This window comes from Marinobacter goseongensis (assembly GCF_023156235.1).
GTDB classification, from domain to species: domain Bacteria; phylum Pseudomonadota; class Gammaproteobacteria; order Pseudomonadales; family Oleiphilaceae; genus Marinobacter; species Marinobacter goseongensis.
Genome location: NZ_JAKZAI010000013.1, coordinates 57672 through 115342 on the forward strand (window position 1 = coordinate 57672; position 57671 = coordinate 115342).

Sequence of the window (57671 nt, forward strand, 5' to 3'; positions counted from 1 at the left end):
GTGGCGGTGGATACCCAATGCCCTGACGTTTCTGCGCATGCTGCTCATCATCCCATTTGCAAGTGCGCTGCTGGCGGCCCAGTATCGTCTGGCGTTGGGCATCTTTTTCTTTGCCGCGGCAACGGATGCATTTGACGGGTTTCTGGCCCGGCAGTACAACTGGAAAACGCGACTGGGCGCCATTGCAGACCCGCTGGCGGACAAAGCGCTGCTGATCACCGCCTATCTCATGCTGACCCTGACCGGCGTTCTGCCGGTCTGGTTGTTTGCACTGGTTCTTGGTCGGGACCTGTTGATCGTCATCGGCGGACTGGCCTTCCACTACGGTGTTGGCCGTTTCGACATGGAGCCGAGCCTTCCCGGAAAACTGAATACACTGATCCAGATTCTTGTGGCTCTCGCCATCATCATCCTGCTTGGCGGGCTTCCAATGCAGCCTTGGGTGATTGATGTGGGCATTGCGCTGGTAACCGCCTCGGCCTTGTTCAGCGGTGGGCACTATCTGGTGGTCTGGAGCGCCAGGGCCTGGAGGGCAAAGCGACCGTGACCACCTCGCAGATGGTTTTGGGTGTGAAACTGCGAGACGATGCGCGGTTTGACAATTTTCACGGTGAGCGCAATGCGGACGCAGCGGGCCGGCTGGGCGCCATCTGCGCTCACACCGCGGGCGTGCCGGTTGTTGTGGTGTGCGGTGACGCGGATACCGGCAAGAGTCATCTGCTGCAGGCGGCCTGTCACTTCGCCGAGAGTCGTGGCGATGCGGCCGTCTGCGTCAGCATTGCAGAGCTGGTGCCGTTCGGGCCAGATGCACTGGCAGGCCTTGAGCATCAGGCGGTTATCTGTCTTGATGATCTGGACCTTGTGGCTGGCAGGGAAGAATGGGAAGAAGCGGTTTTTCACCTGTACAATCGAGTGCTCGACAACGGTCATTTACTGATTGTCAGCATGTCGGGAGTGCCAGGCTCGTCGGCCTTTGTGTTGGCGGACCTGGTGTCACGACTGGCTCACGGACTGCTGATTCAGTTGGGGATCTACCGGGATGATGACCGCCTGCGGATCCTGATGGCTCGCGCGGAACAGCGCGGTCTTGTCATGGGTGACGAGGTGGCGGGGTTTATCCTGCGGAGGGCCCCCAGGAGGCTCGGCGAACTGCTGGGCATTCTCGATTGTCTGGATGAGAATTCTCTCCAGGCCCAGCGCCGGCTGACCATTCCGTTCGTGAAGTCGGTCATGGGCTGGTAACAGCCTTATTTAGGTAATAACAACATCGGAACGACCGGAGGCTGGCTGTGCCAGCAACGTCCGGCAGCGCGTCAGGGGGAGTCATGATACGAGTGGTATTCAATCAGAAAGGTGGTGTTGGCAAGTCCAGTATCACCTGTAACCTGGCGGCGATCAGCGCGGCCAGGGGCAAACGCACATTGGTGGTGGATCTTGATCCCCAGGGCAATTCCACGCATTACCTGCTGGGCAAACCCGCCAGTGAGTTGCGTGACACGGTCGCCGACATGCTGGAGCAGACCGTGGCCTTCACGGTCTTCAATCGCCGGCCAGACGAGTTCGTTCACGCGTCGCCGTTCGACAACCTGTTTGTGATGCCCTCGAGTCCGGAGCTGGATTTTCTTGAGCGCAAGCTCGAAGCCAAACACAAAATCTACAAGCTCCGCGAGGCGCTCAAAAAGCTGGGTGAAACCTTCGACGCGATCTACATTGATACTGCCCCGGCCCTGAATTTCTATACCCGTTCTGCGCTGATCGCGGCACAGCGCTGCCTGATTCCGTTTGATTGCGACGACTTTTCCCGTCAGGCGCTCTACAGCATTCTCAACGAAATCCGTGATCTTCAGGAAGATCACAACGAGGACCTGATGGTGGAAGGCATCGTCGCCAACCAGTTCCAGCCACGGGCAAGTCTGCCCAAGCAGCTGGTTCGTGAGTTGACGGAAGAGGGGCTGCCTGTGCTTCCGGTGCGGTTGTCCAGTTCGGTGAAAATGAAAGAATCCCATCAGAGTCGCCAGCCGCTGATTCACATGGCACCGAAGCACCCGCTGACCAGGCAGTACGAAGATCTGTTCCGCGTACTTCATGGCGAGACTGTGGCGTTGGAACCACTTGCAGACTGAATCCGGACCGGTTATGACACGTTCGTTTAACCAGGTCGGCGATGTTGCCGACCAACTGTTGCAAATTGAACTTGAGCTCCGGCAACTGGGGCTTTGGGAAAGCGAGCCGCCCCCGCCGGAGGCATTGCAAAGCACGCAGCCGTTCTGCATTGATACCCTGGTTTTTACCCAGTGGTTGCAGTTCGTGTTTGTCGCGCGCATGAAGGTATTGATCGAGGCCGATCACCCCTTGCCGGCGGTATCCGGTGTAGCGCCAATGGCGGAAGAGCATTTCCGGGGTCGCCCGGAGTCCAGCACCGGCCTGATCCGTGCTCTCGAGGAAATGGACAGGCTGCTGTCAGACCGGTCCTGAGGGGTCCGGGGTCAGTCCAGGCGCATGGACAGGTCGATGGCTTTCACATCCTTGGTGAGTGCACCGATTGAGATGTAGTCCACTCCGGTTTCCGCAACCGGGATCAATGTGTCGGCATTGATGCCGCCAGAGGCTTCCAGTTTTGCCCGCCCGGCTGTCCTGACAACCGCACGCTCCATCTCCTCCAGGCTGAATTCATCAAGCATGATGATGTCGGCGCCGGCCTGCAGTGCCTGCTCAAGCTCATCAGGATTCTCCGTTTCCACTTCCACCGGCCGGCCCGGCGCAATTTGCCGGGCCGCTTCCACGGCCGCTGCAATCGAGCCGCAGGCGACGATGTGGTTTTCCTTGATCAGAAACGCGTCCCAGAGTCCGATTCGGTGGTTGAAGCAGCCACCGCAACTGACGGCGTATTTCTGGGCCAGACGCAGACCCGGAACGGTTTTACGGGTATCCAGCAATTTCACACCCGTGTGGGCTACCTGTCTGGCGTATTCGGCGCATACCGTTGCCGTGCCCGAGAGGGTTTGCAGCCAGTTCAGTGCGGCGCGCTCAGCGGTCAGAAGGCTGCGCGCCGGGCCCTCGAAACGGAAAACAACGCTGTCCGCGTCGATTGGGTCACCGTCATTGGCAAGCCAGGTCAATGTCACGCCCGGGTCCACCTGTCGAAACACCTCGTCGACCCATGATCGCCCGGCCAGCACGGCACTTTCCCGGGTAATTACCTGCCCGCTACCTATGCGTTCCGCTGGAATTAGCCGGGCAGTGATGTCACCATCGCCTACGTCTTCTCTGAGGCTGTGTGCGACGGTCTCAACGCGGGATTGACGAAGCAGTTCGGCTGAAATCATGTTGGCGGTCCGGTTCTCTCGGTGTTTGTCAGTGCAGGGTGTGTGTCCCGAGGCGTGATTCTATAGGCAGCCACGGAAATCGCCAAACCGGATACCCGGGCTGGCGGAATGTGAACTGCGTCCCTCAGTCACAAAAGGTGACAAAATCTGACACAAGGTGACGTGTTAACGGCATAAGATATCATTACAAATAAAGACCGATTTTTTGGCCAGTCACCTTCCGGAGTAGCCTCATGGCGCAGGATAACAAGGTAGTCCGCTTGGACGCTCAGAAGTCTGGGGGCCGGTTTGCCTTACCCCATGCTCTGATCCGGCTGCGTGACGTATCTGGTCAGTCACTGAAAACCGTTCTGGCGGGTTTCTTCGATCGTGCAGACGACGCCTTGTTCGAGCTTGCTGACAAAGCAGGCTCGAACCAGGACCAGACTGCTTACTTCGACGCCATGCGGGAAATGCGCCTTCGCCGCAAATCCATGACGGTGTCCATTCTTCAGTACGTCAGCCGTGCCTTCAATGATCTGGGCAAATTCCACCCCGGTGGTTCCAGCGGCAATCTGGACGAAGTCGACCAGGACTCTCTCACGCTTCTGGATCACTCGGAGCTGGAGCAGAGGGTCGCCATCGAGAATCTTGTAAACAAGCTGCGGAATCAATACAGCGATGCCATGCTCATGTTGAACGCCCGTGTTGGTCATCTTGCGCCGGCGCTTACCCTGTCGGACAGCCAGATGCCGCTGAGCCCCGAGGTAATCTGTGGCGGGGTTGCCGAAGCCTGCTCGGATCTTGATATCGATATTCGCGCCAAGCTGGTGGTTCTCAAGCTGTTCGACCGTTTGCTGGCCGACAAGCTGGGTCACTTCTATCACGAGGCAAACCGAACGTTGATTGCAGAAGGCGTGCTGCCGGACATGAAGCGCCCACCGGTCGCCGGGCGCAGCGCGCCTGCCACGCCGCGCGCCGGATTCCCGGCCCGGCCGGCGGCAGGCCAATCAGCCGATCACCAGGGACAGGGTGCCGGTGCAATGCCGCGGGAGCCGTCCGGCGAAACCTTCTCCGAACTGAGCGCGCTATTGCATCAGGGGCGTTCTGGCGACGGATCCTCGTCCATTGCCGGTGGTCAGATATTTCTAGACACCGGCACCCTGATGACGCGCCTCAGCGATGTCCAGGGACTGCCCGCGCAATGGGGCCAGGGGCGCGTAGTGTCTCTGACTGAGCAATTGGAACCGGTTCTGAAAGCCGATGACGGCAAAGTGTGTGCGGTCGGTCAGGTAGACAGCGACGTTATCAATCTCGTTTCAATGCTGTTCGATTTCATTCTTGAAGATCGTCAGCTCCACCCGGTAATGAAGGCGCTGATCGGGCGTTTGCAGATTCCGGTTCTCAAGGTCGCGCTGAGTGACAAGAACTTCTTCAACCGGGGCGGACATCCGGTTCGCAAACTGTTGAATGAGCTCGCCATGTCAGCGATCGGCTGGACCGAGAAGAAAACCGGCCAGCGGGACCCGCTGCGCGACCAAATTGAAAACGTCGTCGACCGCGTACTCAACGAGTTCACCGACAATGTCGACCTGTTCAGCGAGTTGCTGAGTGATTTTAGCCATTTCATGGATCTGGACCGTCGTCGCCGGGAACTGGTCGAGCAACGGTTGCGGGATGCCGAGGAGGGCCGCGCCAAGCAGGAGCGTGCGGCCGAATTCTCCAGGCAACTGATTGACGAAGTGGTCGCGGGGCGGGAGCTGCCGGAACCCGTTCAGGCCCTGCTTTCCGAAGCGTGGACCAAATACCTGCAATGGACGGTGCTCCGCGAGGGCGACGACAGTCAGGCCTGGGCCCGCGCCGGTGAGTTGACGCGCAAGTTGGTGTGGAGTGTCGACCCCCGCCCGGTTACTGACAGCACCCGCACGGAACTGTTGCGGGCGATTCCGTCGATTGTTGACGAACTGCGCCGCGCCCTGCAGGAAATTTCCTGGGATCCGTTTGCCACGGATGCGGTCATCCGTGATCTGGAGCTGGTTCACGTAGATGTGTTCCAGCAACTGGTCACGTCCAGGGCTGAGCCTGTTGCACAACCGGAACCGAAGCCAGCACCGGAACCTCCAAGAGCGGAAGCGGTCGCGCAGACCGAGCCGGTGGCTGAGCCGCCACAAGGCGGTGCGGTGCCCGAGAGGGTGGACGTTCAGGTCGGGCAGCTGGATGCACCGCCCGGAGAGAGCGGGCTCGATCCCGCCTGGCTCGACAAGGCCGATAAACTGCGCGTCGGTTCCTGGATCGAGCTCAACCGAGAAGGCGTTAGAACCCGCTGTAAGCTGGCGGCGTTCATCAAGGCGACCGGTAAGTACATTTTTGTGAACCGCAGTGGCGCCAAGGTCGTGGAATATCAGCGCGAGGCACTGGCAGCGGCCATGGCCAACGACGAACTCACCATGCTGGATGACGGCCTGATTTTTGATCGTGCCCTGGAATCCATCATCGATAACCTCCGAAGCAGCCGCAAGGACTGAGCTGGCGTAGCAACCCGGGTCACTTTGTGCTTCAATCAGGTCAGAAACCGACAGCAACAAACCTGCTGGAATGACCTTGTCTGACTCGATTCGAAGCCACAGCGAAACGCCCCCTGAAGAGCACTCCATCAAATATCTGCGCCGCACCGGCCGGATCGCACGGGCGCGCTGGTGCCCGTCGCCGAACTTCGGGCCGCGGCCCGACGGTGCCGGCATTTCTCTTCTGGTTGTCCATAACATCAGTTTGCCACCGGGGCAGTTTGGCGGAGACGCCATTGAACGTTTTTTCTGTAACTGCCTGGACGCCTCCGAACATCCCTATTTCGAAACCATCGCCGGTATGCAGGTGTCAGCTCATGCGCTGATCCGCCGCGATGGCAGCGTGATTCAGTTTGTCAGTTTCCTCGATCGTGCCTGGCATGCGGGTCGTTCCAGCTTCCGGGGTGAGCAGGAATGCAACGACTTTTCCATCGGCATCGAACTGGAGGGTGCCGATGATATTCCCTACACCGATGAGCAATATCAGAGCCTGGCGGACGTGTCCGCGTACGTGATGGCGGCCTGGCCAGAGATTCGTCGCGACCGCATCACCGGTCATTGCGATATCGCCCCCGGACGAAAAACCGATCCCGGGCCGGCCTTTGACTGGAAACACTATCACCAGCGATTACTGGCCCTGCGCGGCGAGTCCGGGGAGGCAGGCTGATGGTTCTGGTGACCTTTCTGCTGGCCTGGCTGGTGCGACGGCGGCTGGATATGTCCGGCCACCTTGTTGGAGATAACGTGTGGCGCGCCTGGTTTCAGGCCGGCCGCAAGACCGATGCCGGCCGGGAGTCCGAAATCTGGCGGGGCCTCTTGCGGGTGGCGCTGCCAGCGGCAGCGCTGGTGGTGCTTGTAGCGGTGGCCGAGCAAGGTGGCTGGCGGCTGGCGGTGTATCCGCTGGAATTTCTGCTGCTACTGTTGCTGATGGGGTCGCCTGGGTGGAAACCGTTGCTGCGTGCCTACAGTGACTCCTGGAGTCGTGGCGACATGCAGGCAGCCTGGCATCACATCAAGGATGTTTTACCCGCTGCGGAACGCGGTCAGGCGCATTCCCCGGACGACATGCATCTGTCGCTGTGCAAGAAACTGATGGTGACATTGTTCGAGCGATTTTTCCTTGTGGCGTTCTGGTACGTGGTGGGAGGCATCGGGTTGGCTTTGTTTGCCCGGGGTCTGGTTGCGCTCCAGGAACATTGGCCCCAGGCTGCTGCGCGCCCCCGGTTCGCACGAATTGCCGCGGTCGTCGCCTGGGTACCGTCCCGCTTGCTGGCGCTGACGTTTGGTCTGGCCGGTGATCTCGCCGGATGGGTGAAAGAAGCGCGGGTTCTGTTGGTGTCTCCTTCCCTCAAGACCTCCCAGGTGTTGATGGCTGCGGCGAATGGGGCATTGACGGGGTATGCGCTGGATCCCGCCCGCTTCTCGAGAATCCACCCTGACGAGTGGACCCGTTTTGGCAGCAAAAGCCTCGGTGCAATCCGGGACCTGCTGAACCGAAGCATGCTGGTCTGGATCTGTGCTTTCGCTTTGCTGGTAATCGCCGGCGTGGTGTGAGCTGCTGACAAAAAGTAAAATTTTGAGAAACGTTACAGATAAACAACAATAAGTCCTCAAGTTTCTAGTACTTTAGGCGACAACATTAAAAAGCAATAAAGTTTCATCTTTTTGAAACGCCGCGGGGTCGCTGTGAAACACTTTATAAAGCCTGCAGTCGCATTGATGAACCGGCTGCCGATGTTCTACAAATTCAGTCTGATCAGCGTACTGTTTCTGATTCCGATTGTCGGCCTGGCCGGGCTGGTTATCAGCGAGCTGAACCGATCAGTGGATACTATGACCCGCGGTGTCGAGGGTCTCGCTCAGTTGGAGCAGGTGGATACGCTGCTGGATGCGGCTTTTGATTATCGGGATTACCGGGCACCGGGCAAGACCAAGGACGAAATGGAACTGCTGAATCGATCAGAGGATTCTGCCGAAACAATCACCCGCATACTGGATGAGCTTTCAACCCGCGAGTTGGCGTTTGATACGTCGGGAAACTGGAACAAGCAGATTGTCCAGCTCAAGCAGGACTGGGAGTCACTCCGGATTTCAGACAGTTATCAAAGCAACATCGATCCGCAGTTCAAGTACTATCAGGAGTTCGTTCAGAAAGTGCGGGCCATGGTCTCTGCCACCGTCGAGATTTCCGGCCTGGGCCAGGATCCGGCCCCCGAGAACCAGTTGCTGCTCGGGCTGGTAAGCGAATCATTACCGGATGCCCGACACTCTCTCGGACGGGCACGGTCTTTTGGTATTTTTGCACTGGTTGAGGGACAGGTCGGTTACAACCTCAGCGACGGGCTGAATGAAATCTATGACGAACTGACCAACCGGAGCACGCTCCTGGCGCCAGCCCTCTCTGTCGCTCTGGATGCTTCTCCCCGCCTGGGCGAGGAGGGCAGACCTACGGTGGCCAATATTAAAGACAGTCTTGGTCGCGTCCGTGACCTGCTGGATGCCAACATCATCACGCCGATGCGTCTGGAAATGCCATGGCAGGCGTTTGATGCCGCAGTGTCCGAGGAACTGTCACACTACGACACACTGAAAGCGGTGGTGTTCGACGTGGTGCGGGAGAATCTGGACTCCAGCCTGCAAGGGGAAGTCCGGCAGCGCCAGCTGATCATTGTCGCGCTGATTCTGGTTCTTTTGGTGGTGGTGTACCTTTACATCGGTTTCTTCATGTCGGTCCGCAATGCCATTAATCAGTTCAGCAAAGCGGCGCGAACTGTTGCAGACGGTGACATGACCGCCCACATCCAGCTCGACAATCGCGACGAACTGGGTGAGCTGACCACCGAATTCAACAATATGACGGATCGCATCTCAGAGCTGGTGCGGTCGGTGAGCCGGACCACGTCCGAGGTGGATCAGCAGGCCACTCGGGTGAAAGACACCGCCTCCGCCAACAGCGAAGCCGTCGCCCGGCAGATGGAGGAGTCCGGTCAGATCAATGAGGCTATGAACCAGATGGTGGAAGCGGTTCATGAGGTAACCGAAAGTGCCCATCGGGTCTCGGACAGCGCCCACACTGCCGAGCGTGATACCGAAAAGGGCCGTGCGGTTGTGGCGGATACGGTCGACACCATCAATCGCCTGGCGACGGAAATCTCCGGCGCGGTTGACGTTATCAACCGGGTCAGTGCCGACAGTGCCAACATCAGTCAGGTGCTGGTGGAGATCAAGGCCATCGCCGAGCAGACCAACTTGCTGGCACTGAATGCGGCCATCGAGGCCGCCAGGGCGGGAGAGCAGGGCCGTGGCTTTGCGGTAGTGGCGGACGAAGTGCGGTCGCTGTCCCAGCGCACCCACAAATCCACCGAGGAAATCGAGGGTATGATTTCCCGTCTGCAGAGTGGCGTGAAAGATGCTGTGGCGGCAATGACCAACAGCCATGACGTCACGGAAACCACCGTCCGCAAGTCTTCGGAAGTGACGGAAGCGCTGGACCGTATCGCGCAGGGCATCGCGACCATCGTGGACATGAGCCACCAGATTGCCCAGGCCGCTGAAGAGCAATCGGCGGTGGCTCGCAACGTCAATGACAATGTCGAGCAGATCAGTGAGCTTGGTCAGACCACCGCGAGCAACGCCGAGGAAACCCTGGCGTCGTCACGGCAGATGTCAGACCTGACGGCGTCCCTGCAGCGACTGGTCGAGGCGTTCAAGGTCTGAGGGACTGTCCGGCCTCACAGGCCGGACTTCTTCTGTTCCCAGAGTATCTCTTCTCCGCCGTCCCGGCGGGCCAGCACTCGCGCAATCACGAACAGCAGATCCGACAGCCGGTTCAGGTAATGCCGTGAGGCGGTGTTGATGGAATCCTCATGGCCCAACGCCACCACTACGCGTTCGGCCCGGCGGCATACCGCACGGGCCAGGTGGCACTGAGCTGCGCCTGGCGTTCCCCCCGGCAGGATAAAGTTCTTCAGCGGCGGCAGGCCCTCATTGTGCCGGTCCAGGGTGTTTTCCAGCCACTCGATGTGGTCATCACCGATCACCCGGCTGCCCGGAATCGCGAACTCACCGCCCAAGTCAAACAGGTGGTGCTGGATGCGACGCAGGCTCTCTACCAGTTCGTCGTCGTTGTCGAGGGTCTCGATCAACAGGCCGATGTGGCAGTTCAGTTCGTCGGCTGTACCCATGGCCTCGACCCGCTGTGCGTTCTTGGCAATGCGGTTGCCATCGGCGAGCCCCGTGGAGCCGTCATCTCCGGTGCGGGTGTATATCTTGGAAAGGCGATTGCCCATCAGTGTGCTCCTGTTGGTGTGGCGACAGTTGTTGTACCCGTTCGGTCAGCATTTGGTTCACCGGCGTGGCGATGCCGAGGTCTTTTCCCAGTTGCGTCAGATAACCGTTGATGAAGTCGATTTCGGTACGGCGGTCCTGGTGCACATCGGCGCGCATGGACGAGGTGTTGAGTGCGGTGTTCCGGGCGACGAACTCTATCTGCTGGCGCAGGGTTTGCGGAGGGGCGTTGCCTTGACCGCTGGCCCGCATCAGTTCCGATAACTCACCGCACAGATCCTCAATCGTATCCTGATACAGCGGTGCAGACAGTATGTTTCCGTTAGGGCAGTCCAGCAGAGCCGTGTAGGGATTGATGCCTGCGTTGATGACCAGCTTATGCCACAGGCGGCGCAGGATGTCCGTCTCGGGATGGACACGCAGCGGACTGGCGCCCAGTCGCGCGACAATGCTGTCGAGATGGTTGCCTGCGGGTTCCGTCAGCGGCCCCACCCAGGTATCCCCGGAACCGGCATGAACCAGCAGATCCGGTTCGGGTCGGTTGGCGCCCTCGGTGGTACTGGCAGCAAGAATGGGGCGGTCCGGCCAGCGGGCGGTCACCGCCTGCTGACTGCCCAGGCCATTCTGAAAGAGCACAAAAGGGGTGTTTGCCGGAAACCGCTCGATAACGCCGGCAACTGCCTCCAGCGTATCTCCGGCTTTGGTGGTCACCAGGATCAGTTCCGGGGCATCTCTGGCGCGGAGCCAGGGCACTTGAACGGTGGTCTCGGAATCTGTCAGCGGACGAAAACGGTAGCGGATTCCGGCCACAGTCTGAGATGCGCCGGGCCGGGCAATGAAGGCTGCCTGGCCGGCAGGCAATGAGGCGGCCCAAAGCCGCCCCAGAGAGCCTGCGCCCAGAATCGCGATCATGCCGGTTACATGGCCTCGATGTCGGCCCGCTGCTGGCTCAGGCGGGCCTGGCTGCTCTGGGCGTCACGGAGTTTTTCCTGCTCCTTCTCGACCACGTCCGCCGGAGCCTTGGCGGTGAACTTATCATTGTTCAGCTTGCCTTCGAGGCGGCCGATTTCCTTCTGCAGGCGTTCCAGCTCCTTGTCGAGTCGCCTGAGCTCGGCATCCTTGTCGATCAGCCCCGCCATCGGCACCAGCACTTCCATTTCGCCGACCAGCTGGGTGGCCGACATCGGGGCATTGTCGCCCTCGAGCCAGTCGAGGCTCTCCAGTTTGGCCAGCGAGCTGAGGAACTGGCGGTTATCGTTCATGCGGCGCTTGTCATCGCTTTCTTTACTGCGCAGCAGTACCGGAATTTTCTTCGCCGGGGAGATGTTCATTTCGCCACGGACGTTGCGCACCGCCACGATCACACCTTTCAGCCACTCGATATCGGCGGTCACGGCGGCGTCCTGTTTGTTGGCGTCCGGTTGCGGGTATGGCTGCAGCATGATGCTGTCACCGGCCTTCCCGGCCAGCGGGGCGATACGCTGCCAGATTTCTTCGGTAATGAACGGCATCATTGGATGTGCCAACCGCAGCACCGCCTCCAGCACCCGCACCAGGGTGCGACGGGTGCCGCGCTTGGCTTCCGCGCTGGCCGCCTCATCATTCAGCACCGGTTTGGACAGCTCCAGATACCAGTCGCAATACTCGTTCCAGATGAACTCGTAAAGGGCGTAGGCGGCCAGGTCGAAGCGATACTGATCGAGGTGGCGGATCACCTCCTGCTCACAGTGTTGCAACTCGCTAATGATCCAGCGGTCGGCCAGTGACAGCGCCACAGGCTCGTCGTTGATGCCGCAGTCTTCGCCTTCGGTGTTCATCAGGACATAACGGGCGGCGTTCCACAGCTTGTTGCAGAAGTTGCGATAGCCCTCCAGGCGTTTCATGTCCCAGTTGATGTCACGACCGGTGGTGGCCATGGCCGCCAGGGTGAAACGCAGGGCATCGGTGCCGTGGGCGGCGATGCCGTCGGGAAATTCCTTCTGGGTGCGCTTGCCGATCTTCTCCGCCAGTTTGGGCTGCATCAGGTTGCCGGTGCGTTTGTCCAGGAGTTCGTCCAGGCCGATGCCGTCGATCATGTCCAGCGGATCAATGACATTGCCCTTGGACTTGGACATCTTGTCACCATGCTCATCGCGGATCAGACCGGTGACGTACACGGTCTTGAAGGGCACCTGCGGGGTGCCGTCTTCGTTTTTCATGAAGTGCATGGTCATCATGATCATCCGCGCAACCCAGAAGAAAATGATGTCAAAGCCGGTGACCAGCACGTCGGTGGGGTGGAAGGTTTTCAGGCGTTCAGTGATCTCCGGCCAGCCCAGGGTGCCGAAAGTCCAGAGCGCGGAGCTGAACCAGGTGTCGAGAACGTCGTCGTCCTGTTTCAGCTCGAGATCGGCCGCGAGATTGTGCTTCTGGCGCACTTCGTCCTCGTTGCGACCGACGTAGATATTGCCGTCGGCGTCGTACCAGGCCGGAATGCGGTGACCCCACCACAGCTGGCGGGAGATACACCAGTCCTGGATGTCGCGCATCCATGAGAAGTACATGTTCTCGTATTGTTTTGGCACAAACTGGATGCGACCGTCTTCCACGGCCTCGATGGCCGGCTTGGCCAGCGTCTTGGCATCGGCGAACCATTGATCGGTCAGCATGGGCTCGATGATCAGCCCGGAACGGTCACCGCGGGGAACGCTCAATACATGGTCTTCCACCTGTTGTACCAGGCCGGCGGCATCCATATCGGCCACGATCTGCTTGCGGGCGGCCTCACGGGTCAGGCCGGCGTAGGCCCCTGGCAAGGCGCCGTCGAGGTCCGTGTTCTCGGTGCCGTCGGCGTTGAAGACTTCGGCCACGTCGCGGATGTTGGCGTCCTGGGTCATGACGTTGATCATCGGCAGGTGGTTGCGCTTGCCCACGGCGTAATCGTTGAAGTCATGGGCCGGGGTGATCTTCACGCAGCCGGAGCCTTTTTCCGGGTCGGCGTGGTGATCGGCCACGATGGGAATCCGCCGGTTTACCAGCGGCAGCATGACATGCTTGCCAATCAGATGCTGGTAACGCTCGTCTTCAGGATGCACGGCCACGGCGGTATCGCCCAGCATGGTCTCCGGACGAGTGGTGGCGACCACGACATAGTCTTTGCCGTCTTGTGTTTTGGCGCCGTCTGCCAATGGGTAGCGCAGGTGCCAGAAGAAACCTTTCTCTTCCTTGTTCTCCACCTCCAGATCGGAGATGGCGGTGTGCAGTTTCGGGTCCCAGTTCACCAGCCGCTTGCCACGGTATACCAGGCCTTCGTCGTACAGGCGGATGAACACTTCCTGCACGGCCTTGTAGAAGCCGTCGTCCATGGTGAAACGTTCGTTGTCCCAGTCCACGGAGTTGCCGAGGCGGCGGATCTGGCGGGTGATGGTGCCGCCGGAGTGTTCTTTCCAGTCCCAGATGCGCTTGATGAAGTCATCCCGGCCGAGATCGTGGCGGGTTTTGCCTTCTTCGGCGGCCAGTTTACGCTCGACCACCATCTGGGTGGCGATGCCGGCGTGGTCGGTGCCGACGGTCCACAGCGCGTTGCGGCCCTGCATGCGCTTGAAGCGGGTGAGGGTGTCCATGATGGTGTGCTGGAATGCGTGGCCCATGTGCAGGCTGCCGGTGACATTGGGGGGCGGGATGGCGATGCTGTAGGAGTCGCCCTCGCCGCTGGGCCGGAAATAGCCTTTGGATTCCCAGTTTTCGTACCACTGGCGCTCAATATTTTCTGGCTGGTAGGTTTTTTCCATGGGGTTCTGCAGTGACCGTTGGTTGATTCACAAGGGAAAATTGAGACGCATGATTATACATGGTCGCCCTGTTTGCGGCGAACCTAACGCTTCCTCTGATCATGCACCCGAGGTTCAATCCCCAGCGCCCGCAACTGCTTGAAATGCGATCGGGCCTGATCCAGCACGGCGGTATCGTTATGCGCAACCAGCGCCAGCCGTTTGAAGCGGTCCGCATCTGCCGGCAAGGTCGCCGACAGAATGATCACGGTATCCCACGCCTCGGCCACCGGCGGACACAAAAGTATGCCTACGGGATCGGTGCAGGTGCTGGCTGAGTCGGGGACAATGCTGTGGGGAATGAAGGCGTCGGGGCTGAAGTTCCACAGCAGGTCGTCCAGCTCTTCCGCGTGCTCTGCGCTGTCACAGACGATGCACACGCGATCGCCCTGTTGCCAGGCTTTGTCCACGAGTTTGACGGCGTGGAGGTTGCGGGCAGAGGGGGTGTTCTGGGCGAGGATGTGGAACCAGTAACGCTGGTTCTGGTCGTCCGGTCCGGAGGGGCCGGCAGCGGGGCTGCCGGTCTCCTGAGGAGAGTGCGGGTTACTTTCCGGCATGGGACATCAGGTAGTCGACCAACATGGGTACCGGGCGGCCTGAGGAACCTTTGGCTTTGCCGGAATGCCAGGCGGTGCCGGCGATGTCCAGGTGGGCCCAGCGGTACTCTTTGGCAAACCGGGACAGGAAACACGCAGCGGTGATGGTGCCCGCGGGGCGGCCGCCAATGTTGGCCATGTCGGCAAAGTTGCTGTCGAGCTGACTCTGATAGTCGTCCCACAGGGGCAGGCGCCAGGCGCGATCACCGGCGCGTTCGCCGGCAGCCAGAAGTTCGTTGGCCAGTTCATCGTTGTTGGCAAGCAGGCCGGTGGCGTGGTTGCCCAGGGCGATGATGCAGGCGCCGGTGAGGGTTGCCAGATCAATGACGGCTGCGGGGTCGAATTTCTTCACGTAGGTGAGGGCATCGCACAACACCAGGCGGCCCTCGGCGTCTGTGTTGAGGATTTCAACGGTCAGGCCGGAGAGGGTGGTGACGATATCTCCGGGGCGCGAGGCGCCGCCGTCCGGCATGTTCTCCGCAGCGGCAATCACGGCGACCACGTTGATTTTGGGTTGGGTCTCGGCCAGCACCTGCATGGCGCCAAACACGCTGGCGGAGCCGCCCATGTCGTATTTCATTTCATCCATACCCTCGCCGGGCTTGAGGCTGATGCCACCGGTGTCAAAGGTTATGCCTTTACCCACCAGAACATGGGGTTTGTCTTTGGCTTTACCGCCCCGGTACTCCATCACGATCAGCCGCGGCGGCTGGGTGCTGCCTTTGCCAACGGCCAGGATGGTGTTCATGCCCAGCTTTTCCATCTGCTTTTCGTCAAGCACTTCGGTCTTGATGCAGTCGTAATCCTTCGCCAGTTTTTTGGCTTGCTGGGCGAGCCACTCAGGGTGGCAGATGTTGGGCGGAGTGTTGCCCAGATCGCGGGTAAGGTTCATGCCGCGGCCGGTGGCCAGACCAAGGTTGAAGGCGTCCTTGAGGGCCTTGCCAGCGCCGGACGCTGTTACAACAACCTTGTTGAGTTTGCGCGCGGCGGGCTTCTCGCTCTTGAAGTCGCTGAACGTGTAAAGCTGATCCTCAAGCGTGCGGCCAATGAGGCTGAGGCGGGCGGCCTCGGAGCTGATGGCGTCGTCACCCGTTACCGGGGTGTCAGCAAGGGTGACCAGAGCGGATTTGCCCGGGCCATCCTTGAGCTGGCTCATCATCGCGATGAGTGCCTTGCGGTAAGTGGGCGGCGTCCGGTCAGTGTCGCTGCCGGTACCCACCACGATCACCCGCCCCCAGGGCTGGTCGCTGACGGGAATGACGTTGGTGGTGCCGGTTTTTCCGGTGAGGTCGCCGGCCTTTTGCAGCTTTTTGATCAGCCCTCCCAGCGCTTCGTCGGCCTGGGTGGTGGATGCCGGCCAGGTGCCTTTATCAGGCAGAGCGATAACAAGGCTGTCGGCTTTGGTGCTGATGATGGTTTTACTACTCAGGCTGAAATTCATGGCAACTCCCGTAATGGATTCCGGTTCAGTGCAGAGGACTGTGACTATCTTGCAGGTTTACCCTAAGCATTGGGGTTTCCCGGGGATTTATCAAGCGGTGACAGCTCCTTAACCTTCAGCGCTGTCATTCAGGGCGAAGGTTACATAGAATACGGGCGTCGAATACTCACTCGGTTCTGCTATTCACCGACAGCGATCCAAACCGGCCAGAGACAGCACTTTGACCATCGTTTTCCGATACCTTGCCCGCCAGACCATGATCAGCATGCTTGCCGTTTCCGGTATTCTTTTGCTGGTATTCATGAGTGGCCGGTTCATCAAGTATCTGGCCGACGCGGCGGCCGGGGAGCTGGCAGCAGATGTGCTGTTCCAGATCATGGGGTACCGCTTTCCTGGCTTTCTGGAACTGATCCTGCCCCTGGGGTTTTTCATCGGCATTCTGCTGGCCTATGGCCGCATGTATCTCGAGAGCGAGATGACGGTGCTGTTTGCCTGCGGTATGAGCGACCGGCAAATTCTGGGCAAAACCCTGCTGGCCAGTATTCCGGTGATGTTGGTGGTCGGGGCCATGAGCCTGTTCGTGTCGCCCTGGGGCATGAAACAGGTCGAGAATATTTTCAACGAGCAACGTAAGGCCACTGAGTTCGAGATGCTGGCGCCCGGTCGTTTCCAGGATCTTGAATCCGGTGGTCGCGTCACCTACACCGAGAGTCTGAGTGACGACAAGCGGGTATTGGAGGGCGTATTCATTGCCGAATATGGTGATGATGGCCTGACGATCATCACCGCCGATTTCGGCTCCCAGTTGATTGATCAGAAAACTGGTAGCCGGTTCCTGATTCTGGAGGAGGGTGGTCGGTTCCAGGGGTTACCGGGTCAACTGGAATACCAGATTACCGGGTTCGATGCGTACGGCCTGAAAATCCAGAGCGGCGGCGGTCGAGACAAGGAGCTGGAAGAGGGACTCAGCACCCTGGATCTTATGAAGTCGGATAATCTTGAGGATCGGGCACTTCTGCACTGGCGCTTTACCCTGCCATTGATCGTTCCGATTGTGACCCTGCTGGCGGTGCGCCTGAGCCGGGTAAACCCCCGCCAGGGGCGGTTTTTCCACCTGCTACCGGCGATGCTGGTGTACATCACTTATCTGGGCCTGTTGATTGTCGCCCGCGACGCGCTGGCGGACGGCAAAGTGCCGGAATGGATCGGTCTGCTCTGGGTGCATCTGTTGTTCCTGGGCTTGGGCTTGTGGTTGCAGTTCGGTCCCGCCTGGCTTTACCGGCGACGGCTGACGAAGGAGGTACGCGCCCGTGCGTAAGATTGATCAGTACGTCATGCGGACGGTCGGCGGTGCCATGTTCCTGGTGATGGTGGTGGTGCTGTCGCTGGATCTGATTTTCGGCTTCATCGCCGAGCTGGAAGATGCCCGCAACGATTACCAGACGCTGCAGGCGCTCTGGTACGTGTTCATGACCTTGCCCAGGCGTATCTACGACTATTTGCCGCTGGGTGCGTTCATGGGTTGCCTGGTAGGGCTCGGCGCCATGGCGAGTTCGTCAGAGCTGACGGTTATCCGGGCCGCTGGCGTGTCGCTCAAACGCATTGTCTGGTCGGCGATGAAGCCGGCTCTGGTGGTGGTGCTGATTGGCCTGGTGGTCGGCGAGTATGTGGCACCGCCGGCGGAGCGCATGGCCCAGAGCCAGAAAGCGGTCGAGCAGGGCGCAGGTACCAATATTGCGTCTGCCTCCGGTATATGGCACCGGGAGGGCGAAGTGTTCATGCACTTGAACGCGGTCAGCCCCGAGGGTGATCTTCGGGGCGTATCGTTGTTCCGTTTTGATGACGAGCGTTGGATGCTGTCGGCCAGTTTTGCCGAGCAGGCGACCTACCAGGGAGATCACTGGCAACTGGAAAATGTCGCCACAACAGTGATCGGTGATGAGCAGTTAACCCAGGAAACGCAGGATACCCTGCGCTGGGAAACCGGGCTCTCACCGGCGGTGCTGAGCGTGCTCATTGTCAAACCCGAAAACCTGCCGATGACAGGGCTGTATACCTACGCCAGCTACCTGGATGATCAGGGGCTGAGTTCTGCGAACTACTGGCTCGCGTTCTGGAAGAAAGTGCTGATGCCGGTGGGCACGGCGGTCATGGTGCTGGTGGCTATTTCGTTCATCTTTGGCCCGCTGCGATCGGTCACCATGGGTTTTCGAGTGTTCACGGGCCTGATCGTGGGACTGCTTTTCAAGTACATGCAGGATCTGCTGGGTCCCATGAGCCTGGTGTTCGGTTTTAACCCGGTGTTAGCCATTGTGCTGCCGATTGCCATCAACGCAGCCGTTGGCGCTATGCTGATGCGGCGGGCAGGCTGACGCTCAGTTTTTCTCGGGTTTGGGAACCTGGACGACCACGCTGTCAGAGAGCCGGTCGGTGACCGACAGACCGTTGATCGGCCAGAACAGCGCCAGCATGGCAGGCACGGTGATGATCAGGGTGATCCCCCCCAGGTAGTAGGAAGCCAGCAGGGTGAGAAAGAACACCGCGGCGGCAGACGCATAGCGCCACAGCGCCTGGCTCCAGGTCACCGGACTGCCATCGAGGTTCTCGATGCGGATTCGCCAGACTTGCATGGCCAGCGTTTGCCCGGTGCGTGTCCAGAAGTAGGCGAAGAACACGTACAGCACCAGAAACAGCACAAAGGTCAGCAGCGGATCCCCACCCAATGCCCCGCTCTCCGCCATCTGCTCATAGCGATCCCACCCGGTTATCCAGCCGGCGAGCATGGTGTAGATCCAGGTCGCTACCAGAAGCACCGCAATGCAGATCAACCCGTCGTAAATAATGGCCAGCAGTCGTTTGATAAACGTTGCGGGGGGCAGCAGTTCCTCGGCGTCATGGAAGCGTCGGGGCATGGGGTCTCCTGTGATGTTTCACGTTTTTCCTGTTCTCGGCGTGTGCTAGAGTAGCGGATTTGCACACGCATGTAAGCATGTGTTCTCAATCATGGACCCGGTCGGGTTTATAGAAGGGTATCAAAGGGCTATGAAAACCGCAGAGTTGCGACAGGCGTTTCTGGACTATTTCAAACAGCAGGGCCATGCCATTGTTCCGAGCAGTTCGCTGGTGCCGGCAGATGACCCGACCCTGTTGTTCACCAACGCCGGGATGAACCAGTTCAAGGATCTGTTTCTGGGCCGTGAAGAGCGTGACTACACCCGTGCGACCACGTCGCAGAAATGCGTGCGGGCCGGAGGCAAACACAATGACCTTGAGAATGTCGGTTATACCGCCCGCCATCACACCTTTTTCGAAATGCTCGGCAACTTCAGCTTCGGGGACTACTTCAAGCGTGAAGCCATCAATTATGCCTGGACGTTCCTGACCGGTGAGGAGTGGCTCAGGCTACCCAAAGAAAAGTTGTGGGTAACGGTCTACGCGTCGGATGACGAAGCCTACGATATCTGGAACAAGGAAATCGGGGTGCCCGCCGACCGCATTGTGCGTATCGGTGATAACAAGGGTGCACCCTACGCTTCCGACAACTTCTGGCAAATGGGCGATACCGGTCCCTGCGGCCCCTGCACCGAAATTTTCTTTGATCACGGTCCGGACGTGGCCGGTGGCCCTCCCGGCAGCCCGGAGGAAGACGGCGACCGTTACATCGAGATCTGGAACGTGGTGTTCATGCAGTACAACCGCACCGCCGACGGCGAAATGCTGAACCTGCCCAAGCCTTCGGTGGATACCGGCATGGGGCTCGAGCGGATCACTGCGGTACTGCAGGGTGTGCACAGCAACTACGAAATCGATCTGATGCAGGACCTGCTCAAGGCCGCCTCGACCATTCTGGGGGGCGTTGCGACAACCGAGGCCTCATTGCGAGTGGTGGCAGATCACATCCGTTCCTGCGCCTTCCTGATCTCCGACGGAGTGATGCCGTCGAATGAGGGGCGGGGTTTCGTGCTGCGCCGTATCATTCGCCGCGCGGCCCGTCATGGCAACAAGCTGGGCGCCAAGGATGCCTTCTTCCACAGATTAACCGGCGCTCTGGTCGAGCTGATGGGTGACGCTTACCCGCAGCTGGTCAGCAGTCGCAAGCAGATTGAAAAGGTACTGCTGCAGGAAGAGGAGCAGTTTGCCAAGACGCTCGACAAGGGCCTGCGTTTGCTGGAGCAGGACATTGCCGACCTCAAAGGCGATGTGATCCCGGGCGACACCGTCTTCACCCTTTACGACACCTATGGCTTCCCGGTGGACCTGACCAATGACATCGCCCGTGAGCGCGGCCTGTCTCTGGATTACGAAGGCTACGAGAAAGCCATGGAGGCCCAGCGCGAACGGGCCCGTGCTGCCAGCAAATTCGGTATTGATTACAACGCCGCCGGGCTCAGCATTGCCGGCAAGACTGAATTCACCGGGTACGATCATGTGGATGGGCACGAGGCCATTCGCACGGTGATCGTGGGTGACCAGGAAAAAACGGCAGAAGCGGGCGACGAAGCGGTCGTGGTGCTTGCGCGTACGCCTTTCTATGCCGAGTCCGGCGGCCAGGTGGGCGATACCGGCCTGCTGACCTGGAGTGGCGGCCGGTTCCAGGTAACCGATACCCGCAAGGAGGGTGACAACCATCTTCATATCGGCACGGTGTTGGAGGGTGAGCTGTTCTCCGGGTTGGAAGTGGATGCCCGCATTGATCATGCGCGCCGCGAGCGTACCAAGCGCAACCACTCCGCGACCCACCTGATGCATGCGGCCCTGCGCAAGGTGCTCGGTGAGCATGTGAGTCAGAAGGGGTCCCTGGTGGACCCTGACAAGCTGCGTTTTGATTTCTCCCACTTCGAGGCGGTCACGCCCGAGCAGCTCAAGGAGATCGAGCGCCAGGTCAATGAGCAGGTTCTGGCCAATACTCCGGTGCAGACCGAAATCACCGACATGGAGCAGGCCCAGGCCAAAGGTGCGATGGCGCTGTTCGGTGAAAAATACGGTGACACCGTGCGGGTGTTGAGCATGGGCGCCGATAGCTATTCTGTTGAACTGTGTGGCGGTACCCATGTGGCCCGTACTGGCGACATCGGGCTGTTCCGCATCACCTCCGAAAGTGGCATTTCAGCCGGTGTTCGCCGTATTGAGGCGGTGACCGGTTTTGGCGCCATGGAGTGGGTGGATCAGACCGAACAGACCTTGCGCGACGCCGCGAAGCTGGTCAAGGGAAGCCGCGAGACGCTGGTTGAGAAGGTGCAGCAGACCATTGAGCGGAGCCGCCAGCTTGAGAAAGAGATTAGCGGCCTGAAAGCGAAGCTGGCCAGCTCGGCCGGTACTGACCTGGCCGCATCCGCCGCCGAAATCGGCGGTCTGAAAGTGGTTGCGTCCGAACTTGAGGGCGCCGATCGCCAGGCGTTGATGGAAACCGCCGATCAGCTCAAGAACAAGCTGGGCCAAGGTGTGGTCGTGCTCGCCAGCGTTGAGGATGGCAAGGTGACGCTGGTGGCCGGTGTGACCAAGTCGGCCACCGGCCGGATTAAGGCGGGCGATCTGATGAAACATCTGGCCGCCCAGGTGGATGGTAAGGGTGGTGGTCGTCCTGATATGGCTCAGGGCGGTGGTAATGATCCCTCGAAGCTTGCTGAGGCGCTGGCGGGTGTGCCGGCCTGGGTCGAAAAAAATATTGCATGAGCAACTGTTTTGACGGTGGGCTGACGTTTATAATCCCGCCGTTTGATTTTTAACCGGCGGGGCGTTGCTCCGCCATTGTCCCATTCTGGATTCCGGGAAGAAAATGGCTCTGTTGGTTCAGAAATTCGGTGGTACATCGGTAGGGACTACCGAGCGTATTCAGGCCGTGGCCGAGAAAGTGTGTCGCTTCCGCCGCGAAGGGCATGATGTCGTGGTGGTGGTCTCTGCCATGAGCGGTGAGACCAATCGTCTGATCGCGCTGGCAAATGACATTATGGAAGAGCCCACGCCCCGGGAAATGGACGTGCTGGTCTCAACCGGTGAGCAGGTCACCATAGCGTTACTGTCGATGGCGCTGCAGAAGCTGGGGTGCAGTGCCCGCTCCTACACCGGGTCGCAAGTACGCATTGTGACCGACAGTTCGCACACCAAGGCGCGCATCAAGCAGATCGATGAGCAGCGCATGCGGGAGGATCTGGATGCAGGCCGGGTTGTGGTGGTGGCAGGCTTTCAGGGCATTGATGAGAGTGGCAACATCACCACCCTCGGACGTGGCGGCTCGGACACTACCGCTGTTGCTCTGGCAGCGGCGCTGAAAGCCGACGAATGCCAGATTTACACCGACGTGGATGGTGTTTACACCACCGATCCGCGGGTCGTGGACACCGCACGCCGTCTGGACCGGATTACCTTTGAAGAAATGCTGGAAATGGCCAGTCTTGGCTCGAAGGTGCTGCAGATCCGCTCTGTCGAATTTGCAGGTAAGTACAATGTTCCGTTAAGGGTGCTCTCCAGCTTCCAGGATGGTGAAGGTACCCTGATTACTCTTGAGGATGATAACGCCATGGAACAACCGGTCGTCTCCGGCATCGCTTTCAACCGCGACGAAGCCAAAGTCACTATTTCCGGCGTGCCTGATACACCGGGCAGCGCTTTGCGTATACTGAAGCCGGTCAGCGATGCAAACATCGAAGTGGACATGATCGTTCAGAACGTCGGCGAGGATAACCGGACGTCGTTCACCTTCACCGTTCACCGTAATGACTTCAAGCGCGCGAAAGAAGTGCTCCAGGGCGTGGCGGACGAATTGGGTGCCCGCGAGGTGAGTGGCGACAGCAAGATTGCCAAGGTCAGTATTGTCGGTGTTGGTATGCGTTCACACGCAGGTGTGGCCACCAAGATGTTTGAAGCGCTGTCCAATGAGGGTATAAATATTCAGATGATCTCCACATCGGAAATCAAGATTTCCGTGGTGATCGATGAGAAGTATCTCGAGCTGGCGGTTCGTGCGCTCCACAGTGCCTTCGAACTGGACAAGCCCGGGGTGGAGCAAGCCTGATCACGCGGCGTACAGGTCGGTTCGCGCAGGTTTTGGTAAAAAGGGTGTCATTTGCTGCGCCTTTGGCGCCTTGTTCCCGTATAAGGGAATGTGCGTGTTTTGCGCGGTTAGTGACCCCACTATAAAACAAAGAAGTACATTATTTTCGGAACAGGTAGCTCTGAATAAGGGAGAACAGGATATGTTGATTTTGACTCGCCGTGTTGGCGAAACTCTGATGGTGGGTGACGACATTACCGTTACCGTACTGGGAGTGAAGGGGAATCAGGTGCGTATCGGCGTGAACGCCCCGAAGGAAGTCGCAGTGCACCGCGAAGAGATTTATCAGCGTATTCAGAGTGAAAAAGACTCTGAGGGCCCCGAGCCCGGTAACAGCTGAGAAGCCTGAAAAGCCGTTCACGGGAGACCTGAACGGCTTTTTTTATGTCGGGCTGAAATGAGCTGGAAAAATCTCGTGTCAACCCTATGAAAACAGAAAAATTATGGTAGTATACGCCCCGTTCTCAAGGAGAGGTGGGTGAGTGGCTGAAACCAGTTCCCTGCTAAGGAACCGTACGAGCAATCGTACCGAGGGTTCGAATCCCTCCCTCTCCGCCATTTTCCATCAAGGAATTGCGAGAGCCGGTTGGGTTGGCAACCAACCAGAGCGAAATGATGCGCGGCTGTAGCTCAGCTGGATAGAGTACCTGGCTACGAACCAGGCGGTCGGAGGTTCGAATCCTCCCAGCCGCGCCAATTTCGCCCCAAGTTTAAGCGGCTGTAGCTCAGCTGGATAGAGTACCTGGCTACGAACCAGGCGGTCGGAGGTTCGAATCCTCCCAGCCGCGCCATATCAAATGAAAAACCCCGCTTTGAGCGGGGTTTTTTGTTTCTCTGGTTACCACATCAAGTCATCCGGAATCTCATAACCCGCATACGGGTCGTCCTCACCCACATCATCCTTCTGTCGGTCGTGCAGAACCACCACCGCGCTCTCATCACGCTCCTGAATCTTGCGCGCCACGCCTTCCGCCACAATTTCATACTGATCATTCACGAACACGATGGCCAGGCGGCCCCGTGACAGCTGGTCCACCATCTTGTCATCCACAAAAAGCTTCTTGATCTTCTTGTCGTGAACAAACTGATAGGACGTCTCGCCCCGCGACCGATCCAGGCGGTTGGTGTCCACCAGCTGGCGAATCTGGGCCTGGATCCCCTTTTTCTGGGCCTGCTGCTGGCGCTCAAGGTTCAGCTGCCGGTCACGTTCGGCTTTCTCTTCTCGGGCCTTGCGCGCGCGCTCCTCCGCCTCGTTGACCTGTACCGTGCCTTTGGGCTGCTGTTTGCGCTGTTTCCGTTTTTCGCTGCGAATGGCCTTGGCTTTTTTCTCGTCTGCCAGCCCGGCCTTCATCAACTGATCCTGAAGTGATGCCATCTACGACTCCGTAAATTGTTGCTATCTCGAATGCGCTGATAGGGTAGTATACGCGGACTGCCAACTCCGCCATAACCAGCGTTATTCATTTCAGGATTTTCTGTCTATGTCTTCCTTTAACCAGCTTGGTCTGTCTCAGGCCATGGTCTCCAATCTTTCGCAGCTGGGTTTCACGCAGCCAACGCCCATTCAGGCCCAGGCCCTGCCACCAACGCTCTCCGGGAAAGACGTCATCGCCATGGCGCAAACGGGCAGTGGTAAAACCGCCGCGTTCGGCATCGGTCTGATCGAGAGGCTCAACCCAAGGCATTTCGCTGTCCAGGGGCTGGTGCTCTGTCCCACCCGTGAGCTGGCGGATCAGGTTGCGAAGGCGCTGCGGGAGCTGGCGCGGGCGCAGGCCAACGTCAAGGTGCTGACACTGTGTGGCGGCGTTGCCATCGGCCCCCAGATCGGCTCACTCAGCCATGGCGCGCACATTGTTGTGGGCACCCCGGGTCGGATCCAGGACCACCTGCGCAAAGGTACGTTAACGCTGGAGTCCCTAAAGACATTGGTGCTCGATGAGGCGGACCGGATGCTGGATATGGGGTTCCAGGACGCGGTGGAGGGCATCATTGCCCAGGTGCCTTCCCGTCGCCAGACGCTGATGTTTTCCGCCACCTGGCCCGAGAGTATCCGCACTCTGAGTGAGCGTTATCAGTCCACTCCGGTGGATATTCGCGTGGAAGCGCACGAAGAAAAGCCGGATATTCGCGAAATATTCTACGAAATTGAGCCAGGACGACAGGCGGACGCACTGGCGGCGGTGGTGTCGGACCTGCAGCCCGCATCCTGCATTGCTTTCTGCACCACCAAGCAGCAGTGCGATGAGCTGGCGGCCGACCTTGAGAGTCGCGGCTTTTCCGCGTTGGCACTGCACGGAGATCTGGAGCAGAAGGACCGGGACAGCGTGCTGGTGCGTTTCGGCAACCAGAGTTGTGCGATTCTCGTGGCCACCGATGTGGCGGCCCGCGGTCTGGACATCAAGTCGCTGCCGCTGGTGGTCAATGTTGAGCCGGCCCGTGATCCGGAGGTACACACCCACCGGGTGGGGCGCACCGGTCGTGCCGGTGAAACCGGCAATGCGGTGACCTTCTGCACGCCGTCCCAGGGCCACAAGATCTCACGGTTGGAGTCTCAACGGGATCAGCGGGTGCAATGGGGAGATGCGCAGGCGCTGCTCGCCACGTCGGATAAACCGGTGAAGCCTTCAATGCGGACGCTGTGTATCTCTGGTGGTCGCAAGGACAAGGTCCGCCCCGGCGACGTGCTGGGCGCGCTGACGGGGGAGGCGGGGCTGCCCGGTAAGCTGATTGGCAAGATTGACCTGTTTGATTTTCAGTGCTTCGTGGCGGTTGACCGCAGTGTCGCTGCCGAGGCGCTCGGCAGGCTGGAGAATGGCCGCATCAAAGGCCGTAAAATGCGCGTCCGATATGCCTGAATGATCCGGCGGCTGAGGCCTGCAGCCTGTTGTCATTGAGGGTCGCTTGCCTCGGAAAGCGCGTATAGTAATTCGCATTCAGGTTGCTCGACGCGACCTAAAACGGTAAATTACGCATGATTTTGCCTCCCGAACTGAGTTTCAGGCCAGTAAGACCAAAGTTGCAGTGGGCCTGGGGTGTAAATCGGGGTAAATCAAATAACTCAATACAGGTAGCTGTTCGTTATGAATGAGCTGATGTCACAAGCCGTTGATCTGATGATTGCAGGCATGGGATTCGTGTTCGTGTTCCTGATCATTCTGGTTTTCGCAACCGGTGCCATGTCCAAGATCATCTCGCGGTTTGCGCCAGAGCCGGCAACCCCGGCGAAAACGCCACGTGCCAAGCCCAAGGCTCCCACGTCGGTTGACCCCGACACGGCGGAAGCCATCAAGAAGGCGATTGCACAATTCCGGTCACGCCACAAGAAGTGACCTGGCTGACGTATTAGAACCTTTAAACAGAAGGCTGACACGATGACTGACACAAAGAAACCGCTGGGGATTACGGACGTTATCCTGCGTGACGCCCACCAGTCCCTGCTTGCCACCCGCATGCGGCTTGATGACATGCTGCCCATTGCCGAGAAACTCGACAAAGTCGGTTTCTGGTCTCTGGAATCCTGGGGTGGAGCTACCTTTGACTCCTGTATTCGTTACCTGGGCGAAGACCCCTGGGAGCGTATCCGCGAACTGAAAAAAGCCATGCCCAACACCCAGCAACAGATGCTTCTGCGCGGTCAGAACCTGTTGGGTTATCGTCATTACGCGGACGATGTGGTAGATCGTTTCTGTGAGCGTGCCGCCGAGAACGGCGTGGACGTATTCCGTATCTTTGATGCCATGAACGATCCCCGTAACCTGGATCGCGCCATCAAGGCTGTTCGCAAGACCGGCAAGCATGCCCAGGGCACCATCGCCTACACGACCAGCCCGGTGCACACCATCGAGATGTGGGTAGAGCTGGCGAAGGAAGTCGCCGACATGGGCGCGGATTCTATCGCGATCAAGGACATGGCGGGTATTCTCAAGCCCTACGTGGCTTTTGACCTTGTCAGCCGTTTGAAGAAAGAGCTGGATATTCCCATCCACATGCAGTGTCACGCCACCACGGGCATGTCGACCGCCACCGCCATCAAGGCGGCGGAAGCCGGTATTGATAACGTCGATACCGCCATCTCTTCCATGAGCATGACCTACGGTCATTCGCCCACCGAGGCTGTGGTTGCGATTCTGGAAGGTACTGACCGTGATACCGGCCTCGACCTGAACCTGCTGGAAGAAATTGCCAGCTACTTCCGTGAAGTTCGCAAGAAGTACGCCAGATTTGAAGGCAGCCTCAGAGGCACGGATTCTCGCATCCTGATTGCCCAGGTGCCCGGCGGCATGCTGACCAACATGGAAAACCAGCTGCGTGAGCAGAACGCCAGTGACAAGTTCGACCAGGTGTTGGATGAGATCCCGAAGGTTCGCGAAGACCTGGGCTTCATCCCGCTGGTTACCCCGACTTCCCAGATTGTGGGTACCCAGGCGGTACTGAACGTGCTGACCGGCGAACGCTACAAGTCCATCTCCAAGGAAACCTCAGCCATCCTGAAAGGCGAGTACGGTGCTGCCCCGGCGGCGATGAACAAGGAGCTTCAGGAGCGTGTTCTGGACGGCAAAGAGCCTGTTACCTGCCGTCCGGCGGACCTGCTCGAGCCGGAAATGGACAAGCTGACCGACGAGCTCAAGAAGCTGGCCGAAGAGAAAGGCATCAAACTGGCTGACAACACCGTAGACGACGTACTGACCTACGCGCTGTTCCCGCAGATTGGCCTCAAATTCCTCGAGAACCGCAATAACCCTGATGCGTTCGAGCCGGTTCCGACCGCCGGAAGCAGTGCTCCGGCTACCAAGGCGGACGGCCCTGAGACGTACACAGTGGAAGTGAATGGCAAGAAGTTCGTGGTTGCCGTTTCCGAAGGTGGCGAAATCACCCAGATCCAGGGTGAGGGTGGTGCAGCGTCTGCGCCGGCAGCCTCTTCAGCTCCTGCTCCAGCTGCTGGTGAGGGCGAGCCTGTGCTTGCGCCGCTGGGCGGTAACATCTTCAAGGTGCTGGTTTCACCGGGGGATACCGTGGAAGAGGGCGAAGTGATGATTATCCTCGAGGCCATGAAAATGGAAACCGAGGTTCGCGCACCGAAAGCCGGTACGATCGGTGAAGTCTTCATCAAGGTCGGTGATGCCGTCTCCCCTGATGATGAAATGCTGACAATCGCATAAGGGCCAGCATTCCATGGATAAATTACTGACGCTCTGGACAGGTAGTGGCCTGTTCAACATCGAGATCGGCCAGGTGATCATGATCGCTATTGGCCTTGTTCTTCTCTTCCTTGCGATTCGCAAGGGTTTTGAGCCTCTGCTGCTGGTGCCGATTGGTTTCGGTGGCATCCTGGCGAATATTCCGGAGGCAGGCCTGGCCCTGACTGCGGCGGAAAATGCGATCCACTTTGCGTTGAAGGGTGGCACGACCGAGATCCTTGCGGCGCTGGCAGCGCCGCTGGACGTGGCCTATCAGGCCGGACAGGCCGTTACGCCGGAATTGAAAGAAGCGTTCAAAGTGGCGGTGAAAGAGGCCAGTTATTCCGAAATGGCGATGGCAAACGCGATCGCTCAGGATTTCGGTTACGGCAATGGCATGCTGTATAACTTCTACTCGGTGGTTATCGGCAGCACCATCGGGCCTCTGTTGATCTTCATGGGCGTCGGTGCGATGACCGATTTCGGTCCTCTGCTTGCCAACCCCAAGACCCTGCTGCTGGGTGCCGCTGCCCAGTTCGGTATTTTCGGCACGGTGATTGGTGCCGCGCTGCTGGATTGGTTGGGTATTCTGGACTTCACGATTCTGGAAGCAGCCGCCATCGGCATCATCGGCGGGGCGGATGGTCCTACATCCATCTACGTGTCCAGCGTTCTGGCTCCGCACTTGCTGGGTGCGATTGCGGTGTCTGCCTACGCCTACATGGCGCTGGTGCCGATGATTCAGCCGCCGATCATGAAGGCGCTGACCAGTCAGAAAGAGCGGGCCATCAAGATGTCCCAGCTCCGCCCGGTGAGCAAGAAAGAGAAGATCGTCTTCCCGCTGGTGGTTCTGATTGCGGTGGTTCTGTTCCTGCCGGATGCGGCGCCGCTGTTGGGTATGTTCTGCTTCGGTAACCTGATGCGCGAATGTGGCGTGGTGGAGCGTCTGAGCGACACCGCCCAGAATGCCTTGATCAACATCGTGACCATTTTCCTGGGGCTGTCCGTTGGCTCCAAGCTGATGGCGGACAAGTTTCTGGACGGCCAGACGCTGGGTATCCTGGGGCTGGGCATTGTGGCCTTCGGTGTTGGTACCGCCTGTGGTGTTATGATGGCGAAGCTGATGAACCGCTTCACCAAGGAAGCCATCAACCCGCTGATCGGTTCTGCCGGTGTATCCGCGGTGCCGATGGCGGCCCGGGTATCCAACAAGGTCGGTCTTGAGGCCAACCCGCAGAACTTCCTGCTGATGCACGCCATGGGTCCCAACGTGGCCGGCGTTATCGGCTCTGCAGTGGCTGCCGGTGTGATGATCAAGCTCCTGAGCTGATCTCCACCGAGTAGTACCGAAAACCCCGCCTTCGTGCGGGGTTTTCTTTTTTCTAATGAAAATTCCGGGAATCAACCGGCAATGAACGAATCAGATGGCTCAGATCCGAAAGTTTCCCCGCCATCACATGCATAATCTCGCCTTGTCGTTCCAATACGCCCTTCACATGCAGCAGCCGCGCGGTCAGCAATGGCTTTCGCTGCCGCCGTGCAGTTTCCAGCCACACCACCACATTCACATTGCCGGTCTCATCCTCAAGAGTGACAAACGTCACGCCGGAGGCCGTGCCTGGGCGCTGGCGACCGGTAACCAGGCCGGCCACCTGAACGGGGATGCCGGCTTTGGTGGTTTTGAGCTGTTCGGCACTCAGGCAGAACTTCAGATGGCCCTGTTCCCGCAGCAGGGCGAGTGGGTGGCGCTGCAATGTGAGGCCCTGGCTGGCGTAGTCGGCAAGGACGCTCTGGCCTTCGGTGGGCTCCGGTAGCTGATGACAGTGTTCCGGGAGGTACTCTGCGGCGGCTTCCTCCGCGAACAGTTCCGTCGGTTGTTCGTGGTCCAGCAATTGCCAGTAGGCCTGGTGGCGGTTACTGGTGAAGTCGGGCATGGCGTTGGCGCCGGCCAGCAGCTCCATGTCCCGCTGATTGAGGCTGGCCAGACGGCGCAGTTCGCTGGTGGAGCGGTAGCCGGTTGCGGGCCGGTACTGGTGAAGGCGTTCGGCGCCGCTTTCCGACAAGCCCTGTATCAGGCGCAAGCCCAGCCTTAGCTGGCGGGTGGGGCCTTCCAGGGTGTGGTCCCAGTGGCTATGGTTTACATCCGGCGGCAGCACCGCCACGTTGTGGCGGCGGGCATCCTGTACCAGTTGTGAGGGGGAGTAGAATCCCATGGGCTGGCTGTTGAGCAGGGCGCAGTAGAACGCCGCCGGGTAATGACGCTTGATCCAGGCGGACACGTACACCAGCAGGGCAAAGCTGGCGGCGTGGGATTCCGGGAAGCCGTAGCCGCCAAAGCCACAGATCTGTAGATACAGGCGTTCGGCAAAGTCGGCGTCGTGGCCACGTTCGAGCATGCCGCTGATGAGTTTGTCGCGGAACGGGGTCAGGTCACCGTGGGATTTCCAGGCGGCCATAGCCCGGCGCAGCCGGTCGGCTTCCCCGGCGGAGAAGCCGGCGGCCACCATGGCCAGTTTGATCACCTGTTCCTGGAAGATGGGCACGCCCAGGGTGCGTTCAAGCACTTTCCGCACTTCGTCGTTGGGGTAATCCACCGGTTCCAGGCCGTGTTTGCGGCGCAGATACGGATGCACCATGTCACCCTGGATCGGCCCGGGGCGAACAATGGCCACTTCGATCACCAGGTCGTAATACGTCTCCGGCTTCAGGCGCGGCAGCATGTTGATCTGGGCGCGGGATTCCACCTGGAATACGCCGATGCTGTCGCCTTGTTGCAACATGGCGTAGGTGTCCGGATCTTCTGCGGGGATGTCCTGCATGGCAAAGGGTTGGCCCTTTTCCTCACTGATCAGTTCCAGCGCCTTGCGAATGGCCGAGAGCATGCCCAGTGCCAACACATCCACTTTCATCAGCCCCAGGCTTTCCAGATCGTCCTTGTCCCACTGGATAACGGTGCGACCTTCCATGGCGGCGTTCTCCACCGGCACCAGTTCCGCCAGTGGCCCGGCACTGATTACGAAGCCGCCGACGTGCTGTGACAAGTGGCGGGGAAAGCCCAGCAGGGTGTTGACCAGGGTGAAGAAGCGGTCGGCTATCCGGGGGTTTCGAGTCAGGCGTTTGTCGAGGATCTGCTGGCGCCAGTCGGTGGCCTTGTCGCGCCAGTCCACACCATTGAGCAGCTGTTCGACCAGCGCGGAATCGAACCCCAGGGCTTTGCCGACATCGCGGATTGCGCTGCGGGGGCGGTAGCGGACAACGGTGGCGGCCAGTGCCGCCCGCTCGCGGCTGTAGCGGCGGTAAATGTACTGAATGACCTCTTCACGGCGCTCGTGCTCGAAGTCCACGTCGATGTCCGGCGGCTCGTTGCGGTCCTTGGAGATGAAGCGCTCGAACAGCAGATCCACTTTAGTGGGGTTGACCTCGGTGATGCCCAGGCAGTAACACACTGCGGAATTGGCGGCGGAGCCGCGGCCCTGACACAGAATGCCCTGGCTGCGGGCAAAGGCGACAATGTCCTGAATGGTGAGGAAGTAATGCTCGTACTTCATCTCGGAAATCAGTGCCAGCTCCTTGCGGATCAGAGCCTGCACCGTCAGTGGTGTGCCACCGGGAAAACGCCGGCGCTCGCCTTCCCGGGTCAGGCGGTGCAGGAAGCTGACGGGGGATTCGCCTTCAGGCACCAGGTCGGGCGGGTATTCGTAACGTAGGCTGCCGGGCTCGAAAACACACCGCTCGGCGATGGCCAGGCTTTCTTTCAGCCAGGCCTCGGGAAATAGCCGCTGCAATACCGCCAGGGGGCGCAGGTAGCGCTCGCCGTTCTGGAACAGGTAGCGGCCGGCCTGTTCCAGCGAGGTGTTGTGACGCAGGGCGGTGAGCACATCCTGTAATGGCTGGCGTTCGCGGCTGTGCATGTGCACCTGCCCGGTGGCGGTGATCGGGCAGCGCAGGTCCGAGGACAGCTGGCCTATCCGGCACAGGTGGTGGTCTTCCCCGGATTCCAGGGTGCGGCTGGCGCCCAGCCACAGGCGATCGCCAAACAACCAGTGCAGCCACTCGCCGCTGGCCAGTGCTTCGTCGTAGCTGGCGTTGGCCGGCAGGGGTGGCAACCACAGGCACAGGCAGTCCTCGAGAGGATGAGTTTCCAGATCCTCACGGAACAACCGGTATTGGCCTTTCTCTGCCCGGCGTCGGCCGGTGGTAATCAGTTGGCACAGCTGGCCGTAACCGGCGCGGTTGCGGGCCAGCAGGATGAACTGCGGTGGGGTGCCGTTGGCCGGGGCGTTTTCAAGTTCAAACCAGCTGCCGGTGATCAGCTTTACCGGGCTGTCTTTGAGAGCCGCCCAGGCTCTGGGAATACCAGCGACGGAACAGGCATCGGTAATGGCCAGGGCACGATAGCCCAGTTCCGCTGCCTGCTCGGCCAGCTCATAGGGATGTGAGGCACCGGTCAGAAAAGTGAAATTGCTGAAACAGTAAAGCTCGGCGTAAGACATGGGCTTATCCGAACCAGCCATGGACAAACCAGCCGCCCCGCACATCCCGGAATACCCAGGCCAGCTGACCGCTACTCAGCCCGGCGATGTAGTAATCCCGGTGCACCCGCTGGCCATCCCACCAGCCGCCGCTGATTCGTTCGGGGCCGGAATACCAGGCCACCGGAGCCTCCGGCAGGGCTTGCGGGCCGTTCAGTAACCACAAGGGTCGGCGGGGCAGACTGGTCAGGTCGCTTATCGCCGGGCGCGGTTTGCGCTGAACCTCGGAGGCCGACCAGGCTCGTTCCGGGCGGTGATCCGGTTGGGGCGACAGTTGTTGCAGGGCGTCGTTGCCCAGACGGGCCTGCAGGCGGCTGATCAGTGTGTGCCAGGCTTCGTTCAGGTCCCGGGTTTCGCCCAGCAGGTCATTGCCTGCTGCGGCTTCCCGCCCGAGAAAGCGGCGCACGGATAACACCAGAGAAGCCACTGGAGCCGGCAGGGGGTGTTGCTCGAAGCGCAGGCGCATCAGGTTCAGAAATGCCTCGGCCCGGTGTTCCGGCCCGGAGGTGCGAATGCGCAAGCGGGTAGGCTCGTGATGGCGATGTGTCAGCACCAGGAGCAGGCTGTCGGTGTCCTGCTGGCGCCAGCACAGGTCTTCTTCCAGCTCCGTCAGTATGCGTTGCAGGGGAAACAGCAGGCCTTCGGCGCGCTCGATGTCCTGCACGAAATCCGCCTGCTGACGAAAGTGGTGCGGTGGCTGCCAGGGTTGTTGCGGGTCTGGCCGGCTGCCCTGAATTTTCTGCACCCGGGCAAGGGTTTCCGGTGCCAGCCGTCTGGCCAGCTCGGCGGGTGGTAAGGTCATGACTTCCCCCATTTGGGTCAGACCCAGACGCTGGAGCCGGGTCAGGGTGCGGTCGTCAAAGCCGGCGGCGGCCAGTGGCAGATTATGGAGATGCCGTTCCATATGGACCTTGTCTGCAGTGCACTGGCCCTGGCCGGCCCGAGCGCAAAGACGAGCCGCCAGAGGAGTGGCTCCGGTGGCCATCCAGGCGGTCAGATGCCGTTCCGAGAGAGCCTGTTCCAGGGTTTGCCAGACGGCGGCCAGGCCGCCGTAGAGTTTTTCCAGGCTGCCCACCTCCACCAGCAAGCCGTCGGGCGGGTGGAGCACAATGCTGGCAACATGGCGGTACAGCCAGCGCGCCTGCTCCACCAGAATCTGCTGTTCACGCCCCGGGTCCGCGTGGGCGATGGCCAGCTCGGGCACCAGGTTAATGGCGGTTTTCAGACGCATGCCCGCTTGCACACCCTGGGCCTGGGCTTGTGGGCAGGCTTGCAACACGCGCTGGGCAGACTGATCCACAACCACCAGAGCCGGTTTACTGTTCTCTTCATTCGCCTCATCACGCCCGTTGCGGGAGCGACGAATGTGATCCAGCAGCAGGTGCGGGAAATGCAGGTAAGCCCAGAGCATGATGCCGTGCCTTTATGTCAGTCAGGGAGCGGATGCGGACCAGGGGCCCTGAACCACCCGGTTCGATTCGGTGACCGGTAAATCGGCCCGTCGGCCCATGGCCAGTGTGCAACGCTGCCCGGGCCAGCTGCCTCGACGTTTCAGCACCTTGATCCGCAGGTCCTGGTGTTCGCCGGCTTCCAGCTCCAGGCGCAGAGCGGCCGGAGAACTCTGGTCGGCCAGCCTGCGGCTGCGGAACAGCACGCACACATTGCTGCCGGCCTCCGCCGCCAGTTGCAGGCGGCGGATATCCCGGGCGGCCAGTTTGCCCGGCCAGGCCAGTACCAGCCCGGTGACCGGAGAGCGCAGGCAGTTTTCCAGGGTCCAGAGCAGATCGCCGCTGTCTTCGGTGCGGATCATCACAATCTGGTCCAGATTCACTCCGTCACGGGCCAGGGCAGGGGCGTAAGGTGTGTGTGGCGGGTTCAGCCAGAACACAGTTTTGCCAGCGTGGGACAGCCGTTGCATCAGTGGCAGCACCAGCTGCAATTCGCCAATGCCCGGGGCATCCAGCAGGCATTCGCTCAGAGCTCCGCGGGGCCAGCCCAGGCCTCCGAGCTGATTGTCCAGGGCCTGATAACCGGTCGGTTCCGCCGGTTGCGTGGTCCGTGTCTGACGATGCCCCTGCCAGACACGGGCATCCTCTATCAGCGTGTTCAGAAGTTTGCTCATGGTGTTAAATTCCTGCCTGGTTTCCGGAGTACTGTTTAAATATACAGTATTCTGAACAGGGTCGAATTTCAAGAGTGGGCTTGATAATCCGCAGGCCGGCGGCCACGCTTGTAGTACACGCTACTGTTCAGGGGGAAAAGACCATGACTTCACTGGAAGGGCTGTCCTGCGAGGCCTGCAGCGCAGATGCCCCGAAAATCGGGGAAGATGAGAAGCGCAGTCTGCTGGGGGAAATTCCTGACTGGCAACTCGTTGAGCTGGATGGGGAAGAGCAGCTGCAACGGGTCTTCAGGTTTCGTAACTTTGCCGAGGCTCAGGCGTTTACCAACAGGGTCGGAGAACTGGCCGAAGCCGAGGGGCATCATCCCGCCATTCTGCTCGAGTGGGGCCAGGTGACGGTGCGCTGGTGGACTCACTCCATCGGTGGTTTGCACAAAAACGATTTCATTATGGCCGCCCGGACCGGTGCCGCTTACGGAAGCTGACCGGTGGTCCGGCACGGCAAAACCGATGGCGATGAAATCCGGCTTGCCATTTAGACCATTGGCGGTGTTTGGGGTAGCCTTGCGCATTCCCATTGCATTCAGGTGATACGCCCATGCCCGTCGAACCCTTTCAAGCTCTTGCCTGCCCGCTGGACGGAGAACCTCTGAGCCATACTGGCGCGGCCTGGCGCTGCCCGGCGGGGCATAATTTTGATACCGCCCGCCAGGGCTATATCCACCTGTTGCCGGTCCAGAACAAGCGTTCTCTTCATCCCGGTGACAGCAAGGAGATGGTGGCAGCCCGTCAGCGCTTTCTGAACGGCGGCTTTTACCAGCCCGTCGCCGATGCGGTGAATCGTCTGGTGCTGGCGGAAATGCCCGACACACACCGCTTAACCTGCCTGGATGCGGGCTGTGGAGAAGGCTATTACCTGCGCCAGTTGGCGGCGGCTGCCGCAGAACAACCAGCACTCGAGTTGTTGGGCGTGGATATCTCCAAATGGGCGGTACTGGCAGCCGCGAAACAGGACAAGCACCCGGCGTGGGTGGTGGGTACCAACGCCCGGCTGCCGGTGCTTTCGTCCTCGGTGGACCGGGTGCTCTGTGTGTTCGGTTTTCCTGTGTATGCCGAGTTTGCCCGGGTGCTGAAGCCCGGGGGGCAGTTGCTTCAGGTGGACGCCGGACCCGCGCATCTACGGGAATTGCGTGAGATCATCTACCCTACGCTGAAGCCTGAAAAAAGCGCGGTGCGCGACGATCCGGTGGGTTTTAGAGTGCTTGGCTCCGCCATGGAGCGCTTTGTCCTGACGCTGGACAGCCAGGAGCGGATTGCGGATTTGCTGGCGATGACGCCACATTTGTACCGTGCCACCGCGGAGGGGCTTGAGCGTGCTGTGGCGCTGCAGTCGTTGACGGTCACCGTGGATGTACGCCTGACCCGTTATCAATGCACACTTCCAAACCCTTCACCGGATGAAAAGGAAAGCGCCTGATGTCAGATCTGAAAGACCCCCGGGTTCTGTTCGCCGCCGAGCGCACGTTGCTGGCCTGGAACCGCACCAGCTTGTCCTTCATTGCCTTCGGATTCCTGATCGAGCGGGCGGGGCTGTTGCTCCATGCGCTGGCCCCGGAAGCGGTGGGTGCCATCAACGCGGTGCTGGCGTTCTGGATTGGCATCCTGTTCATTCTGCTGGGGGCCTTTGCCGCAGTGTGGTCATCCCGCCAGTTCCGGGCCCTGTTGCGCACCCTGACCCCCGCGGAGTTTCCCGAAGGTTACGGCTTCCGCTGGGGGCTGGTGGTGAACATGGTTGTGGCGTTTCTCGGCACCGTGCTGGTTGCGGCGCTGTTTGTGGGGCGGGTGTAGGGGTTACCCCTTCGGCCGCCGGTCACCTTCCATGATTTTTGCCACGAAAACCGACTTGCCGTAGGTTTCGAACGACCATTTCAGGGTGTCTGAGAGCACCGACATCACCTCATCATACTCGCCGAACATCTCGGTGCTCATGCGCCCGGGATGCACCTCCAGACTGGTCTGTTTCAGCCGGTCAATCAGATCCCAGATTGGTTGCTTGTAGTCGTCCTTGAGCGGGTAACAGCTCAGTTGCACAGATAGATACATGATGTCTCCCCGGGTTCAGTAACCCTTTGCGGATGAAGTACTGCGTCTTGGATCGGCGCCGCCGTAAAGCGTTCCATCCTCACCAATCAGGACGCTCTGGATCGCACCCATGGCGTTGGTGGTTTTCACGGTATGGCCGCGGTCCTCCAGTAGCCGGAGGGTGTCCGGGCTGAATCCCTGTTCAATGAAGATCGCGTCCGGCAGCCACTGATGGTGCATGCGCGGCGCGTCGACGGCGCTCTGAATGTTCATGTTGTGATCAATCACATTAAGAATCACTTGCAGGGTGGTGGTGATGATCCGCGAGCCGCCGGGGCTGCCTGTGACCAGGAAGTTGCGGCCGTTCTTGCGCACAACCGTCGGCGACATGGAGCTGAGCATGCGTTTGCCCGGTTCCACCTTGTTGGCCTCGCCGCCAATCAGCCCGAACGCGTTGGGCTCACCGGGCTTGGCGCTGAAGTCGTCCATCTCATTGTTGAGCAGGAAGCCCGCCCCGGTCACGGTAATGCCCGAGCCGTAACTGAAATTGATGGTGTAGGTGTTGGATACCGCGTTACCCCGACGGTCGACGATGGAGTAGTGGGTGGTTTCCGGGCTTTCAAAGGCGTTGGGGTTGCCGGGCTGAAGTTCGCTGGCTGGCCGAGTCTTGTCGACGCTGATGTTTTTGCGCAGCTCGGCGGCGTAGGCTTTGTCCAGCAGGCCGTCGAGGGGAACATCAACAAAATCCGTGTCGCCAAGAAACTTCGAGCGGTCGGCGTAGGCCAGTTTCATAGCTTCGGCCATGTAATGCAGGGTGTCCGCGGCGTTATGGCCGAGTTCTGCCAATGGGTAGTGTTCCAGAATGTTCAGGATCTGCAGGATGTGGGTGCCGCCGGAGGAGGGCGGTGACATTGAGAACACCTCATAGCCTCGATAGGTTCCGCGCACCGGCTTGCGGATGGACGGCTGATAGTCTTTCAGATCCGCCGCGGTGATCAGACCATCATTACGCTGCATTTCCTCGACGATCAGGCGCGCTGTCTTGCCCTCATAGAAGCCTCGGGTGCCCTGATCGGCGATGCGCTGCAGGGTGGCAGCCAGTTCCGGCTGGCGAAAACGCTCGCCCGGTGGCCAGGGTGAGCCATCCTCCCGGTAAAACGTCGCACGGCTGGCGGGCCAGCGTTGCAGGCGGTCCCGGGCCTGCTCCAGGCCTTCGGTGAAGCGTGCTGGCACGATAAATCCGTCCCGGGCCAGGCGTATTGCCGGCGCCAGCGCTTCCGGCAGTGACAGGGTGCCGTGGCGTTCCAGTGCCAGGGCCAGTCCGGCCACCGTGCCGGGTACGCCGGAGGCCAGATGGGTGAAGCGGCTGCGGTTGGGCACCGCATTGCCATCGTTGTCCTGGAACATGGTTTCGGTGGCCGCGGCCGGGGCTTTTTCCCGGTAATCGATGGCTTCAACCGGGCCGCCGTCGCCGGGGGCAAACAACATGAAACCACCGCCGCCGATATTGCCCGAGCGGGGCTGCACAACGGCCAGTACAAAGCCGGCGGTAACGGCGGCATCTACGGCATTGCCATCATTTTTCAGCACCTCCAGCGCCGCGTCGGTTGCCAGGTCGTGGCTGGTGACCACCATGCCCTTGCGGCCCTGTTCCGGGTGGTGACGTTCGCCCTCCAGAATCGCCTGCGCACACAGACTGCCGGCAACGCTTAGCAGAATGACGGCAAGCCCGGCGCGCAGGCCCGGTGAGCGGCCCCTGGAGGCGTGTGTGCGGGGTACCTGAGGTGGGTGTCTGTCCATGTGCTTGTTCCTCGTTTCTGGCGTTCAGATAGGCTATGATAGCCGGTCATTTTTACGGGTGTGAAACCTTCGCCCCCGCGTTTCCGGATCAGAACTAAGGAAAGGCTTCCATGGAGCATACCTATCGTCTTGTGATTTCCTGCCCGGACCGGGTGGGAATTGTCGCCAAGGTGAGTAATTTCCTGTCCACCTACAATGGCTGGATTACCGAGGCGAGTCACCATTCGGACACCCATACGGGCCGCTTCTTCATGCGCCACGAGATCAAGGCCAGCTCGATTCCTTTCGGTCTTGATCAGTTTCGTGCCGCCTTTGACCCGATTGCCCGTGAGTTCGATATGGACTGGCACGTGGCGGATTCCGCGCAGCCCAAGAAGGTGATCCTGATGTGCAGCAAGGAGTCCCACTGCGTGGCGGACCTCCTGCACCGCTGGCACAGCCGTGAGATCAACGCCGAGATTGTGGCCGTGATCTCCAACCACGAGGACCTGCGCCGCATGGTGGAGTGGCACGAGATACCCTACCACTACATTCCGGTGTCCCGGGAAAACCGTGACGAGGCGTTTGGCGAAATTGATGGTCTGATCGAGGGCTACGCCACGGACGTGGTGGTTCTGGCCCGTTACATGCAGATTCTGCCGGCTGCTTTGTGTGAAAAATATTCCGGTAAGGTGATCAATATTCATCACAGCTTCCTGCCGTCCTTTGCTGGTGCCAGGCCTTATCACCAGGCCTACAGCCGGGGCGTGAAGCTGATCGGCGCCACCTGTCATTACGTCACCCAGGATCTGGACGAAGGTCCGATCATCGAACAGGATGTGATCCGCATTACCCACAGCGACTCCATCGAAGACATGGTTCGCCTGGGTAAAGACGTGGAGAAGAACGTGCTGGCCCGCGGCCTGCGCTCCCACATTGAAGACCGGGTGATTACCTACCAGAACAAGACGGTGGTTTTTGATTAAGAGCGGTTCGCAATTGCCCCGGTAAGGGGCTGACTGTGTTAGTATTGGCCGCTTGTTAAAGAATAACTACGGGGCGTACAAAAAGCCCTGAAACGACTTCCAGCAAACGCAAAGGAACCTTTCTCGATGGGTGAGTTAGCCAAAGAGATCCTGCCGGTAAATATTGAAGATGAGTTGAAGCAGTCCTACCTCGATTACGCCATGAGCGTTATCGTTGGCCGGGCGCTCCCGGATGTTCGTGACGGCCTCAAACCCGTTCACCGCCGTGTTCTGTTCGCCATGTCCGAACTGGGCAACGACTGGAACAAGGCCTACAAGAAATCCGCCCGTGTGGTCGGTGACGTCATCGGTAAATATCACCCCCACGGTGATTCCGCGGTCTACGACACCATCGTTCGGATGGCTCAGCCCTTCTCCCTGCGTTATCCGCTGGTAGACGGTCAGGGTAACTTCGGTTCTATCGACGGCGACAACGCCGCCGCCATGCGTTACACCGAAATCCGCATGAAGAAGATCGCGCACTCGTTGCTGGCGGATCTGGACAAGGAAACCGTTGATTTCGTCGACAACTACGACGGCACCGAGCGGATTCCCGAAGTGCTGCCGACCCGGGTGCCGAACCTGCTGGTCAACGGTTCTTCCGGTATCGCGGTGGGCATGGCCACTAACATTCCGCCCCACAACCTGACGGAAGTGGTCAGCGGCTGTCTGGCACTGATTGATAACCCGGACCTGACCATCGACGAACTGATGGATTTCATCCCGGGTCCGGATTTCCCCACCGAGGGCATCATCAACGGCCGTGCCGGCATCGTCGAGGCGTATCGCACCGGCCGCGGGCGTATCTATATCCGCGCCCGCCATGAAATCGAGCACGACAACAAAACCAACCGTGATGCCATCATCATTACCGAGCTGCCGTACCAGCTGAACAAGGCGCGTCTGATCGAGAAGATCGCCGAGCTGGTCAAGGAAAAGCGCCTGGAAGGCATCACCGAACTGCGGGATGAGTCCAACAAGGAAGGCATCCGCGTGGTGATCGAACTTCGCCGTGGTGAAAACCCGGAAGTCATCGTCAACAATCTGTTCGCCCATACCCAGTTGCAGACCGTATTCGGTATCAACATGGTGGCACTGATCAACGGCGAGCCGAAGATTCTCAACCTCAAGGAAATGCTCGACGCGTTCGTGCGCCACCGCCGCGAGGTGGTAACCCGCCGGACCATCTACGAGCTGCGCAAGGCCCGTGAACGTGGCCATATCCTTGAGGGTCTGACCGTTGCTCTGGCCAACATCGATGAAATGATCGAACTGATCAAGGCCTCACCGAGCTCCGTGGAAGCCAAAGAAAAGTTGATGTCCAAAGGCTGGGCGCCGGGTGATGTGCTGGCGATGTTGGAGCGTGCCGGTGAAGACGCCTGCCGTCCCGATGACCTGCCGGAAATCTACGGACTGCGGGATGGCCTTTATTACCTGTCACCGGAGCAGACTCAGGCGATCCTGGACATGCGTCTGCATCGTCTGACCGGTCTGGAAACGGAGAAGCTCCAGAACGAATACAAGGAAATTCTGGAGAAAATTGCCGGCCTGCTGGAAATCCTCGGTGATCCGGACCGCCTGATGCAGGTGATCCGCGAAGAGCTGGAGGCGGTGGTGACTGAATTTGGCGACGAGCGCCGCACCGAGATCACCAGTTCCCAGCGTGACCTCACCATTGCCGACCTGATCGATGAAGAAGATCTGGTGGTGACCATTTCTCATGGTGGTTATGCCAAGACCCAGGCCGTGGAGGATTACCAGGCCCAGCGTCGCGGTGGCCGCGGCAAGGCCGCCACCTCGATGAAAGACGAGGATTTCGTCGAGAAGCTGTTGGTGGCCAATTCCCACGACACCATTCTGTGCTTCTCCAACCGCGGCAAGGTCTACTGGCTGCGTGTGTTCGAGATTCCTCGTGCCAGCCGCGCCTCTCGCGGCCGTCCGATGGTCAACATCCTGCCGCTGGACGAAGGTGAGCGTATTACCACGTTCCTGCCGGTACGGGATTACCCGGAAGACCAGTTCGTGTTAATGGCCACCTCGGCCGGTGTGGTCAAGAAGACCCCGCTGCCGAACTTCTCCCGTCCGCGCAGCAGTGGCCTGATCGCGCTGTCGCTGGATGAGGGCGATACCCTGATTGGCGCCGCCATCACCAAGGGTGATGCCGAAGTCATGCTGTTTTCCACGGCCGGTAAGGCCGTCCGCTTCAACGAAGAGGCCGTGCGCCCGATGAGCCGGACTGCCCGTGGTGTTCGGGGTATCCGGATGGCTGAAGGCCACCACGTGGTTTCCCTGATCATTCCGCAGGAAGACGGCGTGCTGCTCACCGCCAGTGAGAACGGTTACGGCAAGCGCACCGCGTTTGACGAGTTCCCGACCTACAGTCGCGGCAGTCAGGGCGTTATCGCCATGCAGTGTTCGGAGCGTAACGGCAACCTGGTGACCGCGCTGCAATTGTTCGACGGCGACGAAATGATGCTGATCTCGGACAAGGGCACGCTGGTTCGTACCCGCACTGACGAAGTGTCTGTTCTGAGCCGGAATACCCAGGGTGTGCGCCTGATCAAACTGAGCCAGGAAGATGAGCGCCTGGTGGGCGTCGAGCGAATCGCTGAAAGTGATGAGCCGGAGGAACTGGCTGAGGAATTGGCTGAAGGCGCATCCGCACCGGAACCGGGCAGTGAAGACAGTGCAGACGATGCCGGCAATGCCGAAGACGGTGCTGGCGAAGAATAACGCCAGCACCTTTCCCGGAACGACAGGTAAGACTTGAGAGATCACAGGAACATGAGCAGGGCGTATAACTTTTGTGCAGGTCCGGCAACCTTGCCGGAAAGCGTGCTGCGGCAGGCGCGGGATGAAATGCTCGACTGGCGTGGTACCGGCATGTCCGTGATGGAGATGAGTCATCGCAGTGATGAGTTCGTCGAGATTGCCGAAACGGCTGAAAAAGATCTCCGTGAATTGGCCGGAGTTTCAAGTGATTACGCTGTGCTCTTCATGCAGGGTGGAGCTTCGAGCCAGTTTGCGACTATCCCCCTGAACCTGCTGGGTGATCAGTCGTCTGCGGATTACATCAATACCGGTATCTGGTCGAAAAAAGCCATCGCAGAAGCGAGTCGGTACGGTCAGGTCAATGTGGCTGCCAGCAGCGAAGCGAGCGGTTTCACCACGATTCCGGAGCAGAGTACCTGGAACACCCGCAACGACGCTGCCTATCTGCATTACACACCGAACGAAACCATCGGCGGCCTGGAGTATGACTTCGTGCCGGACAGCGGTGCCGTACCACTGGTTGCGGACATGTCCTCCAACATGCTGTCGCGGCCGCTGGACGTGTCGAAGTTCGGAGTGATTTATGCCGGTGCCCAGAAGAACATCGGGCCGTCTGGTCTGGTGGTGGTGATTATCCGCAAGGATCTTCTCGGTAAGGCCCACAAGGAAACGCCGACCATGATGAACTACCAGGTCATCGCGGATAACGATTCCATGTACAACACCCCGGCGACCTATTCCTGGTATCTTGCCGGGCTGGTGTTCAAATGGCTGAAAGCTCAGGGGGGCGTTAAAGCCATGGGCGAGACCAATTTGCGCAAGGCGCAGAAGCTTTACGGCTTCATTGACGCCAACGATTTCTACGCCAACCCCATTGATCCCCGTTTCCGCTCATGGATGAACGTGCCGTTTACCCTGGCGGATGATGGTCTGAATGATGAGTTCCTGAAAGGGGCCAATGCCCGCGGGCTGCTGAACCTGAAAGGTCACCGTTCGGTTGGCGGCATGCGTGCCAGCCTCTACAACGCCATGCCGGAAGCCGGTGTGGACGCGCTGATTGCCTATATGACGGAATTTGCCAGGGAGCGTGGGTAATCATGAGCAATGAGCAGGCCCGTCTGGGTGAACTGAGAGACGAAATCGATCAGCTGGATCAGAAGATCATGGAGTTGATCAGCGCCCGCGCCAAATGCGCCCAGGAAGTGGCCAATGTAAAAATGGCCGCCAATCCGGAGCAGGACGTGTTTTTCTACCGTCCGGAGCGGGAGGCCCAGGTGCTGCGCCGAATCAAGGAGCAGAATCCCGGGCCCTTGTCGGGCGAGGAAATGGCGCGCCTGTTCCGCGAGATCATGTCGGCCTGCCTGGCACTGGAAAAACCGATGCACATCGCTTTCCTCGGTCCGGTGGGCACGTTTACTCAGTCAGCGGCGCTTAAGCACTTTGGCCATTCCGTGGTGAGTGTGCCGCTGCCTGCAATTGATGCGGTGTTCCGTGAGGTGGAATCCGGAGCGGCCCATTACGGTGTGGTCCCGGTGGAAAACTCCACCGAGGGCATGATTAACCACACGCTCGATATGTTTATGTCGTCGCCGCTGAAAATCTGCGGCGAGGTGCAGTTGCGCATCCATCATCACCTGTTGGTGTCGCCGGCAAACAAGGATCAGGAGATCACGCGGATCTACTCGCACCAGCAGTCGTTTGCCCAATGCCGGCAGTGGCTGGACACCCACCGTTACGGCATCGAACGGATTACCGTCAGCAGTAACGCCGAAGCGGCCCGCCGAGCCGCGGAAGAACCGGGCGCCGCCGCCATCGCCGGTGACATGGCTGCGGAACTGTACGGGCTGGAAAAAGAAGCCAGCAGCATCGAGGATCGTCCCGACAATACCACGCGGTTCCTGATTATCGGGCGTGAGGAAGTGCCGGCCAGCGGTCACGACAAGTCGTCGATTCTGGTGTCCATGCGCAACAAACCTGGCGCCCTGTACCAGTTGCTGGAACCCTTCCACCGTCACGGACTCAGTCTGACCCGGATCGAAACCCGGCCATCGCCCAGCGGTACCTGGGCGTATGTGTTCTACATCGACTTCGAAGGGCACACGGACGACGAGCAGGTGCGCAAGGTGTTGGCGGAAATCGACGAGGAAGCCGTGGAGTTGAAACGGTTGGGTTCCTACCCGATCGGGGTTCTCTAAGACGACTATCAGGGTGGTGTGATGACGATTGATTACCAGAGTCTAGCGGTCAGGGGTGTTCAGGCGCTGTCACCGTATCAGCCCGGCAAGCCCATCGCAGAGCTGGCGCGAGAGTTAGGTCTGAATCCCGACGATATCGTCAAGCTGGCCAGTAACGAAAATCCCCTCGGCCCCAGTGAGCGGGCTCTGGCGGCGGCGCGTGAGGCACTGAGCGAGCTTTGTCTCTACCCGGACGGCAACGGCTTTGATCTGAAGCAGGCGCTGGCTGAGCGTTTCGGCGTGGGCATGTCGCAGATTACCCTTGGCAACGGCTCCAACGACATCCTCGAGGTGATCACCCGCTGCTTTGCCGATGCGGAATCGGAAGTGATTTTCTCCCAATACGCCTTCGCGGTGTATCCGCTGGTGACGCAGGCCATTGGTGCCCGTGGCGTGCCGGTGCCGGCGAAAGACTGGGGCCACGATCTGGATGCCATGGCGGCGGCGGTTACGGATCGCACCCGGCTGGTGTTTGTTGCCAACCCCAACAATCCTACCGGCACCGTTCACGGTGCCGCCGCCATTCTGGACTTCCTGGCAAAGATTCCCCCACAGGTTCTGGTGGTGCTGGACGAAGCCTACTGTGAGTACCTTCAGGGTGAAAGTTATGCGGATGGCGTGCAGTTGCTGTCCCGGTTCCCGAATCTGATTGTTTGTCGCACCTTCTCCAAGGCCTGGGGGCTGGCGGCCTTGCGTGTGGGGTACAGCATCAGCTCGGCGGCCATTGCGGACATCCTTAATTGGGTGCGTCAGCCTTTCAATGTCGACACCGTCGCATTGGCAGCCGCCACCGCCGTACTGGGTGATGAGTCCTATCTGCAACGCTCCTGCGAGGTGAATGCCGCCGGTATGGCGCAGTTGGAAGAGGGTTTCCGGGCGCTGGATCTGGACTTTATTCCCTCGGCTGGCAACTTTATTGCCGTTGATGTCGGTGACGATGCCGTGGGTATCTACCAAGCCCTGCTGGAGCAGGGCGTGATCGTGCGTCCCGTTGCGGGCTATGGCATGCCCCGGCACCTACGGGTGTCCATTGGCCTCACGCACGAGAATGCGAAACTTCTGGATGCCCTGGGCAAAGCTCTGGGCCGCTCGGGGCAGGGGGCAGCCTAGTGGCAACCGGCGAGTCATCGTTCAAGCGGGTTGCGGTGATCGGCCTCGGGCTGATTGGCGGCTCGCTGGCGAAAGCGGTCCGTATGAATGGCCTGGCAGAGATGGTCGTCGGCACGGACAAGCGTGAAGACGAACTGTCCCTGGGCGTTGAGCTGGGGGTTGTTGACGAGGCGGTGGGCTCCATTGCCGACGCGGTAACCGGCAGTGATCTGGTGGTTCTGGCGGTGCCGGTTCGTGCCACGCGCGCAGTGCTTGAGGCCATCAAGCCCCATCTGTCGGCGGACGCTGTGCTGACCGATGTGGGCAGCACGAAAACCAGCTTCGTGCAGGATGTGCAGGCGGTGTTTGGAACGCTGTCACCCCGGGTGATTCCCGGGCACCCCATTGCCGGTTCCGAGAAGAGCGGCATTCGGGCCGCCAATCCGGAATTGTTCGCCAATCACAAGGTGATCCTGACGCCCGCGGATGATGTGGATGCGGCCGGCCTGGCCCGCCTGAAGGCCCTGTGGGAGGGCTGTGGCGCCACGGTCCTGACCATGTCGGTGGCCTATCACGACGAAGTGCTGGCAGCCACCAGTCACCTGCCGCATCTGATTGCCTTCTCGCTGGTGGACACGCTGGCCGGCGAGGACGAGAATCTCGATATTTTCCGCTACGCGGCCGGCGGCTTTCGCGATTTTACCCGCATTGCCGCCAGTGATCCGGTGATGTGGCACGATATTTTTCTGTCCAACCGGGACGCGGTTTTACGGGTAATTGACCATTTCACCCACGATCTGGACCAGCTCCGCACGGCCATCGCCGATCAGGACAGTGCCACGCTGCTCCGGGTTTTCAGTCGCGCCAAGGCGGCGCGGGAACACTTTTCGAAAATGCTCTCAGGACAGGCTTACGTGACAAACAACAGTCAGAAACAGGTAACGTTCCGTCTCCAGCCCGGCGGCAGTATGACCGGTGATATCCGGGTGCCCGGTGACAAATCGATTTCCCACCGTTCCATCATGCTGGGCGCTCTGGCGGACGGTCTCACCGAAGTGAAGGGGTTTCTGGAAGGCGAGGACAGCCTCGCCACGCTGCAGGCATTTCGCGACATGGGCGTTACCATCGAGGGCCCGGACGACGGCTTCGTGCGCATCCACGGCGTCGGTCTGAACGGCTTGCAGGCGCCCCGCGGCCCATTGTATCTGGGCAATTCCGGCACCGCGATGCGGTTGTTTGCGGGCCTGCTCGCGGCACAGCCGTTCGATTCCGAGCTGACCGGTGACAGCAGCCTGTCCAAGCGCCCCATGGGGCGTGTTGCGGATCCGCTGCGTGCGATGGGGGCAGTCATCAATACCGCCGACGGCGGTCGCCCGCCGATGAAAATCCGCGGTGGTCAGCAGCTGAGCGGCATTCACTATGAGATGCCGGTGGCTTCGGCGCAGGTCAAATCCTGTCTTTTGCTGGCGGGCCTGTACGCAGAGGGTGTCACCTCGGTCACCGAGCCGGCGCCGACCCGCGATCATACCGAGCGCATGCTGGCCGGTTTCGGGTATCACGTCCATCGTGATAACGCCACAGCCAGTGTGTCCGGCGGCGGCACACTGACCGCCACGGCCATCGATGTGCCCGCTGATATATCCTCTGCTGCGTTTTTCCTGGTGGCCGGCAGCATTGCGCCGGGCTCCGAGCTGACGCTGCGACACGTTGGCATGAATCCGACCCGGGTCGGGGTGATCAACATTCTCCGATTGATGGGTGCCGATATCGAAGTGCGCGACGAGCGCGAAATCGGCGGTGAGCCGGTGGCCGATCTGACCGTGCGTTCCGCACAGCTGAAGGGCATCGATATTCCGGAAGACCAGGTGCCGCTGGCGATTGACGAATTCCCGGTGTTGTTTATTGCCGCGGTCTGCGCGCAGGGCAAAACCGTATTGCGCGGTGCCGAAGAACTGCGGGTGAAGGAGAGCGATCGTATTCAGGTCATGGCCGATGGCCTGGCAGCGCTGGGCGTGAAAACCACAGTGACGTCGGACGGCATCGTTATCGAAGGCGGCCAGACCATTGGTGGCGGGAAGCTGGACAGCCATGGCGACCACCGTATTGCCATGTCCTTTGCCGTGGCCTCGCTGCGAGCGGCCGGTGACATCGAAGTGACGGACTGCGCGAACGTAGCGACATCGTTCCCCGGTTTTGTGGATCTCGCCCGCCAGACCGGTATCCGGATCCACGCCGAAGGAGGGGAGTGATGTCCTCCACTATGGCACCGGTCATTACCGTAGACGGCCCCGGCGGTTCCGGAAAGGGCACGGTGACCCAGATGTTGGCCAAACGTCTGGGTTGGCACCTGCTGGACAGCGGAGCGCTGTATCGTCTTACGGCACTTGCGGCAATGCGACAGGGCGTAGCCCTGGATGATGAGGCCGGCCTGGTGAAGGTGGCTGCCAGCCTGGATGTGGCGTTCGAGCCGACCGGGCCGGGTGAGCCGGTGCGGGTGATTCTGTCCGGTGAAGACGTCACCGCGGAAGTCCGCACTGAAGCCACCGGTGACAACGCCTCCCGGGTCGCCGTGATACAGCCGGTGCGCGACGCCCTGTTGCAGCGGCAGCGAGATTTTCGCCAGTCGCCCGGCCTGGTGGCGGACGGCCGGGACATGGGCACAGTGGTGTTTCCCGATGCCCCGGTAAAGATTTTCCTGACCGCCAGTGCCGAGGAAAGGGCGCGCCGACGCTACAGCCAGTTGAAGGACGCGGGGGTCGATGTTAACATTGACATGCTTTTAGAAGAGATACGGGTTCGCGATGAACGAGATATGAACCGTTCCGCAGCCCCGCTCAAGCCAGCGGATGATGCGCAAGTCATTGATTCCACGGGTTTGAGTATAGAAGAGGTGTTAGACAGGTGTATGGCCGCTGCAGGTCAGGCCTGACTGCACCTTTTTGTCGTTGAAATGCCGGATGTAGCGTTACCTGCCAGCCCCAGGCTGCTTCCGGAAACTACTAACAGACCGTGTTGCTGGTAGCACGGAGCACACTTGCGTTGATCATATAGGACACATAATGAGCGAGAGCTTTGCGGATCTTTTTGAAGAAAGCCTAAAAGAAATTGACATGCAACCGGGTTCCATCGTCCAGGGAACCGTAGTTGACGTCGACAACGACTGGGTCACCGTTAACGCCGGACTGAAGTCCGAAGGCGTTATCCCCGCCTCCCAGTTTCTTAACGAAAAAGGCGAGTTGGAAGTTGCTATTGGCGACGTTGTCGATGTAGCTCTCGACGCTGTTGAAGACGGTTTCGGTGAAACCCGTCTGTCCCGTGAAAAGGCCAAGCGTGCTGAAGCCTGGAAGGTACTCGAGAAGTCCTTCGAAGCTGAAGAAGTGGTCAAGGGCATTATCAACGGCAAGGTCAAGGGCGGCTTCACTGTCGATCTGGCTGGCATCCGTGCCTTCCTGCCAGGCTCTCTGGTAGACGTTCGTCCGGTTCGCGACACCGCGCACCTGGAGAACAAGGAGCTGGAATTCAAGGTTATCAAGCTGGACCAGAAGCGTAACAACGTGGTTGTTTCCCGCCGCGCCGTTCTGGAAGCTGAAAACAGTGCCGAGCGTGAAGCTCTGCTGGAAACCCTGACTGAAGGTCTGGAAATCAAGGGTATCGTCAAGAATCTGACCGACTACGGCGCGTTCGTAGATCTGGGCGGTGTTGACGGCCTGCTGCACATTACCGACATGGCCTGGAAGCGCATCAAGCATCCGAGCGAAATCGTGAATGTGGGCGACGAAATCAATGTGAAGGTCCTCAAGTTTGACCGCGAGCGTAACCGCGTATCTCTGGGCCTGAAGCAGCTGGGCGAAGATCCCTGGGTCGATATCAAGGGTCGTTACCCGGAAGGCAGCAAGGTTACCGCACGTGTAACCAACCTGACCGACTACGGTTGCTTTGCTGAGCTGGAAGAAGGTGTTGAAGGTCTGGTTCACGTATCCGAAATGGACTGGACCAACAAGAACATCCACCCCTCCAAAGTCGTTCAGGTTGGCGACGAAGTGGGCGTGATGATTCTGGATATCGACGAAGAGCGTCGTCGTATCTCTCTGGGTATCAAGCAGTGTGTATCCAACCCGTGGGAAGACTTCTCCGGCAACTTCAACAAAGGCGACCGCATTTCCGGCAAGATCAAGTCAATCACTGACTTCGGTATCTTCATCGGTCTGGACGGTGGCATCGACGGCCTGGTTCATCTGTCTGACATCAGCTGGAACGAGACTGGCGAAGAAGCCGTTCGTGAATACAAGAAGGGCGACGAAGTTGAAACCGTTATCCTGTCTGTTGACCCGGAGCGTGAGCGCATCTCCCTGGGCATCAAGCAGCTGGAAAGCGATCCGTTCGCCGAGTTTGTTCAGCTGAACGACAAGGGCTCCATCGTCAAGGGCACCGTGTCCGCTGTTGACGCGAAGGCAGCTACCATCGCTCTGAACGACGAAGTCGAAGCCGTTCTGAAGGCTTCCGAAATCAGCCGTGACCGTGTTGAAGACGCACGCAACGCGCTGAAGGAAGGCGAAGAAGTTGAAGCGAAGATTATCAGTATCGATCGCAAGAACCGCGTGATCAACCTGTCTGTGAAGTCCAAAGACGTTGAAGACGACAAGCAGGCGCTTGAGAACGTGCGCAGCAAGACCGCAGAATCTTCTGGTGCGACCACCATCGGTGATCTCATCAAGGAGCAGATGCAGCAGCAAAACGCCAACAAAGACTGAGTTTCTTGTTGGTATGAAAAAAACGGGCTCTAAGAGCCCGTTTTTTTTGTGTTTTTTTCTGGTTTGGCTAAACTAGGGTCATGGAGCTGGTAACCGGCTGTCCAATAATAAAGAAGAGGGATAAGCCTCATGACGAAGTCCGAACTGGTTGAGCTGATTGCGTCCAAGCAGACACAGCTCTCCGTGAAAGATGTGGAACTGGCTGTAAAAACGATTATTGAACATATGTCTCAATCCCTGTCCAATGGCCAGCGGATCGAGATACGCGGATTCGGCAGTTTTTCCCTGCACCACCGGGCAGCGAGAACCGGCCGGAACCCGAAAACCGGCGAGGCAGTCCAGTTGCCCGCCAAGTTTGTACCGCACTTCAAGCCGGGCAAAGAATTGCGCGAACAGGTGAATGACAGCCTGAAAAAAGGTTTTTGATCGCCTTTTCAGGGAACGAACACTGATCGGGGGCCACACCCCCTGGGGGAGCATTACAGCAATGGCAGGGTTGCAGAAAGTTCTCATTATTCTGTTGGTTTTATTGCTTGTCCTGGTGGCGCTGGTCTTCTCTCTCAATAACCAGATGGCGGTGGCACTGAACTTTCTGGTGTTCGAGACCCAGCCCCATGGTGTTGCAGTCTGGATCATTCTGTCTTTTGTGGTGGGCGCGCTGATTGGTGTTTTGATCACAATGCTCGCCACCTTCCGAACTTCCGTCTCCCGTCGAAACCTGCAGAAGCGGCTTACCCGCGCGGAGCAGGCATTGGAGAAATCCAGGGCCGAGAACGACCGGACGCTTTAATGGACATAGTGCTTCAATGGCTACTCCTGACCGTGGCTGTCGCGGCCGGTTGGTTTGCCGGGCGCCTCAGTAATTCTTCGCGGGGCTCGAAAAAGGTCATTGCCGATGAAGACTCGGTAAGAGATCGCCTGCAGTTCCTGTTTACCAATTACTCCGATCAGGCCGTCGAGAATTTTGTCCAGTCTCTGGCGGTTAACCGCGATACCGTCAGCCTTCATCTTTCCATCGGTGCCCATTTTCGCCATAAGGGCGAAACTGACCGTGCCATCCTAATTCACCAGAACCTGCTAGCCCGTCCTGAGCTGCCGCCTCGCTTTTCGCCGCAAGTTACCTTTGAACTGGCGCTGGATTACCTTAACGCCGGCCTGCTGGATCGTGCCGAAGCGTTGCTTCATGAGTTGATGGGGGATCGTGAATACGGCCGTAAGGCCTCTCTGCAGCTGATCGAGTTGTACCAGCAGGAGAAAGAGTGGGGCAAGGCCGCGCAGGTGGCCCAGACCCTGACCAACGGCCAGACCGATCCGGCGGTACTGAAGATGCTGGCTTACATTACCTGCGAGATTGCTGACGAAGCGTTCAAGAAGGACGATCGCTGGGGCGCCCAGAAACTCGCGAAAGAAGCCTTGGAATTCGACCGTTCCTGTGTGCGTGCCACCTTTATCCTCATGAAGTTGCAAATCCGTCAGGGCAACTTCAGAGAGGCTGCGGGCCAGAGCTTCAAGGTATTCGATCAGAATCCGGAGTTCGGTTCTGAGGCGGTAGACCGGTTGATGAAGCTGGAGCATGAGCACGGCGACATTGGCAGGTTGGTGAAGAAACTGCGGAAGCTCTATGAAACCTGGCCGAGCACCAGCCTGTTGTTGGCGCTGGTGGAGTCTGTGGAGCGCGCCTCCGGTCGCCCGGCGGCCATTGAGCTGCTGCGGCTGGAACTGGAGGTGCGCCCCAGTGTTCGGGGGCTTTTGCGTCTGGTAGAGATGGCCGGCTATGAGAAGGGCATGACTACGGACGAGGGTCGTCTGGTCAGCCGCATTGGCCATCTCATTCTCGCTAACCGCCCCGTCTATCGCTGTGTCAGCTGCGGCTTTTCGGGTCGGCAGTTACACTGGCTGTGCCCGAGCTGCAAACAATGGGAAACCGTGCGGCCCATTCAGGGTGTTGAAGCCGAATAACACCGAGTTGCGGTACACTATGGGGTACCGATGTTTCCGATCCCTTTCACCGATTGCCCCCAGGACCTGACTGTGCAAAGCAAACATGACCCGAAGATCATCGTCGCCCTCGATTTTCCCTCAGAGAATCCTGCGTTGGCGCTGGTGGATCAACTGGACCCGGCCAAATGTCGCCTGAAAGTCGGCAAAGAGCTGTTTACCCGTTCCGGCCCGGCATTGGTACGCAGTTTTCAGGATCGTGGGTTCGACGTTTTTCTCGATCTGAAATTTCACGACATCCCCAATACCACCTCTGCGGCCGTCGCGGCCGCAGCAGATCTGGGAGTCTGGATGGTGAACGTGCACGCATCCGGCGGTCAGAACATGATGGTTGCCTGCCGCGAGCGTCTGGAAGCCTTCGGCGCCGACCGCCCGTTACTCATCGCCGTCACCGTGCTGACCAGCATGTCCGCTGCGGACCTGGCCGGCATCGGTATCACCGACAGCCCGGAAGCTCACGTCTCCCGCCTGGCAACCCTGACCAGAAACTGCGGCCTCGACGGCGTGGTTTGCTCCGCCCAGGAAGCCCCGAAGCTGAAAGCGGAGCAGGGCGCCGACTTCAGACTGATCACCCCGGGTATCCGCCCGCTGACCGCCGACAAAGGCGACCAGCAGCGAATTATGACCCCCTCGGATGCCCTGAGGGCCGGATCTGATTACCTTGTTATTGGCCGGCCGATTACCCAGGCGGTGGATCCGCTGGCTGCGCTGGAGGCTATCCACACTGAGGTTGTCGGTCTCTGACTTTTGTTGAGACCCCTGTCTACAGGCTAGGGCAGAACCAAAGCTGCGATGACTCATCACGGCAAGAACACAAACCATGACGGCCAAAAACGAAAAAACCCGCTAACTCAAAGAATTAGCGGGCTTTCAAAATAGTGGCTCCCCGACCTGGGCTCGAACCAGGGACAAACGGATTAACAGTCCGTTGCTCTACCAACTGAGCTATCGGGGAACGTCGTCGTGTGACGAGGCGCGTATATTAAGTTGGCTATACCGCCCCGTCAACCCCTGGCAAAAACTTTTTAGCCGAGGGCTTTCTGCAGCCGTTCGATCGCCTTTTCCAGGTTGTCCATGCTGGTGGCAAAGCTCAAGCGCATGTGGCCCGGAGAGCCGAAGGCTGAGCCCGGAACCAGCGCCACACCGGCCTCGGTCAGCAACTTCTCGGCAAATTCCACATCGTTGCTAACGCTGCTGTCGGCATCAATAGCACCCTGGAAGCTCGGGAAAACATAGAAAGTGCCGTCGCCGTTCAGGCACTCCACGCCGGGTAGGTTGTTCAGCGCTTCTACCAGCCAGTCGTGGCGCTCCTTGAAGGCTTTGACCATCTCGCCCACGCAATCTTGTGACCCTTCCAGGGCAGCCTGAGCCGCGGCCTGGGAAATAGAGGCCGGGTTGGAGGTGCTCTGGGACTGGATCTTCTTCATGGCGCCGATGATTTTCGCCGGGCCCGCCGCATAACCGATACGCCAGCCTGTCATGGAGTAGGCCTTGGACACACCGTTCAGCACGAAGGTGCGGTCGTACAGTTCCGGCGTCGCGTTGAGGATGTTGCAGAACGGCTTGCCGGTCCACAGGATTGGCTCGTACATGTCATCCGTGGCGATCATGATGTTCGGGTGCTTCTTCAGTACTTCGCCAATCGCCCGCAGCTCTTCCAGGGTGTAGGCCATGCCGCTGGGGTTGGACGGGCTATTGATCACGAACAGACGGGTGCGCTCGGTGATGGCGTTTTCCAGCTGTTCCGGCGTAATCTTGAAGCGGGTGTCCGCGGTGGTTTCGATGATCACCGGTTTACCCTCGGCGACCAGCACCATGTCCGGGTAGGAAACCCAGTAGGGCGCCGGAATAATAGCTTCGTCACCCTGGTTGAGGGTCGCCAGGGCAAGGTTGAAAAAGCTCTGTTTGCCACCACTGCTTACCAGAATCTGGTTGGCTTCATATTCCAGGCCGTTGTCTCGCTTGAACTTCGCAATGATCGCCTTCTTCAGAGCGGGCGTACCATCCACGGCAGTGTATTTGGTCTGGCCGTTGTTAATGGCCTCGATGGCTGCCTGTTTGATGTGCTGGGGGGTATCGAAGTCCGGTTCGCCGGCACCCAGGCCGATAATGTCCTGGCCTGCAGCGCGCAGTTCGGCTGCTTTATTGGTAACAGCGAGGGTGGGAGAGGGCTTGATTGCCTGTACTCGGCTGGAAAGTTGAAGGTCCAAACTTGCGCTCCTTAAAGCTGCGTCTGATAGGGCTGCGACCGCCGGGTGCCAGCGCTGCTGGCTGTTTGTCACCCAGCCGTCGATCGCAGTGATGGTACCATGAAGCCAGCGTAACGATAAATTTCTCTGTAAACTGCCATGATTCAAATTCCGAATCCTTCACCGGAGGTTGTCCGCCGCTTATGGCCACTTCAGAAACCGGCGCCCTGATGAAAGACGGTGCGTTCAAGGTCGATTCACCCTTCCAGCCGGCCGGCGATCAGCCCAAGGCCATTGCGGGCCTGGTGGATGGTATCCAGTCTGGCCTTGCCCATCAGACGCTGTTGGGGGTAACGGGCTCGGGTAAGACCTTCACCGTCGCCAATGTCATCCAGCAGGTACAGCGGCCCACCATCATCATGGCCCACAACAAGACGCTGGCCGCGCAGCTTTACGGTGAATTCCGCGAGTTCTTCCCGGACAATGCCGTCGAATACTTTGTTTCCTACTACGACTATTACCAGCCGGAAGCGTATGTGCCGTCGTCGGACACGTTCATCGAGAAAGACGCGTCCATCAACGAACACATTGAGCAGATGCGGCTGTCGGCCACCAAGGCCCTGCTGGAGCGGCCGGATGCCATTATCGTCGCCACCGTGTCGTCCATCTACGGTCTGGGCGACCCCCAGTCCTATCTGAAAATGATGTTGCACCTGGACCGTGGTGATCAGATCGATCAGCGTTACATCCTGCGTCGTCTGGCGGAACTGCAGTACACCCGCAACGACATCGAGTTTCACCGCGCCAACTACCGTGTGCGCGGCGATGTGATTGACGTGTTTCCGGCGGAATCGGAGAAAGAAGCCATCCGCATCGAGCTGTTCGACGACGAAGTGGAGAATCTGAGCTATTTCGATCCGCTCACCGGCGAGGTCCTGCGCCGGGTACCACGGGTGACTATTTATCCCAAATCCCACTATGTGACGCCCAGGCAGACCGTGCTGGACGCCGTGGAACACATCAAGGTGGAACTGGATGGCCGCCTGCAGCAATTGCGAGACAACAACCGCCTGGTGGAAGCCCAGCGGCTGGAGGAACGCACCCGCTACGACATCGAGATGATGCTGGAGCTGGGCTACTGCAACGGCATCGAGAACTATTCCCGCTATCTGTCGGGTCGGCGGCCCGGTGAGGCGCCGCCCACGCTGTTTGATTACCTGCCGCCCAATGCCTTGCTGGTGGTCGACGAGTCCCACGTGACGGTGTCGCAGATCGGTGCCATGTACAAAGGCGACCGCTCGCGCAAGGAAACCCTGGTGGAGTATGGTTTCCGCTTGCCGTCTGCGCTGGATAACCGGCCGATGCGGTTCGACGAGTGGGAGCGCATCGCGCCGCAGATGATTTTCGTGTCCGCCACGCCGGGCAACTATGAGGCCGAGCACGCGGGGCAGGTGGTTGAGCAGGTGGTACGGCCCACTGGTTTGCTCGACCCGGAAATCGAGGTGCGCCCGGCGTCCACGCAGGTGGACGATCTGCTGTCGGAGATTCGCCTTCGTACCGCCGTCAACGAGCGGGTACTGGTCACGACGCTGACAAAGCGCATGGCCGAAGATCTGACCGACTTTATGATGGAGCACGATATCCGCGTGCGCTACCTGCATTCTGACATCGACACGGTGGAGCGGGTGGAGATCATCCGGGATCTGCGCAGAGGCGAATTTGACGTGCTGATCGGCATCAACCTGCTGCGGGAAGGGCTGGATATGCCGGAAGTGTCGCTGGTGGCCATTCTAGATGCGGACAAGGAGGGCTTCCTGCGCTCCGAGCGTTCGCTGATCCAGACCATTGGTCGCGCCGCGCGGAATATCCACGGCAAGGCCATTCTCTATGGGGATCGCATCACCGGTTCGATGCAGCGGGCGATCGACGAGACCGATCGACGGCGGACCAAACAGGAAGCCCATAACCTGGAGCAGGGCATCACACCCCAGGGCCTCAACAAGAAGATCGCCGATATCATGGAAGGCGCCGGTGGCGGTGGTCGTGGCCGTCGCAAGGCGGAACGGCCGGGTCAGAAGGCCGCGGAAGAGGCGGAACAGTACCGGGCCAGAACCGGCAACCGCTCGCCCCAGGAGGTGCTCAAGGAAGTGTCGCGGCTGGAGGACGAAATGTACAAGGCGGCTTCCGAACTGGACTTCGAAACCGCCGCCCGTTTGCGGGATGACATTGCCGAACTGAAAGAGGCCGCGCTCCGGACGGGTTGACCGGTGGTCAGCGCCGCGGCCCGACGATCACCGCGGCCTGCAGCGGCTGGTTTCTGCCATAGCGGGACATCTTGTCGAACACCCGGCGGTCAATGGGCAGATACTGCTTGTCGGCCACGGTTTCCCCCGCGACCACATCGATTTCCGGATCGTGCAGGTAGACGAACTGGTCATCCATGGCGCACACGGTGACCCAGTGAGGCACGCGGCTGCGGTTCAACTGCCAGGTGCTGATCAGGATGACCGGCACACGCCCCTCGTGGAGCGCCGACTCGAGGCCCTCCAGGGTCAGAGGATCATGGTGAAGCTGGATGCCGGTCTGCCCAATGTCGTGCAGAAACCCCTCGTGTACCAGTTCCAGCACCCGCTTCTTGTCGTCGTTTCTGACCGTGTCCTTGAACAGGGCGCCTTCCTTGCTGATCCAGGCACTGGCGTAAAAGCCCCGGTGCCAGGCCGACAGCGCAAGCCCGTGGGGTCCGCAGCCGCCGTGGCCGGCCAGCATGAAGATGGTGGTGGCTTCACGCCAGATTTTCAGCTCTTCCAGAGTGGTCAACGGCTGCTGTTCATCCAGTGTGGCCATGGCCATGATCAGTGCCGCCGGGCC

General features: G+C 59.5%; 48 protein-coding genes and 4 tRNA genes (2 of these 52 cut by a window edge). 36 read left to right on the plus strand and 16 right to left on the minus strand.

Annotation, left to right across the window (positions count from 1 at the left end):
* The 4 genes from MLC70_RS12990 to MLC70_RS13005 all read left to right on the plus strand — a co-directional run.
* Positions 1 to 547, plus strand: partial view of a CDP-alcohol phosphatidyltransferase family protein gene (locus MLC70_RS12990; RefSeq protein WP_248184406.1) — the 3' portion only. Its footprint begins 11 nt before the window's first position; the window shows 547 of its 558 coding nt (coding positions 12-558); its start codon lies off the left edge, out of view; it ends in the stop codon at positions 545 to 547.
* Positions 544 to 1242, plus strand: coding sequence for a DnaA regulatory inactivator Hda (gene hda / locus MLC70_RS12995; protein ID WP_248184408.1), 699 nt, complete (start codon positions 544 to 546; stop codon positions 1240 to 1242). The genes MLC70_RS12990 and hda overlap by 4 nt, the downstream gene beginning before the upstream one ends.
* A gap of 83 nt (positions 1243 to 1325) precedes the next feature.
* Entirely contained in the window at positions 1326 to 2123 is a 798-nt protein-coding gene (locus MLC70_RS13000) for a ParA family protein (protein WP_248184412.1), read from the plus strand.
* A gap of 13 nt (positions 2124 to 2136) precedes the next feature.
* Complete coding sequence (locus tag MLC70_RS13005; protein ID WP_248184414.1) at positions 2137 to 2475, plus strand: YqcC family protein; 339 nt, start codon at positions 2137 to 2139, stop codon at positions 2473 to 2475.
* Positions 2476 to 2486: 11 nt separating this feature from the next.
* Here MLC70_RS13005 and nadC read toward each other — a convergent pair whose 3' ends face one another.
* On the minus strand, positions 2487 to 3326 hold the full coding sequence (gene nadC, locus MLC70_RS13010; protein WP_248184415.1) for a carboxylating nicotinate-nucleotide diphosphorylase: 840 nt from the start codon (positions 3324 to 3326) through the stop codon (positions 2487 to 2489).
* A gap of 233 nt (positions 3327 to 3559) precedes the next feature.
* Here nadC and MLC70_RS13015 point away from each other — a divergent pair, with 233 nt between their 5' ends.
* The 4 genes from MLC70_RS13015 to MLC70_RS13030 all read left to right on the plus strand — a co-directional run bounded on the left by MLC70_RS13015 (position 3560) and on the right by MLC70_RS13030 (position 9586).
* Complete coding sequence (locus MLC70_RS13015; protein ID WP_248184416.1) at positions 3560 to 5830, plus strand: DUF1631 domain-containing protein; 2271 nt, start codon at positions 3560 to 3562, stop codon at positions 5828 to 5830.
* A gap of 70 nt (positions 5831 to 5900) precedes the next feature.
* Positions 5901 to 6536: a 1,6-anhydro-N-acetylmuramyl-L-alanine amidase AmpD gene (gene ampD, locus MLC70_RS13020; protein ID WP_248184417.1), complete on the plus strand. Its 636-nt coding sequence runs from the start codon at positions 5901 to 5903 to the stop codon at positions 6534 to 6536.
* Entirely contained in the window at positions 6536 to 7423 is an 888-nt protein-coding gene (locus tag MLC70_RS13025) for a histidine kinase (RefSeq protein ID WP_248184418.1), read from the plus strand. The genes ampD and MLC70_RS13025 overlap by 1 nt, the downstream gene beginning before the upstream one ends.
* A 180-nt stretch (positions 7424 to 7603) precedes the next feature.
* Positions 7604 to 9586: a methyl-accepting chemotaxis protein gene (locus MLC70_RS13030; RefSeq protein WP_282448461.1), complete on the plus strand. Its 1983-nt coding sequence runs from the start codon at positions 7604 to 7606 to the stop codon at positions 9584 to 9586.
* Positions 9587 to 9600: 14 nt separating this feature from the next.
* Here MLC70_RS13030 and MLC70_RS13035 read toward each other — a convergent pair whose 3' ends face one another.
* The 5 genes from MLC70_RS13035 to MLC70_RS13055 all read right to left on the minus strand — a co-directional run bounded on the left by MLC70_RS13035 (position 9601) and on the right by MLC70_RS13055 (position 16002).
* On the minus strand, positions 9601 to 10158 hold the full coding sequence (locus tag MLC70_RS13035; RefSeq protein WP_248184421.1) for a cob(I)yrinic acid a,c-diamide adenosyltransferase: 558 nt from the start codon (positions 10156 to 10158) through the stop codon (positions 9601 to 9603).
* Complete coding sequence (locus MLC70_RS13040; RefSeq protein ID WP_248184423.1) at positions 10115 to 11068, minus strand: ketopantoate reductase family protein; 954 nt, start codon at positions 11066 to 11068, stop codon at positions 10115 to 10117. Before MLC70_RS13040 ends, MLC70_RS13035 begins: the two co-directional genes overlap by 44 nt.
* Positions 11069 to 11073: 5 nt before the next feature.
* Positions 11074 to 13926 carry a valine--tRNA ligase gene (locus tag MLC70_RS13045; protein WP_248184425.1) on the minus strand — a complete coding sequence of 951 codons (2853 nt, stop codon included), beginning with the start codon at positions 13924 to 13926 and terminating at the stop codon, positions 11074 to 11076.
* A gap of 83 nt (positions 13927 to 14009) precedes the next feature.
* Entirely contained in the window at positions 14010 to 14522 is a 513-nt protein-coding gene (locus tag MLC70_RS13050; protein ID WP_248184428.1) for a DNA polymerase III subunit chi, read from the minus strand.
* Positions 14509 to 16002, minus strand: coding sequence for a leucyl aminopeptidase (locus MLC70_RS13055; protein WP_248184432.1), 1494 nt, complete (start codon positions 16000 to 16002; stop codon positions 14509 to 14511). The genes MLC70_RS13050 and MLC70_RS13055 overlap by 14 nt, the downstream gene beginning before the upstream one ends.
* Positions 16003 to 16222: 220 nt before the next feature.
* On the opposite strand from MLC70_RS13055, the gene lptF reads away from it, so the two are divergent.
* Complete coding sequence (gene lptF, locus MLC70_RS13060; protein ID WP_248184433.1) at positions 16223 to 17320, plus strand: LPS export ABC transporter permease LptF; 1098 nt, start codon at positions 16223 to 16225, stop codon at positions 17318 to 17320.
* Entirely contained in the window at positions 17313 to 18374 is a 1062-nt protein-coding gene (gene lptG / locus MLC70_RS13065) for an LPS export ABC transporter permease LptG (protein WP_248184435.1), read from the plus strand. The genes lptF and lptG overlap by 8 nt, the downstream gene beginning before the upstream one ends.
* Positions 18375 to 18377: 3 nt before the next feature.
* Here lptG and MLC70_RS13070 read toward each other — a convergent pair whose 3' ends face one another.
* Positions 18378 to 18914 (minus strand): RDD family protein, encoded by a 537-nt coding sequence (locus tag MLC70_RS13070; RefSeq protein WP_248184437.1) that lies wholly within the window; start codon positions 18912 to 18914, stop codon positions 18378 to 18380.
* 130 nt (positions 18915 to 19044) lie between these two features.
* On the opposite strand from MLC70_RS13070, the gene alaS reads away from it, so the two are divergent.
* From alaS to MLC70_RS13100, 6 genes are all read left to right on the plus strand, one after another.
* Complete coding sequence (alaS, locus tag MLC70_RS13075) at positions 19045 to 21675, plus strand: alanine--tRNA ligase (RefSeq protein ID WP_248184440.1); 2631 nt, start codon at positions 19045 to 19047, stop codon at positions 21673 to 21675.
* Between the two features lie 103 nt (positions 21676 to 21778).
* Complete coding sequence (locus MLC70_RS13080; RefSeq protein WP_248184441.1) at positions 21779 to 23014, plus strand: aspartate kinase; 1236 nt, start codon at positions 21779 to 21781, stop codon at positions 23012 to 23014.
* A 181-nt stretch (positions 23015 to 23195) separates the two neighbouring features.
* On the plus strand, positions 23196 to 23393 hold the full coding sequence (gene csrA, locus MLC70_RS13085; RefSeq protein WP_248184444.1) for a carbon storage regulator CsrA: 198 nt from the start codon (positions 23196 to 23198) through the stop codon (positions 23391 to 23393).
* Between the two features lie 128 nt (positions 23394 to 23521).
* Positions 23522 to 23611, plus strand: a tRNA-Ser gene (locus MLC70_RS13090).
* Positions 23612 to 23672: 61 nt separating this feature from the next.
* Positions 23673 to 23749: transfer RNA gene (locus tag MLC70_RS13095), tRNA-Arg, on the plus strand.
* Positions 23750 to 23767: 18 nt separating this feature from the next.
* Positions 23768 to 23844 (plus strand) — tRNA-Arg (locus tag MLC70_RS13100).
* Between the two features lie 47 nt (positions 23845 to 23891).
* Here the strand turns inward: MLC70_RS13100 and MLC70_RS13105 are convergent.
* The gene (locus tag MLC70_RS13105) at positions 23892 to 24428 is read right to left on the minus strand and encodes a DUF2058 domain-containing protein (protein WP_248184445.1); all 537 of its coding nucleotides are present in this window, start codon (positions 24426 to 24428) and stop codon (positions 23892 to 23894) included.
* A gap of 106 nt (positions 24429 to 24534) precedes the next feature.
* Here MLC70_RS13105 and dbpA point away from each other — a divergent pair, with 106 nt between their 5' ends.
* The 4 genes from dbpA (at position 24535) to MLC70_RS13125 (ending at position 29560) form a co-directional block, all read left to right on the plus strand.
* Entirely contained in the window at positions 24535 to 25908 is a 1374-nt protein-coding gene (gene dbpA / locus MLC70_RS13110) for an ATP-dependent RNA helicase DbpA (RefSeq protein ID WP_248184447.1), read from the plus strand.
* Positions 25909 to 26133: 225 nt separating this feature from the next.
* Positions 26134 to 26382, plus strand: a complete 249-nt coding sequence (locus MLC70_RS13115) for an OadG family protein (RefSeq protein WP_248184449.1) — start codon at positions 26134 to 26136, stop codon at positions 26380 to 26382.
* Between the two features lie 42 nt (positions 26383 to 26424).
* Positions 26425 to 28212 carry a sodium-extruding oxaloacetate decarboxylase subunit alpha gene (gene oadA / locus MLC70_RS13120; RefSeq protein WP_248184451.1) on the plus strand — a complete coding sequence of 596 codons (1788 nt, stop codon included), beginning with the start codon at positions 26425 to 26427 and terminating at the stop codon, positions 28210 to 28212.
* A 13-nt stretch (positions 28213 to 28225) separates the two neighbouring features.
* Positions 28226 to 29560, plus strand: a complete 1335-nt coding sequence (locus MLC70_RS13125; RefSeq protein WP_248184453.1) for a sodium ion-translocating decarboxylase subunit beta — start codon at positions 28226 to 28228, stop codon at positions 29558 to 29560.
* A gap of 52 nt (positions 29561 to 29612) precedes the next feature.
* Here MLC70_RS13125 and MLC70_RS13130 read toward each other — a convergent pair whose 3' ends face one another.
* Genes MLC70_RS13130 through imuA form a run of 3 tightly spaced genes read right to left on the minus strand, consistent with a single transcriptional unit; the run spans position 29613 to position 34884 of the window.
* Complete coding sequence (locus MLC70_RS13130; protein WP_248184455.1) at positions 29613 to 32744, minus strand: error-prone DNA polymerase; 3132 nt, start codon at positions 32742 to 32744, stop codon at positions 29613 to 29615.
* Complete coding sequence (locus tag MLC70_RS13135) at positions 32728 to 34173, minus strand: Y-family DNA polymerase (protein ID WP_248184457.1); 1446 nt, start codon at positions 34171 to 34173, stop codon at positions 32728 to 32730. The genes MLC70_RS13130 and MLC70_RS13135 overlap by 17 nt, the downstream gene beginning before the upstream one ends.
* A 21-nt stretch (positions 34174 to 34194) precedes the next feature.
* The gene (gene imuA, locus MLC70_RS13140) at positions 34195 to 34884 is read right to left on the minus strand and encodes a translesion DNA synthesis-associated protein ImuA (protein WP_248184459.1); all 690 of its coding nucleotides are present in this window, start codon (positions 34882 to 34884) and stop codon (positions 34195 to 34197) included.
* A gap of 143 nt (positions 34885 to 35027) precedes the next feature.
* Here imuA and MLC70_RS13145 point away from each other — a divergent pair, with 143 nt between their 5' ends.
* The 3 genes from MLC70_RS13145 to MLC70_RS13155 all read left to right on the plus strand — a co-directional run bounded on the left by MLC70_RS13145 (position 35028) and on the right by MLC70_RS13155 (position 36732).
* Complete coding sequence (locus MLC70_RS13145) at positions 35028 to 35369, plus strand: 4a-hydroxytetrahydrobiopterin dehydratase (protein WP_248184461.1); 342 nt, start codon at positions 35028 to 35030, stop codon at positions 35367 to 35369.
* Between the two features lie 113 nt (positions 35370 to 35482).
* Positions 35483 to 36361 (plus strand): putative RNA methyltransferase, encoded by an 879-nt coding sequence (locus tag MLC70_RS13150; RefSeq protein WP_248184463.1) that lies wholly within the window; start codon positions 35483 to 35485, stop codon positions 36359 to 36361.
* Complete coding sequence (locus MLC70_RS13155; protein ID WP_248184466.1) at positions 36361 to 36732, plus strand: YidH family protein; 372 nt, start codon at positions 36361 to 36363, stop codon at positions 36730 to 36732. Before MLC70_RS13150 ends, MLC70_RS13155 begins: the two co-directional genes overlap by 1 nt.
* Before the next feature lie 3 nt (positions 36733 to 36735).
* Here MLC70_RS13155 and MLC70_RS13160 read toward each other — a convergent pair whose 3' ends face one another.
* Positions 36736 to 36987 carry a YkoF family thiamine/hydroxymethylpyrimidine-binding protein gene (locus MLC70_RS13160; protein ID WP_248184468.1) on the minus strand — a complete coding sequence of 84 codons (252 nt, stop codon included), beginning with the start codon at positions 36985 to 36987 and terminating at the stop codon, positions 36736 to 36738.
* Between the two features lie 15 nt (positions 36988 to 37002).
* Positions 37003 to 38766, minus strand: a complete 1764-nt coding sequence (ggt, locus tag MLC70_RS13165) for a gamma-glutamyltransferase (protein WP_248184470.1) — start codon at positions 38764 to 38766, stop codon at positions 37003 to 37005.
* Positions 38767 to 38876: 110 nt separating this feature from the next.
* Here ggt and purU point away from each other — a divergent pair, with 110 nt between their 5' ends.
* The 12 genes from purU (at position 38877) to pyrF (ending at position 53358) form a co-directional block, all read left to right on the plus strand.
* Positions 38877 to 39731 carry a formyltetrahydrofolate deformylase gene (gene purU, locus MLC70_RS13170; protein ID WP_248184472.1) on the plus strand — a complete coding sequence of 285 codons (855 nt, stop codon included), beginning with the start codon at positions 38877 to 38879 and terminating at the stop codon, positions 39729 to 39731.
* Positions 39732 to 39857: 126 nt separating this feature from the next.
* Positions 39858 to 42503, plus strand: a complete 2646-nt coding sequence (gyrA, locus tag MLC70_RS13175) for a DNA gyrase subunit A (RefSeq protein ID WP_248184473.1) — start codon at positions 39858 to 39860, stop codon at positions 42501 to 42503.
* Positions 42504 to 42554: 51 nt separating this feature from the next.
* Positions 42555 to 43637 (plus strand): 3-phosphoserine/phosphohydroxythreonine transaminase, encoded by a 1083-nt coding sequence (serC, locus tag MLC70_RS13180; protein ID WP_248184476.1) that lies wholly within the window; start codon positions 42555 to 42557, stop codon positions 43635 to 43637.
* 2 nt (positions 43638 to 43639) lie between these two features.
* On the plus strand, positions 43640 to 44737 hold the full coding sequence (gene pheA, locus MLC70_RS13185; RefSeq protein WP_248184477.1) for a prephenate dehydratase: 1098 nt from the start codon (positions 43640 to 43642) through the stop codon (positions 44735 to 44737).
* Between the two features lie 21 nt (positions 44738 to 44758).
* Positions 44759 to 45886 (plus strand): histidinol-phosphate transaminase, encoded by a 1128-nt coding sequence (hisC, locus tag MLC70_RS13190; RefSeq protein ID WP_248184479.1) that lies wholly within the window; start codon positions 44759 to 44761, stop codon positions 45884 to 45886.
* Positions 45886 to 48114, plus strand: a complete 2229-nt coding sequence (locus MLC70_RS13195; protein ID WP_248184482.1) for a bifunctional prephenate dehydrogenase/3-phosphoshikimate 1-carboxyvinyltransferase — start codon at positions 45886 to 45888, stop codon at positions 48112 to 48114. Before hisC ends, MLC70_RS13195 begins: the two co-directional genes overlap by 1 nt.
* Positions 48114 to 48794 (plus strand): (d)CMP kinase, encoded by a 681-nt coding sequence (gene cmk / locus MLC70_RS13200; RefSeq protein ID WP_248184484.1) that lies wholly within the window; start codon positions 48114 to 48116, stop codon positions 48792 to 48794. Before MLC70_RS13195 ends, cmk begins: the two co-directional genes overlap by 1 nt.
* 130 nt (positions 48795 to 48924) lie before the next feature.
* Positions 48925 to 50616, plus strand: coding sequence for a 30S ribosomal protein S1 (gene rpsA / locus MLC70_RS13205; RefSeq protein WP_248184486.1), 1692 nt, complete (start codon positions 48925 to 48927; stop codon positions 50614 to 50616).
* A gap of 129 nt (positions 50617 to 50745) precedes the next feature.
* Positions 50746 to 51042 carry an integration host factor subunit beta gene (locus MLC70_RS13210; protein WP_012139425.1) on the plus strand — a complete coding sequence of 99 codons (297 nt, stop codon included), beginning with the start codon at positions 50746 to 50748 and terminating at the stop codon, positions 51040 to 51042.
* 61 nt (positions 51043 to 51103) lie between these two features.
* Positions 51104 to 51406: a LapA family protein gene (locus tag MLC70_RS13215; protein WP_248184488.1), complete on the plus strand. Its 303-nt coding sequence runs from the start codon at positions 51104 to 51106 to the stop codon at positions 51404 to 51406.
* Entirely contained in the window at positions 51406 to 52575 is a 1170-nt protein-coding gene (gene lapB, locus MLC70_RS13220) for a lipopolysaccharide assembly protein LapB (RefSeq protein ID WP_248184490.1), read from the plus strand. The genes MLC70_RS13215 and lapB overlap by 1 nt, the downstream gene beginning before the upstream one ends.
* A 72-nt stretch (positions 52576 to 52647) precedes the next feature.
* A complete protein-coding gene (gene pyrF / locus MLC70_RS13225) occupies positions 52648 to 53358 on the plus strand; it encodes an orotidine-5'-phosphate decarboxylase (RefSeq protein ID WP_248184494.1) in 711 nt (236 codons plus the stop codon).
* Between the two features lie 135 nt (positions 53359 to 53493).
* Here the strand turns inward: pyrF and MLC70_RS13230 are convergent.
* A tRNA-Asn gene (locus tag MLC70_RS13230) sits at positions 53494 to 53569 on the minus strand.
* 70 nt (positions 53570 to 53639) lie between these two features.
* A complete protein-coding gene (locus MLC70_RS13235) occupies positions 53640 to 54824 on the minus strand; it encodes a pyridoxal phosphate-dependent aminotransferase (protein WP_248184496.1) in 1185 nt (394 codons plus the stop codon).
* A 209-nt stretch (positions 54825 to 55033) separates the two neighbouring features.
* Between MLC70_RS13235 and uvrB the strand changes: the two genes are divergently transcribed.
* Complete coding sequence (uvrB, locus tag MLC70_RS13240; protein ID WP_248184531.1) at positions 55034 to 57067, plus strand: excinuclease ABC subunit UvrB; 2034 nt, start codon at positions 55034 to 55036, stop codon at positions 57065 to 57067.
* A 7-nt stretch (positions 57068 to 57074) separates the two neighbouring features.
* On the opposite strand, the gene rimI is transcribed toward uvrB, so the two are convergent.
* Positions 57075 to 57671: the 3' portion of a ribosomal protein S18-alanine N-acetyltransferase gene (rimI, locus tag MLC70_RS13245; RefSeq protein WP_248184499.1), read on the minus strand. The gene runs 516 nt beyond the window's last position; only the last 597 of its 1113 coding nucleotides appear in the window; its start codon lies beyond the right edge, outside the window — the gene reads right to left on this strand; its stop codon occupies positions 57075 to 57077.

Coding starts and splice junctions, on each gene's coding strand:
- MLC70_RS13040 (WP_248184423.1), bottom strand. CDS start 11,068: ATGATCGCGATTCTGGGCGCAGGCTCTCTGGGGCGGCTTTGGGCCGCC.
- MLC70_RS13005 (WP_248184414.1), top strand. CDS start 2,137: ATGACACGTTCGTTTAACCAGGTCGGCGATGTTGCCGACCAACTGTTG.
- MLC70_RS13210 (WP_012139425.1), top strand. CDS start 50,746: ATGACGAAGTCCGAACTGGTTGAGCTGATTGCGTCCAAGCAGACACAG.
- alaS (WP_248184440.1), top strand. CDS start 19,045: ATGAAAACCGCAGAGTTGCGACAGGCGTTTCTGGACTATTTCAAACAG.
- MLC70_RS13045 (WP_248184425.1), bottom strand. CDS start 13,926: ATGGAAAAAACCTACCAGCCAGAAAATATTGAGCGCCAGTGGTACGAA.
- MLC70_RS13125 (WP_248184453.1), top strand. CDS start 28,226: ATGGATAAATTACTGACGCTCTGGACAGGTAGTGGCCTGTTCAACATC.
- MLC70_RS13070 (WP_248184437.1), bottom strand. CDS start 18,914: ATGCCCCGACGCTTCCATGACGCCGAGGAACTGCTGCCCCCCGCAACG.
- MLC70_RS13155 (WP_248184466.1), top strand. CDS start 36,361: ATGTCAGATCTGAAAGACCCCCGGGTTCTGTTCGCCGCCGAGCGCACG.
- MLC70_RS13030 (WP_282448461.1), top strand. CDS start 7,604: ATGTTCTACAAATTCAGTCTGATCAGCGTACTGTTTCTGATTCCGATT.
- MLC70_RS13145 (WP_248184461.1), top strand. CDS start 35,028: ATGACTTCACTGGAAGGGCTGTCCTGCGAGGCCTGCAGCGCAGATGCC.
- MLC70_RS13055 (WP_248184432.1), bottom strand. CDS start 16,002: ATGAATTTCAGCCTGAGTAGTAAAACCATCATCAGCACCAAAGCCGAC.
- dbpA (WP_248184447.1), top strand. CDS start 24,535: ATGTCTTCCTTTAACCAGCTTGGTCTGTCTCAGGCCATGGTCTCCAAT.
- MLC70_RS13015 (WP_248184416.1), top strand. CDS start 3,560: ATGGCGCAGGATAACAAGGTAGTCCGCTTGGACGCTCAGAAGTCTGGG.
- lapB (WP_248184490.1), top strand. CDS start 51,406: ATGGACATAGTGCTTCAATGGCTACTCCTGACCGTGGCTGTCGCGGCC.
- ampD (WP_248184417.1), top strand. CDS start 5,901: ATGACCTTGTCTGACTCGATTCGAAGCCACAGCGAAACGCCCCCTGAA.
- imuA (WP_248184459.1), bottom strand. CDS start 34,884: ATGAGCAAACTTCTGAACACGCTGATAGAGGATGCCCGTGTCTGGCAG.
- MLC70_RS13025 (WP_248184418.1), top strand. CDS start 6,536: ATGGTTCTGGTGACCTTTCTGCTGGCCTGGCTGGTGCGACGGCGGCTG.
- MLC70_RS13080 (WP_248184441.1), top strand. CDS start 21,779: ATGGCTCTGTTGGTTCAGAAATTCGGTGGTACATCGGTAGGGACTACC.
- gyrA (WP_248184473.1), top strand. CDS start 39,858: ATGGGTGAGTTAGCCAAAGAGATCCTGCCGGTAAATATTGAAGATGAG.
- MLC70_RS13050 (WP_248184428.1), bottom strand. CDS start 14,522: ATGCCGGAAAGTAACCCGCACTCTCCTCAGGAGACCGGCAGCCCCGCT.
- MLC70_RS13115 (WP_248184449.1), top strand. CDS start 26,134: ATGAATGAGCTGATGTCACAAGCCGTTGATCTGATGATTGCAGGCATG.
- hisC (WP_248184479.1), top strand. CDS start 44,759: ATGACGATTGATTACCAGAGTCTAGCGGTCAGGGGTGTTCAGGCGCTG.
- uvrB (WP_248184531.1), top strand. CDS start 55,034: ATGAAAGACGGTGCGTTCAAGGTCGATTCACCCTTCCAGCCGGCCGGC.
- purU (WP_248184472.1), top strand. CDS start 38,877: ATGGAGCATACCTATCGTCTTGTGATTTCCTGCCCGGACCGGGTGGGA.
- oadA (WP_248184451.1), top strand. CDS start 26,425: ATGACTGACACAAAGAAACCGCTGGGGATTACGGACGTTATCCTGCGT.
- rpsA (WP_248184486.1), top strand. CDS start 48,925: ATGAGCGAGAGCTTTGCGGATCTTTTTGAAGAAAGCCTAAAAGAAATT.
- nadC (WP_248184415.1), bottom strand. CDS start 3,326: ATGATTTCAGCCGAACTGCTTCGTCAATCCCGCGTTGAGACCGTCGCA.
- ggt (WP_248184470.1), bottom strand. CDS start 38,766: ATGGACAGACACCCACCTCAGGTACCCCGCACACACGCCTCCAGGGGC.
- csrA (WP_248184444.1), top strand. CDS start 23,196: ATGTTGATTTTGACTCGCCGTGTTGGCGAAACTCTGATGGTGGGTGAC.
- MLC70_RS13000 (WP_248184412.1), top strand. CDS start 1,326: ATGATACGAGTGGTATTCAATCAGAAAGGTGGTGTTGGCAAGTCCAGT.
- MLC70_RS13215 (WP_248184488.1), top strand. CDS start 51,104: ATGGCAGGGTTGCAGAAAGTTCTCATTATTCTGTTGGTTTTATTGCTT.
- cmk (WP_248184484.1), top strand. CDS start 48,114: ATGTCCTCCACTATGGCACCGGTCATTACCGTAGACGGCCCCGGCGGT.
- MLC70_RS13105 (WP_248184445.1), bottom strand. CDS start 24,428: ATGGCATCACTTCAGGATCAGTTGATGAAGGCCGGGCTGGCAGACGAG.
- MLC70_RS13130 (WP_248184455.1), bottom strand. CDS start 32,744: ATGGCTGGTTCGGATAAGCCCATGTCTTACGCCGAGCTTTACTGTTTC.
- MLC70_RS13160 (WP_248184468.1), bottom strand. CDS start 36,987: ATGTATCTATCTGTGCAACTGAGCTGTTACCCGCTCAAGGACGACTAC.
- MLC70_RS13150 (WP_248184463.1), top strand. CDS start 35,483: ATGCCCGTCGAACCCTTTCAAGCTCTTGCCTGCCCGCTGGACGGAGAA.
- MLC70_RS13135 (WP_248184457.1), bottom strand. CDS start 34,173: ATGCTCTGGGCTTACCTGCATTTCCCGCACCTGCTGCTGGATCACATT.
- serC (WP_248184476.1), top strand. CDS start 42,555: ATGAGCAGGGCGTATAACTTTTGTGCAGGTCCGGCAACCTTGCCGGAA.
- pheA (WP_248184477.1), top strand. CDS start 43,640: ATGAGCAATGAGCAGGCCCGTCTGGGTGAACTGAGAGACGAAATCGAT.
- MLC70_RS13035 (WP_248184421.1), bottom strand. CDS start 10,158: ATGGGCAATCGCCTTTCCAAGATATACACCCGCACCGGAGATGACGGC.